The sequence below is a fragment of the Mucilaginibacter sp. P4_A11 genome, assembly GCF_056402535.1.
Genome location: NZ_JBFUHE010000010.1, coordinates 1 through 57,671, shown reverse-complemented (window position 1 = coordinate 57,671; position 57,671 = coordinate 1). Strand labels below are relative to the sequence as shown.

The window sequence follows — 57,671 nt, the reverse complement described above, 5'->3', positions numbered from 1 at the left end:
TTCCGTATCGCCAAAATCCGAATTAACGATGGGGCCTTTTACCCCCTCCGGCAAATCAAGCTGTTTGGAGATCAGCAATTGATGGCGAAGCTTGCTCCAGAATATATCCGGCTGTTTTACCCGCTCGGTAAGTTCTACGTTTACAACAACTTCTCCATCTTTCGTGGTTGAATAGGTTTTAGACTTATCTACCTCTTCATATTGAAAAAGATATTGCTCCAGTTTTTTAGTAACCTGATCTTCTACCTGTACAGAATTTGCACCGGGAAAATATGCGACAACTAAACCCTGTCTGATGGTGATTTTGGGATCTTCCCTGCGCGGCATATTCAGCAAAGAATCTATGCCGACAGCAAAGAGCAGGAACAATACAGACAGCGTTACGTGCTTGTACTGTAATGATGTTTTTATAATGTTCATCGGCGTAATTATTTATTGGTAGAGATTAATGAACCGTCAGATAATTTTTTTTGGCCGCTGGTAACAACGATTTCTTTATCGGATAGCCCCGATACGATCTCAATCTTATTTGAAAACATGCTTCCAAGGCTCACCCGGCGTTTAAAGGCTTTGTTTTGAGTATTGTCTACCACAAACACATAGCTTTGGTTAGCCAGATCCTGCTGAATGCACTCGGCAGGTAATAAGATAGTTTGCTTTTTGTTACTGCCGGTCATCCTGGCATCGGCGATCATGCCCGAGCGAATCAGCAAGCCGGGATTTTCCACTTCAATTTTTATAGCGAAGGCCCTCGATGTGGCATCGGCTGCAGAACCTATTTCTATTACTTTACCTCCAAATGTTTTACCAAGCGCAGTAATGGATACATCGGCCGTTTGCCCGAGTTTTATTTCATGCAATTCACCTTCGGGAACATAAGCCAATACCTTTATCTTCCGGATGTCGGATACGGTGAATAACGGCATGCCAACACTTACAATTTCGCCTTCTTCGGCATGCTTTTTAAGCAATACGCCGCTAATAGGGGAGTATAGTCTGGTGTCGTTCAGGTTTTTTTGTTGTAGTTGCTGTTGCAAGCGGGCCTGCTGCAGGGAGAAGCTGATTTTTGAAAAGTCGGCTTCGCTCAGGCTCTTTCCTGCATGTAATATCTTTAAGCGGTTAAATTCATCAACTGTGGAGCTGAGCTGTACATCGGCTTGTGCCTTAGCAATTGAATAATTGGTTGGGTCGAGGCTTGCTATCAATTGTCCTTTTTTGATGTTTTCGCCTTCTATAGCCGATTCGTAATTGATTTTACCTGGCACCATAAAACCTAAATTCACGGTAGTAAAGCCTTCTATATTGCCGCTTACAGCAATTTGAGCGTTAACGGTTTGCGATTTGACTTCTTCAGTCTTTACAGCAATGGCAGCAGGTTCGCCGCCGGATGCAGGTGTGTTCCTGTTCTTGCAGCTTACGGCAAGACACAGGGCAATAAATGCAGGGAAAAATAAGGGTCGTTTCATTTTTATTGATTTTTATTATTCTGAAAAGAATTGTTCTTGTATTTGTACTGTTTCGATGCCCAGGAAGGACAGTGATAGCTTAATTTGTTCAACAAAGGCTTCATTACCAGAGATGGTAAATTCCATTTGCTGCATGGTATTAGCATTCAGGATGGCTTCAATATCCTCTTGCCGGATACCGCAACAGTCTGCTGCTGCTCGTGAATGAAAGCTTATGAATAATTGGGTAGGGAAATGTTTTTGCAGTATTTTGAGCTCCTTTTTAAAGAGGTGCTGTTTATTTATTGAGCAGTAAAAAAGGGAGATATGCTGGTATTTTGCTTCTCCCAATTTACTTTTTAAACCATAGAAGATGGATGCAATACCTAAATCATCTGCAAAAAATACATGATGAACGCCAAAACCCTGAATAGAAATATATGCTTGCATGATCTAATAATTTGATAATGCAAAGCACGGGAAGCAACGCGAGGGTGTTTTTAATCTATCTTAAAAAATGAAATTGGCACGAAATTATTTTTTTCCTCTGATAACACTCAATGTTTGCTGGGTGATACCCAGGTAGGAGGCTATATCCCCGAGCGGGGCCCGCAATAAAATATTAGGGTAGTGCTCTGTAAAGTTTTTGTAACGCTGTTCTGCCGTTTGAAATTGTAGCGAGAAAAGCCTGTCCGAAAACCGTTTAAGTGTTTCCATTGCCACCAGGAAACAGAAAGTCTTAAATGGTGCAATCTTCTCAAACAGGTCGGTAAACTCCTTAAAGTGGATTATTCGAAACGTCGAATCTTCTAAAATCTCCCGGCCGTAAGGATCTGCGTTGTTAAAATAAACACTCTCTACAGACATGGTAAAGTTGTTTTCAGCAAAGAAGAAATGTGTAATATCCTTTCCTTCCTGGTTGATATAGTACAACCTGACCAGGCCTTCTTCAATAAAATAAACTTTGGGCGATCGGTTATCCGGTTGTACGAGGCAGGTGCCTTTTGGATAAAATTCCTTTTTGAAAGCAGCGTTGATTGCAGCGCATTCTTCTGCATTTAAGTTGATCTTGGAATTGATGTACTGAAGCAGGTCCATAGTTCATTAATTAGGGGAATGAAGCTATTACAGGTAAAACAGAAACGACACATAAATATAGAAAATGTCGCTCAAATTATTCCACAAGTTTTATGATCAATAACAGAACAGACGGCGTTTGTCAACTGCCAATAACACCCGACAATATCAAAATTGTGATATTGCATGTCAGTATTGTTACATGCAATAAACGGCATGTTTTATAAATTGTACCAATAAATCAATCGTATGATGTTGTCTAAAACCAAGGTGCTTTGCGTAGTCGTTGTGTTATTGCTGTGTTCGCTGATTTCATTTGCACAACAAATAAATTATCCTCCCATTGAAACGGTTGCAACCGATTTTAAAAAGCTGCTGGAAAGGCCTCGTGTTGCCTTAAATCCGTCTTTTACGGTAACTAAAACAGATTCAGTTATTATAGAACAGGGGTTTATTTATAGCGAAAAGAATGAACGGGTTCCCATCCTGATTTACAAACCTGTTACGGGGGCCCAATCATATCCTGCGGTGATTTTTTTACATGGCACGGGTGGTAAAAAAGAAGACAACAAAAAGATAATGTACCAATTGGTTAAACGAGGGATCATCGGCGTAGCTATTGATGCCCGCTTTCACGGCGAGCGCATAGCCGGAGGCGCACATGGCTCAACGGAATATGTAGCTGCAGCTACTGCCGCCTGGGAAAATAAGGATAAGGCCCACCAAACGCACCCCTTTTTGTTTGATACAGCCTTTGATCTTTGGCGGGTAACCGATTACCTGTCAACCAGGCCCGATGTAGACGCCAACCGAATTGGCATGGGCGGCATATCCATGGGAGGGATTGAAACATGGCTTGCCGCATCGGTGGATAAACGGATAAAAGTAATTGTGCTGGATATTTCGGTACAAAGTTTCAAATGGTCATTAGATAACGATAAATGGCAAGGCCGCGTAGGAACTATTCAAGCCGCGCATCTGCAGGCAGCTAAAGACCTTGGCGATTCTTCCTTAAACAAGCGTAATGTAAAAGCGGTATGGGATAAATTACTCCCTAATATTACCGGCGAGTTCGACTGCCCGTCAATGTTGCGATTAATGGCACCGCGTGGAATGTTGATTTTAGGTACAGAAAATGACCCCAATTGCCCACTGCCAGGCGCAAATATAGCCTATGCTTTGGCCACACAAACCTACAGATCAAAAAATGCGACCGACAAGCTTATGCGCGATGTAACGCCAAAACTTTTCCATACTTCTACGCCGGAACATTTCAAAATGACACTGGATTGGTTTAGCAAATGGTTGTAGCTACGGAGGCATTGGCAATACATACATTAGATGATCTTTTAGTCTGAAAAAATAAAATTAACAAAAATTTGCTAAATCGATTTTATTATATAATTTGGTCGTGTAATAACCAATTAACCAATACCAGTCAATTTTTAAATTTTGAAGTCTGTCTGTGATAAAAAACTTACGATAAATGAAGCTTTTTGTCGATAATAAATCACAGTTTCGGCCTTCAGGATCTTAAACAATAAAACCGGTACTACCATTATGAGCATAACTACGTTACCAGCCTACAAAAAATGTATCATAGCCTTATTTGCTGCGGGCCTTTCGCTTGGTTCGGCAACTATGCTGAAAGCGCAAAACGCGGCTTCCTATGTTAATCCATTTATCGGCGCCAGTACGAGTGCCGATGGGGCAGGTGTTTATCACGGCCTGGGCAAAACTTTTCCGGGGGCTGCCACACCATATGGGTTGGTGCAATTAAGTCCTAATACCATAACAGGAGGCGATAATGGTTCTGGCTATAGCTATGAGCATACAAGTATTGAAGGTTTTGCGTTTACCCAAATGAGTGGAATAGGCTGGTACGGCGATTTGGGGAACTTTTTAGTGATGCCAACCGCCGGCATGCTCAAAACAAGCGCCGGTAAAATAGGAACCACTGGTGTGGGATATCGTTCTGCTTACGATAAAAGCAGTGAAAAAGCATCGGCCGGGTATTATAGCGTTCAGTTAACCGATAACAATATCAAAGCCGAAGCTGCAGCAGCACCGCACAGCGGTATGCTACGTTTCACTTTCCCTCAAAATAAACAATCACGCATCCAGATAGATCTGGCCCGAAGGGTAGGGGGAACATCAACGCTCCAATATGTAAAAGTAGTTGATGATCATACTATTGAGGGCTTTATGAAATGTACGCCTGACGGTGGTGGTTGGGGTAACGGTGATGGTAAGGCTGATTATACTGTATATTTCTATGCGCAATTCAGCAAGCCATTAAAAAACTATGGCATTTGGAGTGCCGACATACCCGATGACTGGAGCCGCAAGCTGGATGATGTAACCAGCGACAAATATCAGGAGCGTGTAGCCCATGCAGAGATACTTAAGGGAATAAAGGATAAACAAGGTAAGCATCTCGGTTTTTACACAGAATTTGCTACTAAAACCAACGAACAGGTATTGCTTAAATCAGGAATTTCATTTGTGAGCGTAGCCGGTGCTAAAGCCAACTTACAGGCGGAAATTAAAGATTGGAATTTCGACGCAGTACACCAACGGACTGTTAACTTATGGAACAACGCTTTATCAAAAGTAAGTATCCAGGGCGGCACGGCCGAGCAAAAGACGGTGTTTTATACAGCCTTGTATCATACTATGATCGATCCGCGAATAGTGAGCGATGTTACCGGGCAATATATGGGCGGCGATGGCAAAGTACATCATACCGCAACGTTTAAAAAACGTACCATTTTTAGTGGATGGGATGTTTTCAGGAGCCAGATGCCTTTACAAACTATCATTAACCCATCGTTGGTAAATGACCTGGTTAACTCGTTGGTAACGCTTGCCGATGAAAAAAAGAAAGATTACCTGGAGCGTTGGGAATTGTTGAATGCCTATAGTGGCTGTATGCTTGGCAACCCGGCAGTAGCTGTCATGGCCGATGCTTATGCTAAAGGCATTCGTAACTATAACGTACCCAATGCCTACAAATTAGCCGTGGGTACAGTTGAGAAATTTGGTAATGGTGATAAAGGTTTTACTCCCGGTAACACAAGCATCAGCTATACCCTTGAATATGCTTATAACGATTGGTGCGTTGCTCAGCTTGCAAAAGGGCTTAATAAAGCAGGTGATGCGAAAAAATACGGCGAAAGGGGTGAGGCCTTTAAAAATATTTTTGATACAGATAAGGGCTGGTTCAGACCAAAGGATAGCACAGGAACCTGGTTGCCATGGCCTGCAGAGGGGCGCATTAAACAATGGTATGGCTGTATTGAGAGTAATCCTTATCAGCAGGGTTGGTTTGTGCCACAGGATGTGGATGGTATGGCCAAACTGATGGGTGGCCGTGAAAAAGTAATTGCCGATTTGAATAACCTTTTTGAGAAAACGCCCGATAACATGATGTGGAACGATTATTATAATCACTCCAACGAGCCTGTACACCATGTACCCTTCCTGTACAACCGCCTTGGCGCACCTTGGCTTACCCAAAAATGGACTCGCGAGATCTGCCGCCGCGCTTATAAAAACTCTGTTGAGGGTTTGGTTGGTAATGAAGATGTAGGACAGATGTCTGCCTGGTATGTTTTGGCAGCCAGCGGTTTACATCCTGTTTGCCCCGGCGATACGAGGCAGGAGATCACCAGCCCTGTATTTAATAAGGTAACGCTAAAGCTTGATCCTAAATACGCAAAGGGCAAAGCATTTACTATCATCGCCAACAACAATTCGGCGAAAAACATTTATATACAAGGAGCGAAGCTTAATGGTAAAACCTATAACAAATGCTATATCGACTATAAAGATATCACTGCAGGTGGTACACTTGAGCTGAGCATGGGGGCTACGCCAAATAAAAACTGGGGAATCTGATATTATATTTAAGATGATAAAAATGGCTGCGCTTTTTAATCCTGATTTGCTAAATCGATTTTATTATAAAGCCTATAAATTGAATTTATTTTTTGCTGAACACATTATAATTAACAGTTAATGAAAAAGTTGATTTTATTATTAGTACTGATAGCAACGCGTGGAGCAGTAATTGCCCAAAGCATAGCGCCATTTCACGCCGGCGACAGGGTAGTTTTTGTTGGTAACAGCATTACCGACGGAGGCCATTACCACTCGTACATCTGGCTGTATTACATGACCCGTTTCCCCAATATGCGGATAACCTGCTTTAACGCAGGCATAGGCGGCGACGTAGTAGGGCAGATCAATGATCGTTTTGAAGATGATGTGTTCAGCAAAAAGCCAAATGTTTTAACCCTTACCTGGGGAATGAACGATACTGGGTATTTTGAGTGGTACCGTGCCGATGCACAGGAATTTATGGATAAAAGGATCCAAGGTTCATATGATAATTACGCGCTGCTGGAAAACAAACTGAAACAACGCCCGGAGATCCGCAAGATCTTTATCCTTGGTTCACCTTATGACGAAACCAGTAAGTTCACTACCAAAAATATCTATCCTAAAAAAAGCGCTGCTTTTTCAAAAGTAATAGATTTTCAGCGTAATGCCGCTAAAAGGAATAATTGGGGCTATGTTGATTTTTTCCACCCTATGACAGAGATCAACCTGCGTGAGCAAGCCAAAGATTCGACTTTCAGCTTAACGCCTAATGACAGGGTACACCCAGATAATGACGGACACCTGGTAATGGCCTATCTTTTCTTAAAAGCCCAGGGTTTCAGCAACAAAGTAGTAGCTGATGTAGCGATTGATGCTAAAAGTAAAAAGGCTATTAAAGCAGTTAATTGTAAGATAACCAATGTGGTATCTTCCACCGATTCGGTATCGTTCAATTACCTTGCCAGTTCATTGCCTTATCCTATTGATACCATTCCGCGTAGCTGGGGAAACAGGAAAAAACAAGCAGACGCACTTAAGATCATACCTTTTACTAAAGAAATGAATCAGGAGCTGCTTGCCGTTAAAGGTTTAAAAACCGCCAATTATGACGTGCTTATCGATGGCGAAAAAATGGGTAACTGGTCGGCTGAGCAATTAAGCACAGGTATTAACCTGGCCGAAATCACTATCACACCACAATACCAGCAAGCCATCCAGATCAGGGAACTGAACGAAGAGCGCTGGGACATTGAGCGGCGCATCCGCATGTATGTTTGGATGCAATTTGACTTTTTAAAAGGTAAAGGTCTTTTGTTTCATGATACCAATGCGGCTATGGATACCATAAGTAAATATGCCAAAAAGGACATTTTTGTTAACGGCAATAAGGACAATTATACCCGTGCCCGTTACAAAAGCCTGCGTGATGCATGGCAAAAAGAAATGGACGTACTAACTGATCAAATCTATGCGATAAACAAGCCTCAAAATCATCGCATTACCATCATTGCCTCAAAATAAAATCACTATATACAAATGGATATTAAAAAGTTATTCTTTATTCCGTTATTTATTGGCCTTGCTGCCTGCAGTTTCAAAGCCGCTGCAGCAACGGTTGATACGGTGCTAACCCACAGTGCCGCAATGAACAAGGATATTAAGGCGGTGGTAATCAAGCCTACCGATTATTCAAATACCAAAAAGTTCCCAGTACTTTACCTGTTGCACGGCTTCAGCGGTAATTACAGCGATTGGATCAAAAAAGTTCCCGCCGTTGCCGGCCTGGCAGATACTTATCATTTTATTATAGTTTGTGCCGATGGCGATTTTGCAGGCTGGTATTTTGACAGCCCAATCATTAAGGACTCGCAATATGAAACCTATGTAGGTACAGAGCTGGTAAATTGGGTTGACAAACATTATTCAACCATAACCGACCGAAAGGGGAGGGCTATAACCGGGCTAAGTATGGGCGGTCACGGCGCTTTGTTTTTGGCTTTTAAGCATTTAGATAAATTTGGCGCGGCCGGCAGTATGAGCGGTGCGGTTGATATCAGACCTTTTCCTGATAGTTTTGGCATAGAACGCGTGCTGGGTAAATACAGTGAACATCCTGCCAGATGGGAGCAAAACAGTGTGGTAAATCTCATATACCTTTTAAAGCCAAACTCGCTTGCCATTACATTTGATGTTGGTTATGATGATTTTCTTTACCAGGCAAACCAGGAACTGCACGAAAAACTGCTTGAGCGCAAAGTGCCGCATGATTATACAGTAAGGCCGGGAGCGCATACCTGGGAGTTTTGGGGCAATTCCATCAACTACCAGGCGTTGTTTTTCAGTCGTTTTTTTGCCGGAGTAAAATAGAGAGTATATTTATAATAGCAATTACAACATTTTCAACCGATTGTAAATGTTGTAATTGTTAAAATTTAAGCTAAGAAATTGCGATTTTGAAAAATATAAAAAAATAGCACAAAAAATTTGCTAAATCGTTTTTATAAAGTATATTAGTGTCAGATTTCAACATCTGAATTATAAACCAATTAACAAATAGTTTTAAACTTTAGCTTACACAGTTTAAAATATAGAATTGCTAAAACGATTTTATATTTCTTCTTCTGTCGAAGCGTGATGTTAACTAACCCTATAGTATGAAAAAACTTTACTTCAAGGTTCTTGCTTATTCGGTTTTGGGGGGCTTTCTGTTTTTTACCTCGTGTAAAAAGGATGGCTTCCTGGGGCAAACACAAACATCAAACCTAACCGAGGGCACCGTGTTCACCGATAGTGCCAACACTGTATCATTTTTAGCCGGCATTTATAGTAATGTTGGTTTTAGCGCTGCGGCGGGCAGGTTTACTTACGGGCCAATACTTTCACCCACACCTAACGGGGGTATCGATGCTGCATCCGATGAAGCCGAGGTATCGGCGTCGGCCGGTTCAACTGCTTTGGCATTTGAAACCGGCACCATCAATGCTGCGGTAGTTACCGACGATGCGTATAAAACGTGTTATACTAATATCCGGTCGGTAAACCAGTTGCTCAAAAACTTGCCCAAAGCGCCTATCAACACCTTTGTCAAAACACAAATGAAGGCCGAGGCGCGTTTTTTACGTGCCTGGTACTATTCCATACTGGTAAAACACTATGGCGGCGTGCATTTGCTTGGCGATAGCATTTACACCTATACCGATAAGATCCCCGCTGCCCGTAATACCTATGCCGATTGCGTAAATTATATCCTCACCGAATGTGATGTGGCCGGGCAGGACCTGCCGACTGTACAATCGGGGGTAAATTATGGCCGGGCTTCAAAGGGGGCTTGCCTTGCTTTAAAGTCAAGAGTATTATTGTATGCTGCAAGCCCACTTTTTAATGGTAAGTCTATAGGTGAAGACAAAACGGTTGGATTGGCAGGCTATCCTGATAACGACCCTAAACGCTGGCAATTGGCTGAACAGGCTGCTGCCGCGGTTATCTCAACGGGGATGTACAGTTTAAATGTAGACAATACTACGGCTGCTGGCTTCGGTTTTCAAAAGCTGTTTACCAAGCGTGTAAATACTGAATATATTTTTCAGCTCATGCGCCCAACCGACAACGTGGATCTGGAGAACTTATGGCAACCACCAACACGTACCGGTAAAAACGGCGCGTTTCCTTTACAGGGCCTGGTTGATGCTTTCCCGATGAGCAATGGGAAAGCGATAACCGATCCAACATCAACCTATAACCCCAATGATCCATATGCAAACCGGGATCCGCGTTTGAACTACAGTATCATCCATGACCAAACGCCTTTACAAATCAGGCTTTCATCAGGCACATCGCCTATCAATATTTTTGTCGGCAAATACAACGGAAATACCACAGGACCCGATGCTGTGCATGTTGGCACCACTACAGGATACTACACCAATAAAATGCTTGATCCGGGTGCTGTAGCTAATGATTTTATGCACCGCACAGCCCGTTGCCTTCCGCTGATCCGTTATGCCGAGATCCTGCTGAACTATGCTGAAGCGGCTAATGAATTTGAAGGGCCAACCACGCAGGTTTACAATGCTGTGGAATTAATAAGGCAAAGGGCCGGTTTAAATCCGTACCAGTTACCGACAGGATTGAACCAGGCCGAAATGCGTGCGGCTATCCAAAACGAGCGGCGCATTGAACTTGCTTTTGAAGAACACCGTTTCTGGGATGTGCGCCGCTGGAAAATTGCCGATCAAACCGACAACATAACTACTAAAGGTATGGAAGTTGATCGTGACGGTGCTACCGTAGCATACAAACAGTTTGATGTGCGCAAACGCAATTTCCGTAAAGCGATGTACCTGTGGCCTTTCCCGCAAAGCGAAGTAGCTAAATCGCCTGAACTAATCCAGAACCCGGGCTATTAATTATTGACATTAAATAATATTGATATGAAATATAATTACAAAGCAAAACGGTTTTACCTGGTGCTTGTGGCTGTCTTAACATTAGCAGTATCATCATGTAAAACCGAAAAAATAGTACCCGGAAGCGAGGCTCCTAAAGATATTAAAGGTAACTGGCGGGTAATTAAAGCTACCCGTAACGGTACCGACTTAACCTCTATTATTGATTTCAGCCAGTTCAGGATCAACTTTACCGATAAAGGTTATACGCTGGTGAACAAGCTGCCCTTCCTGGTTAACAAAGACGGAGCTTTTGCATTGGATGACCCACAGTATCCCTTTAAGATCACTTTTACTGCCACGGGCGATAAACCGGTTTCAACCGCTTTTACTTATCCCATAGTAAATGGCAAAAGGCAGCTTAGCATAACATTCAGTCCCGGTTGCACCAATAACAGCTATGTATACGTGCTTGAAAAAGCCAATTAATAAACCAAAAGCAACAGATAAATTATGAGATCATATTTACTACATATAAAAGGTAAAAATTTATGGAAGCTGTGTGCTTTGGTGGTGCTGGGTATTGCTTTGGCCTGCTGCGGTGAGCAAATAACCAGTGTTGATCAGCCTGCTACAGCTACCGTAGGTTCGGTTGTGCCGATAACTGTTCACTGCGATATCCCTACAGTAGGCGATGGCGGTCCGGATTACCTCATTTTTGGCTTTTTAGTACCTAAAGGCTGGAAAGCTGCGCAAAATACCACTATAAATTATACCAGTAAACAGGGTAACGGAACCATGTCCCTGGTACCTGATGGTACTTTACCCAAAAATGGCGGTGGACTTAACTGGCCGGCCTATATGAAGAAAACATTAGGCAACGGCGGCAACCTTATCGACGATATGGAATGGGTTGCCTATCAAACGGATAAGGCCTACAGCCATACCGGCGGGGTAGAGTTCATTGTTGACCTTAACGTCAAAATAAAAGTTGGTGCCGATAATAACAACATGCTGGTAAAACTGGGTTATACCATCACCGACAGCGGCAACGGTTTTACGAGTGATGGTAACGGTACTTATTATAGCGCGCTGCTTGGTAGTAATTGTTTTGAGGTAACCGGCGGTAACGGCGACCTGGTTGACTTTTGTAATCCACAACTTACCACTATCGACCCGCCGAAGTCATTGGATAACGATTTTGTGACCTTAACCTTTGATGGTACAGTTGCCGATACTGATTTAAAAGGCGAGAGTGAAGTTTACCTGTGCGCAACGGCCTATACAAGCGATGGCAAAACGATAAACGTTTGTGAGCAAACCACTAAAACGCTGCTGAAACAAACTACGGCCACCAGTAAAAAATATCAGCTCACGTTTTGGCCAAGATCATTCTTTAATGCGGGAGATGCACAAACCATTACAAGAATGGAGTACTTCCTTACCGATAAAACAGGTAAAAAGAAAGTTGGCTATGGTAATACAGATGCCCCGTTCACCTATACATTTAAATGCGGTTAACCAGTAAATAAACTAAACGGCAGATGCAATTAATAAATCTGTATTTGCTAAAACGATATTTAAATCTTTTGCCAACAATTTTAAACCTAAAAAATATGGCTTATTGCTACATAAAGAAATGCTTAACAGGTATCACGCTGTTGCTGTTGCTGCTGGCCAAAACCAGTTATGCATCTGTACAGCAGGATACTACCAGGGAGGCGCCTGCACGCCCCGGCCAGGTGAGCGGTATTGTACTTGATGAGTACGGTAATCCGCTGCAAGGCGTTAAGGTAATCAATAAAGGGAAAAATGCTGTGTTAACTACCGGCAAAGATGGCGCGTTTGCCATTAATGCCGCTAAGGGCGATGCATTGGTTTTTACCGCCGCAAATTATAATGCCCGTGAAGTCACCGTACGAAATGCGGCTAAATTAACGGTAAGGCTCCTTGATACTTATATAAAAGCGCCCAAAACTATCAATGCGCTTTATGATACCATCAGCACATCAAAAAATGTAGGGGCAATATCAACTATTTATACTAACCAGCTTACTACTACGCCTTCAACTTTATATACCTACGCCTTACCCGGACAACTCCCCGGCTTATATACTCAGCAATACAGTGGCTTTGCCGCACCGCAAACCGGCGTGCAAACTGTAAATGATTTTATCGGGGCGGTAGTACAGCATAATAACTATTCTGCTAATGATAATAGCGAGTTTGGGCTTTTTTTACGGGGACAAGCGCCTATAACTATTATTGATGGTGTTCAGCGTGAGATAGCATCACTTGATCCGGAAAGTATCGAATCGGTTTCGGTTTTAAAGGATGCACTTTCAAATATTATGCTGGGGATCAATAGCTCACGCGGTACTTTATTAATCACCACTAAACGTGGGCAGCCAGGTACGCCGCATATTTCATTCACAGCACAAAGCGGGATTCAGCAGCCTTTGGGTTTACCCAACCCGCTGCCTGCTTATCAATACGCTTATTTGTATAACGAAGCATTACAGAATGACGGCAAACCTGCTCTTTACAGCGCCGCCGACTTTAATGCCTACCGTAACCATACCGACCCCATAAGGCATCCGGATGTTAACTGGTTTAAAACCATCTTACGCGATAACTCCCCCATGACCAGTTATAAGCTTAACGTTAACGGCGGTACCCAGGTAGCGCGATACAGTATTTCGTTAAACTATCTTGACCAGGCGGGGATGTTCAAAACGGCGTCGTCTGTGCCATACAATACCAATAATGATCTTAACCGTTACATCATCAACTCCGATCTGGCGGTTAATGTAACCAAAAAATTCACTGTCGACCTGCAATTGTTTGGCCGGATCCAGCAAAGCACACAGCCGGGAGCAGGGTATGGAAACATATTGAGCACGCTTTATAGCTTGCCGAATAATGCCTATCCGCTTTACAACCCAAACAATTCATTTGGCGGTACAACAACTTATACCAATAACCTGCTTTCGCAAACTGAGTTTTCGGGCTATCAGCGCACCAACAGTAATGACGTGCTTGCTAACCTCGATCTTAATTATAACCTGAGCAGCGTAACTCCGGGTTTATCGGCGAAGGCAAAGGGTAACCTCGCTTTCTCATCGCAAAGTTTTCTAAACCGCTCGCTGCAAAACAATGCTTATTCCTTTAACGCGGATAGTTCTTATTCGGCAGTAGGCTCATCGGGTGCTCAAAACAATTCATACAGCACTGTATCAAGCGCACGCTACTCGTTTGCCCAGGCATCGGTTAATTACGACAGGACTTTTGGCAAAAGCAATATCACCGGCATGGCATTGTATGATGTGCGTTCGGTTGTGTTAAACTACGACCTTTCGCAGGTAACAACAAACCGTGCTTTAAAAGCGGGTTATAACTATGATGGTAAATACTTTATTGAGGCGGCTGCCAATAGCAGCGGATATAATCGTTACCCGCCGGGCAACCAATATGGTTTGTTTTATGCAGGTGGCATAGGCTGGCAAATGGGTAAAGAGGATTTTATTAAAGATAACTTCAGTTGGATAAACTCCTGGAAATGGCGCGCTACCTATGGCAAAACAGGTAATAACAACGTAGATAATTACGGCTATTACAACTTTTTGCAAACCTACGGTGCTACAAACGGCTATTCATACAGCACAGGTACCTCAAAAAGCCCTGTACAGGGAGTTTATGAAAATACGCTTGCTAACCCTTATATCCGCTGGGAAAAAGCCCGCAAGCTGGATGTAGGTACAGATATCTCCCTGTTTAATAACCATTTCAATATCACGGGTGATTATTACTATGACAGGTATTATGACCTGCTGCAGGTGCGCGGCAACAGCATCGCATTGTTGGGTACTGCTTACCCTTACGAAAATTTGGGCGTCAACCTTTACAAGGGAGGCGAGCTTACTTTAACTTACCAAAACCATATCCAAAACTTCAATTACTTTATTTCAGGTAATGCATCTATCCAGTCGTCTAAAATCATTTTTAGCGATGAGGAGGCTTATCCTTATCCATGGCTAAGACATACTGGTCGCTCGCCCAATGCTATTTATGGTTATACCGCTATAGGTTATTTTAAAGATGCGCAGGACGCAGCTACCAGCGCCACAACTACCGGCTACACAGCCCAGGCGGGTGATGTGAAATACAAAGACCTTAATGGCGATCATATTATCAACCAGTTCGATGTTTCGGCCATAGGCGGTAACCGTCCGCTGGTGTACTACGGACTATCAAGTGGTTTTAATTACAAGGGCTTTAGTTTGAGCTTCTTATTACAGGGTGTTGCCAATCGTGAGCTGATGTTCAACAATTCGCAGGTGAACGGTTTTGCTGGTGTGGGGTTCCTTGGTCTTACTTACAGCGGGCAGGCTTACGAAACCATCTTAGGCCGCTGGACGCCCGAAACGGCAGCTACCGCTACTGCTCCACGCTTATCATTGGGTAACGCCAACAACACTGCTAACTCAACGCTGTACCTGCGCAAAGGTAATTATGTAAGGCTTAAAAACGCCGAGGTAGGTTATAGCCTGCCTTATGAGTGGGCGCATAAGCTCAGGTTATCAGGTTTAAGGGTATTTGTGAACGGGGAAAACCTGTATACACTGTATGGCTACAAAGATTTCGATCCGGAGGTTTATGGCACTGCTTACCCAATTCAAAGGGTAATAAATGCCGGTGTTAACATTAAGCTTTGATTTTGGCCATCATAAAAATATTACGATCATGAAGAGTTTCAACAAAATAATTTTAGCAGCCGCCGGCATCTTAACCGTAATGGCCGGGTGTAAAAAATATGAGCAGTTTCCGGTTGATAAGGTGACCATTAACTACGTGTTTGATAAAAAGGATTCGTTGGGTACCAATGCCCAGATGTTTCTTTACGGGATTTATGCAGCACTGCAAAACGGCCACAACAGGGTAGGCGGTGATTACCTTGACGCAGCGAGTGATGATGCCATGTCTTCGGCTTCAGGTGCATCAAATGTAGTTACCATCCTTTCAACGGCATCTTATAACTCGTATACTATCCCCAGTGATGAAAACCTTTGGGCCTATTATTATGCAGGGATTCGTAAGGCAAACGAGTTTGTAACCAATATTGATGTGGTGCCGGTGATGGCTAAATACAACGGCTACTCCATGAAATACGTATGGAAAGGCGAGGCCCGTTTTTTAAGAGCGTTGTATTACTTTGAATTGGTGAAACGTTACGGCGGCGTGCCATTATTGGGCAACAAAGTATTTACCATAACCGATAATGTGTCCCTGCCGCGCAATTCCTTTGCCGACTGCATTAAATACATTGTAAGCGAATGCGATGCTATTAAGGACACCCTGATGACCGCGCCGCTGAGCAACCCTAATGCCGATTATCACCGCCCAACCAAAGGAGCTGCAATGGCTTTAAAGGCTAAGGTATTGCTGTATGCGGCAAGTCCGTTATTTAACGGGCAAAATATCGATGCCTCTAATCCGCTTACAGGATACACCGATTTCAGTGCCGACAGGTGGGCCCAGGCTGCTGCAGCAGAAAAAGCGGTGATGGATTTGAATGCTTATTCGTTGCTGCCCAGCTTTAAAGATGTATTCCTGACCCAAAACAGCACTGAAAATATATTTATCCGCCAAACTGATAATTCATCATCAATTGAAACCACTAACGGCCCGGTTGGATTTACCGGCGCAGTAGGCAAGGGGCAAACGAGTCCAACGCAGCAATTGGTTGATGCCTATCCTATGAAAAGTGGTTTAGCCATTACCGATCCTGCATCGGGTTATAACCCGGATAACCCTTACGTAAATCGTGATCCACGCTTAAGCTACACGGTGCTTTATAACGGTACAAGGTGGCTAAACTCCGATCTGCAATTGTTTGAAGGCGGCATCAGCAAACCTAATGGCTCATTGCAGCAAACCAAGACAGGCTATTATATGCGCAAGTTCATGGGCAATTTTGAAAATACCAACGCCTACTCGGCTCATGTTATCGACTGGCAGATCCTGCGCTACGCCGATGTGGTATTAGGTTATGCCGAAGCACTCAATGAGTCGGCAGGGGCTACCGCTGATGTTTATAATGCTGTGATCAGCATCAGGAGGAGAGCCGGGATTGATATCGGCTCAGGCAATTATGGCCTTAAAGCAGGCATGACCAAAGATGAAATGCGCGCTATCATTCAAAACGAAAGGCGTTTAGAGATGGCCTTTGAAGAGAACCGCTACTTTGATATCCGCCGCTGGAAAATTGCCGGTGCGGTTATGAACCAGCCACAAAAGGGGATAAGCATTGTAAAGATTGGTTCCAGCCTTACCTACAATGTAGTTAACGCGCTTACCACCAAATTTGAATTGCCTAAGATGTACCTGTACCCGATACCTTATGACGAGGTTTTGAAGAACCCTAATATGAAACAAAATCCAGGATGGTAGTCTCAAACCTCTGTCAGTTAAACCCAAAAAATTAAGCTTTATGAGAAAAATAATACTTTTCTTCCAGATATTAATGATCCTGCTCCCGTCGGTGTCATTCGCGCAAAGCAGGATCGTAACAGGTACTGTGCGCGATATAACCGGGGTATTACCGGGGGTATCGGTTATAGAGAAAGGCATGCCTAATAATGGCGCAGTAACCGATGCAAGCGGCAAGTTTACCCTAAATCTCAGGGGGCAGTCCAACACTGTTTTGGTACGTTTTATAGGTTACATCCCGCGTGAGCTACGGATACCCGAATCGCGTAAAATGGACATTATATTACAGACTAATACCAATGGTTTGGACGAGGTTGCCGTTGTTGCCTATGGAACAAGAAAACGTATCACCAACACAGGTGCTGTAAGCTCTATCTCTGCCAGCGAGATCCGTACAGTGCCAACTGCCAACGTGCAAAATGCTTTAACCGGTAAACTGCCTGGTTTCTTTTCGCAGCAGTCTTCCGGTCAGCCGGGTAAGGATGCATCAGATTTTTATATCCGTGGTGTAAGCTCATTGAACCCATCAGGGAACCAGCCGCTTATTATTGTGGATGATATAGAATACAGCTATGATCAGTTGCAGCAAATCAACGTAAATGAGATAGAAAGTATCTCCATCCTAAAGGACGCCTCAACCACGGCTATTTATGGTATAAAAGGTGCTAACGGTGTATTGGTGGTTACCACCCGCCGCGGTAAGGCTGGCACACCTAAAGTAAACCTGCGTGTTGAAAGCGGGATTCAGCAGCCAACCAAAACACCGCAATTTTTAGATTCATACAATACTGCTGTGCTTATTAATGAAGCTCAGCGTAATGATGGTATCCCGCAGAGCTTTACCCAGCAGGACCTCGATCTTTTTAAAAATGGGTCCGACCCATACGGGCACCCCAATGTGGATTGGTACGATAAGATCTTCAAGAAATACACTTATCAAACCAATGCCAACCTTGATATTTCGGGCGGTACTACCGGGGTGAAATATTTCATTTCGGGCGGTGCATTGAACCAGAATGGTTTAGTACGTGATTTTGCGGATCCGCAAAGTTTAGTTAACACGAATTACTATTTCAAACGCTACAACTTTCGCTCAAACCTCGATTTAAAAGCCAACAAAACGCTCGATTTACGATTGGATATCACCACCCGCTTCTCCGATCTGAACCAGCCTTATAACCAGAACGCCGTGAGCGAAGTGTACAACTTCACCAAGGAAACGCCTTTTACCGCGCCATATCTTAACCCTAATGGGAGTTATTCATACGCCTACTCATCGTTTAACCCCGATCACCTGCCGACACTTAACGCGAGACTGGCAACAGGCGGTTATCAGCATTCGCGCCGTACCGATTTTAACGTACTTTTCGGCGCAACCCAACGATTGGACGATTTAACCAACGGACTTTCGGTAACCGGTCGTGTTGCTTACTCAAGCATCGAGCAGTTCACCAAGCAGATCTTCAATGGCGGGATTCCGGCCTATCATTACGATCCAACTACTGATCAATATTCATTAAGACCCGGTGCTACCTATGTGTACCAAACTTATGCGTTAACAGGCAGTACTGATATCAGTACCAACAACTACAACGTGCAGCTTTACGCTAACTATGATAGGACGTTCCGCGGTTCGCATCATTTTTCGGGCTTGTTGTTGTTCAACCAAACTTCACAAACCTATTTTACATACCCGCTGCTTGATGGGGCACAGGTTGGTGTACCACAAAAGTTCCGTGGCGTATCGGGTAAAGTTGGTTATGATTTTAAACAAAAAATCCTGTTCGACTTTAACGTAGCCTATAATGGTACCGACCGTTTTGCGGCCAATCACCGCTTCGGTATTTTCCCGGCCGTGAGCTTTGGATACAACATAGCTAAAGAGTCGTTTTTTKAAAAAGCTTTACCGGTTTTCAGTCTGTTAAAAATAAGAGGCAGTTAMGGTTTGGTTGGTTCGGATGCAGCGCCGGGTAACCGCTATGTATACAACCAGGTTTATAACCAGGGTGGCGGCTACAATTTTGGCGAAACTGCACAAGGCTATAATAGCATATACGAAGGTTCATTGGGCAACCCAACTGTAGTTTGGGAACGCGCTAAAAAGATCGACATTGGTTTGGATGCCAACTTGTTTAACGATAAGATCTCCATCACCGCCGATTATTTTCATGATATCCGCTACAACCAACTGATTACCCCTGGTAGCGTGCCCGAAATATTGGGCGTTGGCTTACCTGCGGTAAACATTGGTAAAACCCGCAATCAGGGTCTCGACGGGCAGATCAGCTACCATAGCACCCTTGGCAAGGTACAGTACAATGTTGGCTTCGTGTTCTCCTATGCTAAAAACAAGATCTTGTATGAAGATGAAGCTACACCGGCTTACCCATGGCTTGCCCAAACAGGTCATTCAATCGGGCAGCAATATGGTTATCACTTTTTGGGGTACTATACCGCCGCAGATATTGCCGCCATCAATTCGGGAAGTAAATCAGTTGCGATCCCTGATAATGGGATTCCGTTACAACCCGGTGATCTGAAATACCAGGATTTGAACGGCGATGGGGTTATTAACGTATTCGATAAAAGGGCTATCGGTAATCCTAATCTGCCTAATACTATTCTTGGCTTATCATTACAAGCTGTTTACAAAGGCTTTAGTGTTAGCGTGCTTTTGCAGGGATCGTTCAATTATAGTTTTGCCGTTATCGGCACAGGTATCGAACCGTTCCAAAGCCAGTTTCAGCCCATACACCAGGAACGCTGGACGCCCGAAAACCCGGTTAATGCTGCATTCCCAAGGTTAGGTACCAACCCAACTTCGGTAAATAGCCCTACAGCTTATTTTTCTGATTATTGGTTAGTAAATGCGCATTACGTTCGTTTAAAAACGGTTGATATCGGCTATCAGTTGCCGACTAAATTGTTACCGTTCAAAATCAATAATGCCCGTATTTACATGAGTGCTTATAATTTATTAACGTTTGACAATTACAAAAAATACCAACAGGATCCGGAGATTGCCACCAACACAGCAGGTGATGCATACATTAACCAACGGGTGATCAACTTAGGGATCCAGGCAGGTTTTTAATAACCAATGCGTAAACCTTAAGGAGCTGGCGCCGTGGTGCCGGCTTCCTTTTTGTTTTGGCAGACAAACTTTAATTTAGGACATGTTTCCAACCATTGGCGATTTGATATTTTATCTCTTCCATATCCGGATTGGGTTTCCTATCCAAACGCTTGGTTTTTTTATGGCCCTGGCTTTTTTATTGGCTTACATTGTTTTTACTTCAGAATTTAAAAGATATGAGGCCATTGGAAAAATCAATGCATTTAAGCGGAAGGCGGTAATCGGAAAGCCTGCATCCGCAGCGGAAATGATCGTCAATTTTTTACCCGGCTTTTTATTTGGTTTTAAGCTTTTCGGGGCTGTTTTCAATTACCAGGTTTTTGCGGCAAACCCGCGGGCGTATATGCTGTCGTTGCATGGAAATTTAACAGCCGGAATCCTAATTGGCGGCGCATTTGCCTTCTGGCTTTACCGCGATAGAAAAAAATTAGTATTGCCGCAACCACAAACAACAGAATACACGGTGCACCCTTACCAATTAATGGGCTTGTTAGTTTTTAGTGTAGCTTTTTTTGGTTTCATTGGTGCTAAACTGTTTGACGTTGTTGAGCATTTCGGCCGGTTGAGGTATGATCCTTTAGGTACATTATTTTCTGCCAATGGTTTTGCTTATTACGGTGGACTGATCTTTGGTGCACTCACATACCTCTACATTGGGCACAGACATAAAATGAAGTTGGTGCACCTTGCCGATATTGGTTCACCAGGTATGATGCTTGCTTATGGTATTGGTCGCATTGGTTGCCAGTTGGCCGGTGATGGCGATTGGGGGAAGATTAATACGCATCTAAAACCCGGCATTTTGAACTGGCTACCCGATTGGATGTGGGCGTTTAATTATCCGCATAATGCTATAAATTCAGGAACGCCCATTCCCGACTGCCTGGGTAATTATTGTAACCAGCTGGCTAACCCGGTGTATCCAACTCCATTTTATGAGGCTACTTTGTGTATTGGCATGTTTTTGCTGATGTGGGTTTTTCGTAAGCGGATAGTTACACCCGGTTGTATGTTTTTCCTGTACCTTGTACTTAATGGCACCGAACGTTTTTTGATAGAGCAGATCCGCATAAACCCCGTTTATAATTTTTTAGGTTTACCATTTACCCAAGCCGGTTTCATTGGTTTTTTAATGCTGATGGGGGGATTAACCGGTTTTGTGGCATTGCTTGTTAAGCATAAAAGCCATCACCACAAACATTTACCTGTATTATAAATATCATTTAATGAAAAAATTTACGCTTGTTTATTTAGCTTGTTCGGCCTTGGTTTCCATTAACGGTGCTTTTGCCCAAAAAGCTGATACCGTTAATCTAACCGATATCAAATTTAAGGTTGAAGCTGCGCCTGAGTGGTCGGCCCTGTTGAAACGCGATTCGGGCTGGTTTGGAGGGGATGGCATTTATACTATTCCCTTGAATGGCAAGGAAACAGGCCAGGCAAAAACCAAAGATAAAGTGCTTTTCATATTTAGCGATAGCATGATAGGTGCGGTGCGTGATAACACCATGGCACCCGGCGCGGTAATGATCCATAATGCAGTAGCCGAACTCAATGGCAATGAGCCCTTAGATAAGCAAATGAAATTTTACTGGGATAAAAATGAAAAAGGAAATGCTGAGCCGATTTTCGTTCCGCATACACCTAAAACAGAGGCTAAAGATTATTACTGGCTTGGGGACGGCTTTGTAAACCAGGCATTAAATAACGATATCTACATTTTTGGATACCGGGTACACAACGTAAGCAATGAGGCATTTGGCTTTAGAGAAGTGGGCAATACACTGATAAAAATCCCGGCAAAAAGCAAGCCGCCTTATAAAGATCTGAAGCAAATGGATACGCCTTTTTACCTGATGGATCAGAAAGGTGAAAGCGGTTCGTTTGGTGCAGGGATCTATGTAAACACCAAAGAAGCCGGCGCACCAAAGCCCGATGGTTACATTTACGTTTACGGGGTGCGTGGCATGGCCAAGCATTTGATGGTTGCCCGTGTATTGCCTAAAGATTTTGAAGACTACAGCAAGTGGACTTTTTACAACGGTACAACCTGGGTAGGCGATATGCAACAGGTAGCCAATGTCACCAACAGTGTATCAAATGAATTAAGTTTTAGTCCGCTGCCGGATGGCCGCTATGCTTTGATATTCCAGGTAGGAGGGATGACCACATCGGTGGGGATGCGGATAGGTGCGAGCCCGGTAGGTCCATTTGGCCCGATCATTAAATTATGGGATTGCAAACCCGATCTTACCGCCAAAACTTTTGTGGTTTATAATGCCAAGGCACATCCAAGCTTATCAAAACCCGGCGAACTACTGATCAGCTATAACATTAACTCCGTCGATTTTTTAAACGACCTGAAGAAATATCCTAACCTGTACAGGCCAAGATTTATCAGGGTGAAATTTGAATAAGAGCATTCAGGTTCAAACAAATCCGGCCGACCGCCAACACTAAGAATTAGTTTGAAGTTTAATTTGCTAAATCGATTTATTTTTTATTTTTGTATGCGGATGATGTGCTCTTATCCATCAGCCCACACCATATTATAAACCAATGAACATACGCTCGCTTGTTTGCGCCGCAGCGCTTATTTATACCGGAAACCTCTTTGCCCAGGAAAGCAATCTTGTTAAATATGTGAATACCCGGCAGGGCACCAATACTAAATATGAGTTTTCCTATGGTAATACCTATCCGGCTACTTCGCTTCCTTTTGGGATGAACACCTGGACACCACAAACCGGTAAAAATGGCGACGGCTGGAAGTATCAATATTTTGAGCATACCATTCGTGGTTTTCAGCAGTCACATCAGTGCAGTTCATGGGTAAATGATTATGCAGTGTTTTCGCTGATGCCGGTTACTGGTAAACTGGTTGTAAATGAAGATGAACGGGCGGCACAATTCAGCCACGATAATGAAATAGCCCAACCCAGTTATTACAAAGTAAAGCTTGATAATAATATCACTACCGAAATGTCGCCGACCGAACGGGGTGCACATTTGCGGTTCTCTTTCCCGAAAGGTAAAGCCTCATATCTTGTTTTAGATGGCTACACCAAAATGAGTGGCGTAAAGATCATTCCTGCAGAACACAAGATAACCGGCTACGTAAACAACTGTCGCTGGGCACCTAAAGATTTCAGGAATTACTTTGTTATTGTTTTTGATAAACCTTTCGCAGATTACGGTACCTGGGAAAATAAAAAGAATACGCTTGCTGCTAAAAACGAAGCAACAGAGGGTGAAGGAGTTGGCGCATACCTCAAATTTAAAGATGGCGAAACAGTACAGGCCAAAGTAGCTTCGTCCTATATCAGCCCTGAACAAGCCGAATTTACGCTAACAAGCGAATTAGGTAAGTATAAATCATTTGATGATACCCACAAAGCAGCCGACAAAGTGTGGAACCAGTTGCTTGGCCGCATGGCTATTGAAGGCGGTACGGAAGATCAAAAAGCTACTTTTTACTCGTGTATGTATCATGCTAACCTGTTCTCGCACCAGTTTTTTGAGTACGGAAAAGACGGCAAACCATATTATTATAGCCCTTACGATGGCAAGGTACATGATGGTTATATGTATACTGATAATGGTTTTTGGGATACCTTTCGTGCCCAGTTTCCGCTGAATACGGTATTGCATCCTAAAATGGAAGGTCAGTTGGTACAAGCCCTGCTTGATGCTCAACAACAATGCGGCTGGCTGCCTGCGTGGTCGTTTCCTGCAGAAACAGGGGGGATGTTGGGCAACCATTCTATATCGTTGCTAACAGATGCCTGGGTAAAAGGCATCCGCACTTTCGATCCTAAAAAAGCTTTGGAGGCTTATTATCATGAGGTCACCAATAAAGGCCCGTGGGGAAGTGCCAACGGCCGACCAGGTTGGAAGGAATATTATGCCAACGGCTATGTACCCTTTACGCCGCAAACCCTTGGTTCAACCGCATGGACGCTGGAGTTTGCTTATGATGATTTTTGCGGCTACCAGCTGGCTAAACTCACCGGTAATAAATTTTATGAAGATGTTTTTGCCCGGCAGATGTATAATTATAAAAATCTGTTTGATCCTAAAACGCGTTTTATGCGCTCCAAAGATGCGCAGGGTAACTGGATAGAACCCTTTGATCCCATGGATTGGGGCGGTCCATACACCGAGGGCAATGCCTGGCACTGGACCTGGTCGGTTTTTCAGGATACGCAAGGTTTGATAAACCTGATGGGTGACGAGAAAAACTTTACCGCTAAAATTGATTCGGTATTTACAGAGCCGGGTACTATCAAAGTAGGAGGGTATGGGCAGGTGATTCACGAAATGACTGAGATGGCCGCCTTTAAGATGGGACAATACGCGCAAGGCAACGAACCCATTCACCACTTGCTTTACATGTACAACTATGCAGGCCAGCCCTGGAAAGCCCAGCAGCATTTGCGCGATGTGATGGACAAAATGTACAATGCCGGCGAAAACGGTTATCCCGGCGATGAGGATGAAGGCCAGATGTCGTCATGGTTTGTACTGAGTGCGGCAGGCTTTTACAGCGTTTGCCCGGGTACCGACCAGTATGTGATTGGTAGCCCGTTGTTTAAAAAGATGACCATATCGCTGGAAAATGGTAAAAAGTTCGTGATTGAAGCCAATAATAACAGCCAGCAAAATGTATACATCCAGTCGGCTACACTTAATGGTAAGCCATATACGCACAACTGGATCACTCAGGCTGATATCATGAACGGGGGTGTCCTCCATTTTGAAATGGGTGATAAGCCGGCTATAAACCGTGGACTTGCACTTGAAGACCGGCCGTTTTCGCTTTCAAAGCCTCAATAAAAATTAAAAGAACAATAAAAAGCGTTATTGCGAGTGATTAAATTCAGCTGACTCCAAATATGAGATCACAAAAAGTTGGGTTGTCAGTCTGAGCCTGTCGAAGACTCGCGCGGAGAGGCCTGCCCACCATGCTTCGACAGGCTCAGCATGACAGCCACTTTAAACTTGTCATAAGTAGGAACCAAGCAATAGCGCTTTTTTAAGATAAGCTAAAACGATTTTATGAACAATCTTTACAAGTTTAAAAAACTATCCCTGTTAATTACCTCCATGCTGCTGATGCTCAATGCTGCATCGGCACAGGAGATCTTTTATCTTAACAACACCAACAAACAAGTAACCTGGAAAGTAAAAGCCCAGGCCGATCTGGGAGCTGATAGCCTTGAGATCTACAAAAACGGCTACGTGGCTACCGATTGGGTAAAGGCCATTGTTCCGGGAACTGTATTTTCATCATATGTGGCGGCCGGTTTGGAGAAAGATCCCAACTTTGGCGATAATATTTATAAGGTTGATAAAAAGAAGTACGACCGTAATTTCTGGTACCGTACGGAGTTTAACGTACCTGCAGGTTTTAACAAACAAAAGATCTGGCTTAACTTCAAGGGGATCAACCGTAAGGCAGAGATCTACCTGAACGGGAAAAAGATTGGCGCTCTGGATGGTTTTATGCAACGGGGTATGTATGACGTGACAAAGCTGGTCAATAAAGCCGGGGCAAGCACGTTGGCTGTTTTGGTTTATTGTCCACTAAACCCACTGGTAAATTATGCCAGCCCTACGTATATTTCCAGTGCCAGCTGGGATTGGATGCCTTATGTACCAGGCCTTAACAGTGGTATCACCGATGATGTTTATCTTACTAATACAGGTAGCCTTACTATTAATGATCCATGGATCCGTACCGAGGTACCTACCACGGCCCGTGCCGAAGTTTCAATAGCAGTGGGGGTTAAAAATAGTACCGATGTGTTTCAAACGGGCACGTTAACAGGGGTGATTAATCCCGGAAACATCCAGTTTACCCAAAAGGTATTTGTCGGAGCCAACAGCAATGCAGAAATTAAAATCGATCCAAAACATTTTGAACAGATGGTGATTAACGGCCCAAAGCTGTGGTGGCCTAATGGCTACGGTGATGCTAATTTGTATACCTGTAAACTAAGCCTGAAGTTGGGCGATGAAATATCCGACATTAAACAGATTAAATTCGGTATAAAAAAATATAGCTACGATACATTGGGCCATGTATTGCACTTGTATGTGAACGGGACGAAAGTGTTTTTAAAAGGCGGTAATTGGGGCATGGCCGAGTACATGCTGCGCTGCCGGGGAGATGAGTATGATACCAAGGTGCGCCTGCATAAAGAGATGAATTTTAACATCATTCGTAACTGGATAGGCTCAACCACGGATGAAGAATTTTATGATGCCTGCGATAAATACGGTATCATGATCTGGGACGATTTCTGGCTTAACTCCATCCCCAACCTGCCCAATGATGTGAATACCTTTAACGCCAATGCCATCGAAAAAATAAAACGGTTCAGGAACCATCCTTCCATTGCCATTTGGTGCGGTGATAATGAGGGGGAACCGCTACCGCCGCTCAACAACTGGCTTCGGGAGGACATCAGCGCTTATGATGGTAACGACAGGTATTATCAGCCCAATTCGCATGCCGGTAACCTGACAGGCAGCGGGCCATGGACAAACTTTGATCCGCGCTGGTATTTCAGCCGTTTCCCTAATGGGTTTGGCGGTAACCAGGGCTGGGGCCTACGCAGCGAGATAGGCACAGCGGTATTTACCAATTTCGACAGCTTTAAAAGATTTATACCAAAGGATAAATGGTGGCCGCGAAACGAGATGTGGAACCTGCACTTTTTTGGCCCTTCTGCAGGCAACGCGGGGCCCGACAGGTATGATGATGGCATTAAAAACCGCTATGGCGCCGCTTCTGGCATTGAAGATTATTGCCGCAAAGCGCAGCTGCTAAACATTGAAACCAATAAAGCGATGTACGAAGGCTGGGAAGATAATATTTGGGAAGACGCATCGGGCATCATGACCTGGATGAGTCAGTCGGCCTATCCATCATTGGTATGGCAAACGTATGATTACTATTATGATCTCACCGGCGCTTACTGGGGCGCAAAAAAAGCCTGCGAACCGCTTCACATTCAATGGAACCCGGTAAATAATGCCATTAAAGTGATCAACACTTCGCGTAGTGATGAAAACGGTCTTACTGCGTACGTCGATGTTTATAACAGCGATGGGCAGATAGTGAAACAATACAGCTTGTCAAAAGCCATTGATGCGCCATCGAATACAGCTTTAAATTGTTTCACCATGGCATTTGCCGATAACCGCGAAAACCTTGCTTTAAATAAACCTGCTTTTGCATCGTCAACCACTATGGGTGAAGCAGGTTCTGTAACCGATGGCAATGCGGGGAGTCGTTGGGCCAGTAACTCCAATGATGCAGAATGGATCTATATTGACCTGGGAAAGACGCAGGAAGTTAATGGTGTTAAATTAAATTGGGAAGAAGCCTATGGTAAAGCGTTCAAGATCCAGGTATCCGATGATGCTAAAAGCTGGAAGGATGTTTACGAAAACGGCGATGGTCATGTTGGCGTGCAACAGATCACATTTGATGAGGTGAAGGGCCGGTATGTGCGTATGTATGGGCAGCAGCGCGGTTCGGGCTGGGGTTACTCGCTTTGGGATTTTGAGGTTTATGGCGGCGCGCCAAAAAGCAGTGGACTTACCGATGTTCATTTTATTAAGCTGAAATTGATAGATAAAAACGGAAAACTTGTATCAGACAATTTTTACTGGAGGGGGAATAAACGGACAGACTTTACAGCCCTTAACCAATTGGCAAAAGTCAACCTGAAAGTATCGTCGACTGTAAAACAAATTGATGGCAAGTATTATGTGGATGCTAAGGTCACTAATCCTTCATCATCAAATACAGCTGCCTTTGCTATCCGGGTACAAGCCACAAAAGCGGGTACGGGTGAGCAGATCTTACCGGCCATTATGAATGATAACTATTTTTCGTTGATGAAAGGCGAATCTAAAGATATCAGGATAGAGTTTGATGCAGCATTGCTGGGTAAGGATCAGGTTAAACTATTGGTTGAGCCATACAATAACCCTGTAATAATGGAGTAAGTACTGTTTAAGTCGGCCGTTAACTATTTTGAGTTAAACTTTTAAGGTAACATTATTTAATTATCTTTAGGGCCTACCTATAATTTATGCCATTAGATATTGATTATCAAATAATTGATAAGCCCAGGATTGATTCGCAGTTAATAACAGTTGATGTTAATCATTTAAAAAAAACGCCAAAAAAAGCTTTTCCTTATATCCCAGGTTTAGACAATATAAGGGGACTTGCCGTACTGTTTGTTTTACTAACCCACATGAGTTATGGCATTATTAAAGGCGGGTTATTAGGGGTTGAACTTTTTTTTGTATTAAGCGGATTTATAATAACCTCTTTATTACAAGCCGAATCATCCGCCTATGGTAAAATATCAATCTGGCGTTTTTACCTTCGCCGGGCTTTGAGGCTTTTTCCTCCTTTATTAATTTGCATAATATTAGCCAACGCCTTTTGGTCATACATAGAGGTTAGTAATCCTGTAGCTAATCAATTGTTAGCTACAATAGCGGGTTTGTTTTATTTTATCAATCTGCTGCCTGAAAAAGTTTCCGGACATCTGGTGCACCTCTGGTCTTTATCTGTTGAAGAACATTTTTATCTTTTTTGGCCGTTAGTAACTTCCTTCTTTTTATTCAAATTTTCACGGCGAAATCAAATAAAAGTTCTGTTAACGTTGATAATAATCGCATCCATATATCGATTTTGGCAGGGGCATTTTGAAACTTCATTTTACGGCGGCTTGCTGATCATTGATCCTATGCGCTTTACGCTTTGCAGCGTTGATAGTATTTTAACAGGGGCACTTTTGGCGGTTGCAATGTCAGCAACTGCGTTTAAAAACTTTTTGTTGAGCAATAAAGTCCGCAACTGGTTAATTGCCGGCTGCGTTGTTGTTTTTAGTTGTTTCCTGGCTGTGCTGAACGCTGGTTTTATTTTTCGCAACGGAGGCTTTTTATTGTTAGACGTTTTTTGTGCAGGAACAATATTTATAGCAATAAAAAGCCCGGAGCATTTTTTGTTCTCTAACAAGATCCTTAAATGGCTGGGAACAAGATCGTATGGCATCTATGTTTATCACTACGTTATTTTTGCAGTATTTGAACATTTCAGGGTTCACAGCAGTATCAGTAATTTCATTATCATATCGCTGCTCCGTGTAGCGGCTTCTCTTCTGTTTGCAGAATTATCTTACAGATATATTGAAATGCCATTGCTAATATTCAAAAAGAAGTGGGACCTGCAAAGATGATTTGACAATAAGTAGATTGCCGGGTGGCGTGACTGACATATTTGTGAAAATTATTTACAATGTCCGCGCGAAAAATAAATAATAAGCCTTTGGTACATAGAAGTTTTAAACTAATTTACCTGCCCAATTAACACACAAACCTGCACAATGGATACCAAACCCCAATTTACTGAACGCAAGTTCCTTGTAGTCCTCATTTTTGTAACCTCATTGTTTATGCTCTGGGGCATAGCCATGACTCTTGGAGATACACTGAATAAGCATTTTCAAAATGTTTTGCACGTTTCAAAATCGCGCTCGGCTTATGTCCAATTATCATTATTTGGGGCTTACGCAGTAATGGGAATTCCGGCAGGTATGTTCATGAAAAAATTTGGCTATAAAAACGGCGTGCTTTTAGGTCTCGGGCTTTATGCTGCAGGGGCATTCCTTTTTGTCCCGGCGGCTGATGCTAAATCGTTTGAGTTTTTTAGAGTAGCACTTTTTATCCTGGCCTGTGGCCTCGCAACACTCGAAACAGTTGCCCATCCTTTCGTTGCCTCTTTGGGGGATCAGCGTACCAGCGACCAGCGCATTAACTTTTCGCAAGCCTTTAACGGTGTGGGCGGCGTTATTGGTCCGTTATTGGGCAGCTATTTTGTTTTAAAAGGCGGCCAGGAACATTCTAACGACCTGATATCGGTAAAACACTTGTATATAGTGATAGGAGCGGTGATAGCGTTGGTAGGTGTGGCATTTTCATTTTTAAAAGTACCTTCATTGCAGGATCCGCATGTTGTGGCTACTGATTCATATGCCGTTGCGGGCGAAGGACATATCCAGGAAAGCCTGTTCAGGAAAAAGCATTTTGTTTTTGCTGCCATAGCTCAGTTGTTTAACGTAGCGGCACAGGGAGGCACCTGGGCGTTTTTTATTAATTATGGTCACGAGATCATGCATCTGACCGACGAACATGCGGGCTATTATTTTTCATTAAGCATGGTGATGATGATGGCCGGCAGGTTTATAGGCACTTTCCTGATGCGCTACATAGCGCCAAATAAATTACTGGCGATATTTGCCTTAGGCAATATCCTGATGTGTATTATCGTGGCTCAGGGTTTTGGTGTAGTATCATTTGTTGCACTGTTGTTTATTAACTTCTTCTTCAGTATCATGTTCCCAACTATATTTAGCCTTGGTTTGAAAAATTTGGGGGCACAAACTCAAAATGCATCGTCATTTATTGTAATGGGTGTTGTTGGCGGAGGATTGTTTCCGCCGATTATGGGCCTGATTGCCAACCATAATGTGGCTACGGCTTATTATCTGCCTATCATTTGTTATGTGGTCATATTTTTATTCGGCATTAGTTACCCAAAACTTAACAAGCAAGTAGTTTAACCAAAATAGCTTAATCGATTTATTTTTATATTTCGGCCAATAATCGCTCGATAAACTATGGTTATTGAGCGATTATATTTTATATTTGATTTTAGCCAATTATAAGCCATTGAAAAAACTATCTATTGTTGATATCGCCAATGAATTAAAGGTTTCTAAAACTACGGTATCATTTATACTGAACGGGCGTGCCAAGGAAAAACGGATAGGCGATGATCTGGTTGAGCGTGTTACCAAATACGTTGAAGAAGTGGGTTATAAACCTAACTCTCTTGCCAAAAGCCTGCGTACCGGCAAGTCAAATACTATTGGTTTGATGGTTGAAGATATCTCAAATCCATTTTTTGCCAGCATAGCCCGGCTTATCGAAGACAGGGCTTATAAAAACGGTTACAAAATACTTTATTGCAGTACAGATAACGATACGCAAAAAACAAAGGAATTGATCAATATGTTCCGCGACAGGCATGTTGACGGTTACATTATAGCCCCGCCCGAAGGTATAGAGGACGATGTAGAGCAACTGCTTAAGGATGGTTTGCCTGTGGTTATGTTCGACAGGCATTTACCAAAAGTAAATACCGATTATGTAGAGGTTGATAACCTTTTCAGTACTTATAACGCCACAAGGCATTTAATACAGCAAGGGTATAAAAACATTGCCTTTGTTACTTTCGCTTCCTCGCAAACACAAATGCTGGCCCGTGTACAAGGCTATAAGGATGCGCTGAAAGAAAGCCGCTTTACGCCCGTGGTTAAAGAAATTGTTTTTAACCAGGATGAGGAAATGATCATCAAACCTATGACTGCTTTTTTTAAAAAGCATAAGGATCTTGACGCAGTAGTGTTTGGTACCAACCATGTAGGTACGTGTGGGTTAAAAGTATTTAATGTTTTGGGTATAAAGGTTCCCGAAAATATGGCTGTTATATCGTTTGATGATTATGACGTTTTTAAACTATACTCGCCGCCTGTTACCGCTATAGCTCAGCCTGTTGATGAAATTGCCGATAACGTGATCACCGTGTTACTCAAAAAACTTAATTCCAAAGGGGTTAGCACAGCATCACATTCTATTATTCTTAAAACTAATCTCCAGATCAGGGGCTCATCTTCTGGTTTTAAGGTTGATTAAATCTAAAAGAGCTATATATTAGCAGGTGCGAGTGACGCATTTGTGATGGAATGGTATTTCGTAAATACCCGCCCTTATCTTTATCTTTAAGAAAACAATTTACTGCTATGACACGGGCTTATATTATAAAGAATAAAGCGAGAATGGTATTGGCCTTGGCCGTGCTTACCGCTATGCTTTTACTGGCCAACTGGAATGGCCGCGATAATGTGAAGCAACTGGATAAAACCTTAACGTCCATCATGAACGATCGTTTGCTGCCGGCTACGTTTGTACATGAAATAAGCAACCGGCTTTATGAAAATAAATTAGCGACTGCTTCGGGCTCAGATAACATGGCTACAATCAATGGTAATTATGCTGCGATAGAAGTGCTGGCAAAAAAATACGAGGCTACACAATTAACCCGCGACGAATCTGCAAAATGGAAAGCCTTTCGTACCCAATTGCGCAATCTGCAGAAACAGGAAACAGATAAAAACAACGCAGAGTTTGTTTTCGCACAGACCCTGAAATCGCTTGATCAACTGATAGCAATACAGGTTGGAGAAAGTAATCGCCTGTTACAAAGCGGGCAAAAGAACGTTAGTTCAAGCATCCTGACTGCTAATTTCGGCGCAGTTATTTGCGTTGTATTAGGGCTGTTTATCATGGTGTTATTAAGCGCGAGGGAACAAATGATCTTAAGGCATGACGAACGTCACTTGCTTAATTAAAAAGGCATTTTATGGCCAAGCTGACTTTGCCTGATAAATCATTCATATATTCAGTGTTGTTTTGGGAGGATAATATTAAAACTAATCCATAAAGTATTGTTCAAGTGAACTTACGACTTTATATTTGCTTAAACCTGCCAATTACATCTATGAAAAAAATAATCCTGCTCCTGCTATCATTTTATTTTATCAGCAGGGGAGTAGCTCAAAACGCTGTTCAACCGCTTATCATACAAGGAAAACTTACCAACTCGGCCGAAAAGATGTTAAAAATCTTTTTTGAGGACGCCAACGGAAAATTTGTTTTGGATACCATTAGACTTAATGATTCAGGTGAATTTTATTTAAAAACGTACAAAATAGCCAGGCCTCAACGTACCAGTATACAGCAAAACAATACTCAAATCAACCGGATCTATGTAGCCCCGGGGTATGATCTCCATATAACCGGAGATGCCAGCGACTTTATCAGCCTGGCAAAAACCAAAAAGATAAGCGGCATCGGTGCAGAAAGTAATCAATATCGGGTAAAATTAGACTCGATCCTGGTAGCCCGGAACGACAAGACAGCATGGTATGAACTTAAAACTGACGAACTAATCCCATTTCTTAAAAAAAGCAAAGCACTGGAAGATTCGGTACTAAATGTAGTATTTAACAAGCCGGCAAAGCAGGATAAATATTTCCATACGTTTAAGAAAATGATTGACCTGGATAATCAAAGCTTAAACTTTTATATGATGCTCCAGCACCTTGAAATGAGCAAATACGATGCGGTTCAAATGCGGGAACTGGTAGCAAAAAGCAAACCTTCAGTCTTTTCAAAAGATATATCACATGACGAATATTTGGTATCGGAAGATTACAAATCATGGGTACTGCCACTTTATTACGCCTATGAACAACGCCTGGATCTACTGCGTGATTCTGCATCGGTAAAACAACCAGGTTATGGACTTGAAAAAATCAAACAGCTTTTTACCGGTAAAGTCAGAGATTATTACCTGAACCGTCACGTAGGTAAAAGGATTGGTGGTGCTAATTCCATTGAACAATTAAATATAGCCCAAAAAGAAACGCAGCCATTTGTTGGCGCCATTAGCAATGCTGCTTTAAAAAAGGATCTCGCCAATAGTTTCATTGAAAAGAAGCAACAACTAATGCAGGTACAAATTGGTAAACCGGCTCCGGCTTTTAGTTTGACCGATGATCATGGGAAGGTTTTTAGCTTAGCTGATTTTAAAGGGAAAGTTATCTACATCGACCTTTGGGCAAGCTGGTGCGGGCCATGCCGTCAGGAAATGCCTTCATTTAAAAAACTAAGCGATAAATTTAAAACTAACCAGCAAACAGCCTTTATCAGCATTGCCGTGTACGATGGGGAGAAGGAATGGCGAAATGCGCTCAAAGAAGAAAAGCCGGATTGGCTGCAGCTTTACGATAAAAACAGCGTTGTTGCACAATCTTATGTAGCTAATGCTATCCCAAAATATATCCTGATTGATAAAGAAGGTAAGATGCTTAGCTTTGATGCACCGGGTCCGGGTAATGCACAGGCCGAACAACTGATCAATGAGGCTATCGCGAAGCCGTAGTTTATGCTTTTTCTATAGCATATGATGCCAATTCCGTTTTTAGGTTTTTGATCATGATCTGCATTGGCTTTGTGCTGTTTAATACCCTGCAAATCGCATTTCCTCCTTCAATCGAAAGCAGCATTCTTGTTGCAAATTCACCGGGGTTTATGGCGTTTGAGAGTTCTCCGTTTTTAATTCCGTCTTTAATGATATTGGTTATAGTAGTTATGGCTGTTGTAACCATATCTTTTATTTTCTTTTTAATGGTAGGGTTAGTATCGTCCGTCTCTGTAGAAAAGTTAACTATCGGACAGCCTCCATCAATATAGCTTTTGAGCGGGTTTTTGCTGTTATCCAAAACAGCATTGATCTTAGCAATAGCAGTTTTATGTTTGCTTATCGTGTTATTCCTTCTGTCGTTTAATTTCCCTAAAAGGTAATCAACAGACGCCTGGGCAAGTTCGTCCTTGCTCTCAAAGTGACCATAAAAACAGCCCTTGCTGGTATTTGCTACTTCAAGCACCTCATCAACCGAGGTGCCTGCAATTCCTTTCTCATTAAATAGAATGGCTGCCTGCTCAATAATGAATTGCCTTTTTTGCTCCCCTTTGTTCATTTTCAATTATTTAATATGCAAATATAGACTAAATGGTTTAAAAAGTTTACTAACCGGATCGGAGGCGAGTTTGTGAATATGTTGTATTTTAGTGTATGTGGTTGATAAATAGTTGATTGTGATGTTTTTGATTTTGTAGATGTAAAAGTGTTGGGAGTTTTTTTACATTGATTTTATTAATCTATGTCTCTAAATGTACCTTAAATAAGCAATTGACATAGTAATGTAATTATGGATAAAAGTAGACTGAATGGTTTTATATAATAAACCAATTAGTCTACTTTTGTTTTAAAATAAGAAGGGTATTCTGTTAATACTGACTTTGAGCACCGTTAAATTTTTAATATTAAATTATGAAACTTATAAAAGAACATCACAGGGGCATTAGCACGGTTTTAGCATTTGCGCTGATCCCCCTTTCGGGTTTTGCAACTGATATTTATATACCCTCGCTGCCTTCAATGGCCAGGGAACTGGCGGTTAATAATTCGGCGGTACAGCTATCGTTGATTGCTTTTATGATTAGCTCGGGTGTTAGCCAGTTATTTGTTGGTAGTTTGCTTGATAGCTTTGGCCGCTACCGTATTGGCACTGTCTCTTTACTGGTTTTTGCTTTGGCAAGTTTTAGCATAGCTGTTAGTCATAACATTGAACTTATTTATGCGATGCGTGTTTTGCAGGGTATCACTGTAGCTCTTATTGTAGTAGGAAAAAGGGCATACTTTGTAGATATGTATTCCGGCGAGCAACTTAAGCACTATACCAGCCTTTTTTCTATTATCTGGGCAACTGCACCTATCGTTGCACCTTTTATCGGGGGATATCTTGAAGCCGCTTTCGGTTGGGAGTCAAACTTTTTTTTCCTGGGGATTGCCACGCTTTCGCTTTTGGTTTTAGAATTGGTTTACGGCGGCGAATCGTTAAAAAACTATCATCCGTTTAAGGCAAAAAGCATTCTGCAGGTTTACCTGTCAACCATTAAAACCCGCGATTTTTCTTTGGGCCTGATCCTGATCTCGCTAAGCTATGCAATGCTGGTGGTTTACGGAATGAGCAGTCCTTTTATCATTGAGCACGTATTTCATTTTTCGCCGGTGGTAACTGGCTATTGTTCGCTGCTTTCGGGGGTATCACTCATGGCGGGCGGCATTATTTCCAAAACCCTGATTAAAAAACCGCTCATCCAAAAAGTATCGATAGCACTTGCCTTACAATTAGGTTTTGCTGCTTTAATGGTGTTTACAGCAGGTATTAAAACAAATTTGTTTACGCTAATGGCCTTTACTGCTTTAGTTCACTTGTTATCAGGCTTTATATTCAATAATATATTTGCGTACTGTTTGGGCCGGTTTTCAAAAAATGCAGGCATTGCAAGCGGTGTAACGGGAGGTTCTTTGTATATAGTTACATCCTTTTTTAGCTATGGAATTGTTAACCTCATGGCTATCAAAAATCAGCAGCTCTTAGGAACCGCATATCTTTCATTCGCGATATTGGCAGCTGTTACCTTGTTACTTTTCATCAAAGCCAGGGCTTCGCACCAAAGGCAGCAGGAAACGGCTGTTACTTTAACCGCTGAAGTTGCTGTATAAAAATTGGTAATAAAGAAGTTTTATATCATCCGATAGATAAGTGATACCGACAATTACCTACCGGCTTCAATTATCTATTAGGATGATATTGCGGCTTTTACTTTCTTAAACCTCGGATCACCAAGATCATAGCAAAGGCTGTTAAGCCAATAGAGATTGCCGCGCTTTTGGATACGGCGCCTAAGATATTCAACGTACCACCGGCAGCCATGGCACCAAAAACAGCAACACCGATGGCGCCTGCTGTTTGCCTTGCCGTATTCAGGATAGCCGAAGCTGTTCCTGATAGTGTTTTATCCACGCTTGATAAAATACCATTGGTCATGGCAGGTACGGCAAGGCCCATACCCATCGGCAGGACCAGGAAGGGTAGGAAAAGCTGAATGTAAGGCGTATGCTGGTGCACTACAAATAAGCCTGCAAACCCAGCGGCAAACATGATCAGGCCCACAATAATAGGTTTACGGATCCCGTAGCGATTGATAATACGGCTGCTGATCACATTGGAAATTACAAAGCCTACAGTAAGCGGAAGAAATGCCAGCCCGGCCATAATGGAGGGATAATTAAGTACTTTTTGCAGGTAAAGGCTTAAAATAAAAACACTCCCATAATAAGACCCATTTAAAACGGCACCCAGCACTAATAACGCATTAAACCTTCCTGACCTGAACAGGTGGAAAGGCAGCATGGGATGCTTGACCTTGTTTTCAATCCATAGAAAGATCCCGAAAAGCAACAAACTCAAAATAAGTCCTCCCCAAATCAGCACATGGCCAAATCCAAACCTTGGTATTTCAATGATCACACTGATGAGGGTTGTAATGGATAGCATCCAGGTGATTTGTCCGGGTAAATCAAAGCTCCTTTTTGTCGTTTTTTCCGTTTGCTCCATTTTAAAACTCAGGATGTAACCAATGATGCAGATGGGAATGTTAACTATAAAAATGAAACGCCAGCTACTAAATGCTATCAGTAAACCACCAATTGTAGGGCCTGCCGCCATGGCAGAGCTTCCGGCGGCTGTCCACAAGCCAACAGCACGCGTACGTGTTTGCGGCATATGTGCAAACTGGTGATTGAGCAGTGCAAGAGAACTTGGTATCATCATAGCGGCCCCAATTCCCTGCGCCACACGGCAAATGATAAGTGTAATGGCATCGGGAGCTAAACCGCAGCCTGCTGATGCAATACCGAAGATGATCAAGCCGATCTGGAATATTCTTTTCGATCCTAAAAGATCGCCGAGACTGCCTGCCGACAACATGAGTACAGCAAAGGCGAGGGTGTATGCGTCAATTACCCATTGCAGGGTGCTGATACCGGCGTGATATGCTTTTGCAATTTCAGGTAAAGCAATGTTGACTATAGAAACATCAAGCTGTGCTACTACGAAAGCGAGACTGGTGGTTAATACCACCCAGGTAAATCCCGGTGGGTTTGAATGCGTTTTCTGACTCATAGAAGCAGCCAAAGTTAAGGATCAATTTGCATCGGGAATGGTACAATTCAACGGTTTATTAAGCTCACTTGCTTATTGACCGTTGTGTGACTTATGGTAGATAGAGGAGACCTGCTATCCGTCTTTCACAGAGTGCTTTATCAAAACATCATACTTTAACAAATAAATAACCTGAATATTCAGCGGGCATATCCCTATATTTGCCTTGATATAGTTCTTTACTTTACTTCATCAACCGGTATAGGTTTTACTTAATTGTAGATTAATAGGGAATCGTGTGCAAATCACGAACTGTCGCGCAACTGTAAGTAACACAAAAAAGTTTTTGCCAATGATACCCACTGATCGTACGTTGCGATTGGGAAGGGTGGTAAAAATGTTACAAGTCAGGAGACCTGCCTAATACTGAATTGACAGTGCTTTCGCGGTATGAAGCTTTGGTCAGGGTTATGATTGCTTGCTTGTTTGGGTTTATTACCCATAGTGATAGCCTGTACCCATATATTCTCTCCCTTTTACTTACCACAAAACATTGCGAAGCTTAGCTGAAAGGGCTTTTAACCGATTTATTCATTTAATCAATTAAAAGAATGCTAACGCAAAATTTAGGTTACCCGCGCATTGGTAGCCGGCGCGAATTAAAAAAAGTCTGCGAAAACTACTGGGCAGGCAAAACCGGGTTTAAAAATGTACTTACTATTGGTAAATACATCAGGGAAGAAAACTGGCTGCTGCAAAAAGAGGCCGGGATTGACCTGATCCCCTCAAATGATTTTTCGTTTTATGACCAGGTGCTTGACCACTCGTTGATGTTTGGCGCTATTCCCAAACGTTACCATGAGGTGATAAAGCAAAAGGGGAATACTGAGCTTGATCTGTATTTTGCTATGGCCCGCGGTTATCAAAAAGAAGGTTTGGATATTGTAGCCATGGAAATGACCAAATGGTTTGATACCAATTATCACTACATAGTCCCCGAGTTTTATAAAGATCAGTAGTTTAAACTCTTCTCAACCAAAGTTATCGATGAGTTTTATGAGGCCAAACAGTTGGGCATCACCAGCAAGCCGGTATTGATCGGCCCTGTATCGTACCTGTTGTTAGGCAAAAAAAAAGAAGCTGGTTTCGATAGGGTAGACCTGATCAAAAACTTGCTGCCTGTTTATGTTGATATTTTAAATAAGCTTAAAGCTTTAGGTGCCGAATGGGTGCAGTTTGACGAGCCATTTTTAGCGCTTGATTTAACCGAGAAACAACAACAGGCAATTAAAGATACCTACGCTCAATTGAGGAAAGAGTTTCCTTTCCTGAAGATAGTACTGGCAACCTATTTTGAACGCCTGGGTGATAATACTCAATTGGCTACAGCGTTACCGGTTGATGTTTTGCATGTGGATTTAGTTCGCGCACCTCAGCAATTAGATGAGGTGATAGCCCATCTTCCGCAAAAAACTATCCTCTCATTAGGTGTGGTTGATGGCCGTAACATCTGGAAAAACGACTTTATTAATTCGCTGGGTATTATAAAATACGCTAAAGACAAACTGGGTGCCGATCGTATCTGGATAGCTCCTTCATGTTCATTGATCCATTCGCCATGTGATCTTCAAAATGAAACCAATGAAGAAGTGCTTACTCCCGAAATTAAACAATGGCTGGCCTTTGCGCGGCAAAAGATAAGTGAGGTTGTGTTACTTGGAAAACTGTCGGCCGATGTGATTGGTGATAGCAGCCTGCATCAATTGGCTAAAAACCGGGAAGCAAATGAGGCCCGCCGCACATCGACGCTTATTCATGACGAAGTTGTTAAGCAGCGGGTAAACATCATCACCGAAAATGATGTACGACGTACAAGTACTTTTGCTGATCGTAAAAAACAACAGCAGCTTTTACTTGATCTGCCGCTTTTTGCTACCACAACTATTGGTTCATTTCCGCAAACAACTGAAGTTCGAAGCTGGCGCGCACGTTTAAAGAAAGGGGAATTAACCGCAGCCGAATATGATAAACTGATAGCCGAAGAAACCGAAAAGGCAGTAAAATGGCAGGAGGAAATAGGCCTGGATGTGTTGGTACATGGCGAGTTTGAACGCAATGATATGGTTGAATATTTTGGCGAGCAACTGGCCGGTTTCACCTTTACACAGAATGGCTGGGTGCAAAGCTACGGCAGCCGTTGTGTTAAACCGCCCATTATTTATGGCGATGTATCAAGGCCGGAAGCAATGACGGTAAAATGGTCGGCCTATGCGCAGTCCCTGACCTCGCAATGGATGAAGGGTATGTTAACCGGCCCGGTCACTATTTTGCAATGGTCGTTTGTACGTAATGACCAGCCGCGCTCGGAAACCTGTACGCAGATAGCTTTGGCTATCCGTGATGAGGTATGTGATCTGGAAAGTGCGGGTATCAAGATCATTCAGATAGACGAACCCGCCATTCGTGAAGGGTTACCGCTTCGCAGGGATGACAGGGCAAATTATCTCGACTGGGCAGTTAAAGCTTTTCGAATTTCGGCAAGCGGCGTTCAGGATAGCACACAGATCCACACACATATGTGCTATTCGGAGTTTAATGATATCATTAAAAGCATAGCCGATATGGATGCTGATGTGATCACGATAGAAACATCGCGCTCACAAATGGAGCTACTGGATGTTTTTGCCGATTTTAAATATCCTAATGAAATCGGCCCCGGTGTGTACGATATCCATTCACCGCGTGTACCAAATAGAGACGAAATGATCTATTTACTCAAACGTGCACAGGCCGTAATACCCGATGCCCAGCTTTGGGTGAATCCCGATTGCGGTTTAAAAACACGCGGCTGGGATGAAACTAAAAAGGCGTTAATAGAAATGGTTGAGGCTGCAAAAGCCATCCGCGAAAGCGTGATCAATAATGTAACTGCTTAATGATTTAACTGCAGTGCACCTCTCGAAGGTACACTGCAGTTTTATAGGTGTAAATGATATGACAAGTAAAAAAAGGATGTCATGCTGAACCATTCGAAGCATGGTGGGCAGGCCTCTGCGCGCGAGTCTTCGACGGGCTCAGACTGACAGCCCCGAAGAGGCGCCGGATTTTAATAATTAGTATGACAAAGCACGAAAATAAACACTGCCCGCGCTGTATGGAACCTTTTGAATGCAAAGTGGGCAGTATCCTGTTGTGCCAGTGCCAGGGTATCAGCTTCACTGACCAGGAACGCGATTATATCCGCTTAACATACCCTGATTGCCTGTGCCGCAAATGCCTGATGGTTATGAAACACGAGATCAGTACTACCGCAGTTCAGGGGAAAATGAAAACGATACTTGAAGCAATCAAAAAGGGGACTTAATATTACAAGTTTTTGATTGTAACCAGAAGCTTAGCTTTAAGCTTTGCGCCTTCTGCTTTTAGCTTCTATGCAATTTCTCCGGCTTCAAACAGTTCATCCAAACGCCAGTGCGAATCGTTTACCCCACGCTCCATACCCGATTGCAGCATACCGTCACGATCTGCAACAGATTGGAAAACAGACTGTATGGTTACCCTGGTACGATTGCCGGGTAAGGCTTCAAATCTTGCCGTTTCGAGTGTAACATGGCCGCTTTCATGTAATCCTTCAAACTCAAATGTTTGGATAATTCTTTCCGGTGAGGTTACATCATGGATCACCCCATGAAAACCGTAGTCGTTACCGGCAGGGTCGGTATGAATATAGCGGTAATAGCCTCCGCTACGGCAGTCATATTTATCAATGTGCATTTTTAGTTCACGCGGGCCGAGCCATCTAACAATAAGATCAGGATCTGTGAAAGCTTTAAAAACAAGTTCGCGTGATGCTTCAAATTCGCGGGTTATAAAAAGCTCCTGTTTACCTGGTTCKGCTTTAATGCCGGTTTGATTTTTTGTGCTGATCATGGTGTTTTTATTTAGGTGATTGGTTAATCATTATCATAAGCTTCCTGCAAAAGCTTAATATCCATTTTGGTCATCTGCATCATGGCGCTCATGACTCTTTTGGCTTTTTCGGGATTGGTGCTATTGTAAAATAATTCGCTCATAATTTCGGGAACAATTTGCCATGTAACCCCAAACTTATCGTCCAGCCAGCCGCATTGACTTGTTTTGCCGCCGCCTGCAGGCAGGGCGTCCCACAAGTAATCAATTTCTTCCTGGGTTTTGCAGTTTACATAAAAGGAGGTTGCAGGCGAAAAATTGAACATCGGTCCACCATCCATGGCCAAAAAATGCTGATCTTCTAAGCGAAATGTTCCAACGATGATTTTGTGGCCGTTGCGGGCATCAGTAAGAGAGCTCAACTCACTTTCTGAATTTTTAAATACCGAAGTGTAAAATTTCAACGCCTCTTCAAGATTACCATTGAACCATAAAAAAGGGGTTACTTTTTGGGTTGCTTTAAATGTTGCCATTGGTTTTTGTTTTTAATTGGTTATAATTTGTTGCTTTTGATATCTCAAAGTTAGCAACAGTAGGAGGGGGCAATAGCGTGCAAAAACGACGAGATAAGGGGGCGTTAGCGACAAAATGATTTTCTATCCCCTTGGCATTTTTCTCATATCCATATAAAGTACATTCCAGCTATGACCGTCGGGATCGGTAAACAGGCAGCCGTACATCCAGCCATCCATTTCCCGGGACTTATGGTTGCTTTTACCGCCGGCTTCAATAGCTTTTTGAGCCAGTTCATCAACTTCTTCCTTGCTTTCGGCATCGATAGATAGCAGTACCTCTACGCCCTGGGCGGTATCGGCGAGGCCGCAGTTCTCTACAAAACCTTCAAAGGTGGCTTCGTCAAAAAGCATTACAGTAACATCTTTTTCGCCAACCTGCATCGCGGCAGAATTTGGCCCATTACCAAATTGCGAATTAAACCTAAAGCCGAGTTTGCTGAAAAACTCTTTTGATACATTTACATCTTTTACAGGCAGGTTGATCCAGAATTGCTTTGTCATAATTGTTGGTTTTATTGGTTATCGTTATTTTTTAATTCTTCAAGCAGGTTGTCAAGAGCGTCAAATTTTTCTTCCCAAACTTTACGGTAACGCTCCACCCATTGCGCAACTTCGTTAAGCTGTTTAAGCCGGGGTTCACAATATCGTTCGCGCCCCTGTTTTTTTATGGCTATAAGGCCACACTCGGTCAAAATTTTAATATGCTGTGATATAGCAGGGCGACTTATATCAAAATTATCCGCTATGGCGTTCAGGTTCATCGGCTTAAACGCTATCAGGTTAATGATATCCCTGCGGGTTGGATCGGCAATGGCTTGGAAAACATCTCTTCTCATCTAATTAACATGATATGTAAGTAATTGCTTACAAATTTATATGTAAGCAATTGCTTACGCAAATTTTTCTTAAGATTTTTATCAGTAGTGAAAGGTGGGAGAGTGGGTAGACAGACCGGTCTGTCTACTTCTCAAAAAAATCAGCATCTTTGTAGCTGATAATAGACCCTAACAATATGCTGTTTGAACAAATAAGCCAAAAAACGTTCTTTATTCTTGGTCCATGTGTAATGGAAAACCAGGAGTTATTATATACCGTTGCCGAAAAAGTGGCCGAAGCCGGGCAGAAATATAATGTCCCGGTGATCTTTAAATCGTCATTTGATAAAGCCAACCGTACGTCAATCCACTCGTATCGTGGTCCCGGTTTGGAAAAAGGCATGGAAATGCTTTTAAAAGTTAAAGAACGTTTTGGCTTACCTGTTACTACAGATATTCATGAACCATTTCAGGCTGCCATAGTAGCCGAAGTTGCAGATATATTGCAGATACCGGCATTTTTATGCCGCCAAACAGATCTGTTGGTTGCAGCTGCGCAGACAGGTAAAATTGTTAATGTAAAAAAGGCACAGTTTCTTTCGGGGCATGATATGTTTTATCCCGCCCAAAAGGTTATTGAAGCCGGCAACAACCAGGTAATATTAACCGAGCGCGGTAATATGTATGGCTATAATAATTTGGCTGTCGATTTCAGGAATATTTATGACATGAAGGCATTAGGTCATCCGGTTTGTATGGATTGTACCCATTCGGTTCAACGCCCTGGCGGAGCTGGCGGCAAAACAGGTGGCGATCGTACTTTTGTGCCCATGATGGCCCTTGCTGCAAAAGCTTTTGGAGCCGACGGCTACTTTTTAGAAACACATCCTGATCCTGACAACGCGTTGAGTGATGGCCCTAACATGGTTAAGCTTCATGATCTGGATAAAGTTTTAGCGCCGTTGGTTGGGTAAGTTTTTGTACGAGTGTCGGGATCTATGAAAGATATAGCAAAAAGGGTTTTTGATATTGAGATAGAATCGCTGCAACATGTGGCCGGTTTAATTGACGACGAATTTCCAAAGGTGGTTGATGTTATCCTTAAATCAACAGGTAAACTGGTTGTTATTGGCATTGGCAAATCCGGACTTATCGGCAAAAAGATCGCGGCTACACTGTCCAGCACAGGCACACCAAGTTTCTTTTTGCACCCGGGTGAGGCTTTTCACGGCGATTTGGGCATGGTAAGTTCTACTGACGTTGTTTTACTGATTTCCTATTCGGGTGAAACTGATGAAGTGCTAAAGCTCATTCCATATTTAAAATGGAATAAGAATATCATGATTGCCATAACTGGTAATCCCGCATCAACCGTTGCCAAAAACTGTAGCTATCATCTTAACATAAAAATTGAACGGGAGGCTTGCCCGCTTGAGCTGGCGCCTACGTCATCAACTACGGCGGCACTGGTTATGGGCGATGCCCTGGCCATAGCACTAATGGAATCGCGAAATTTTCAGCAGCATGATTTTGCCCGCTTCCACCCGGGGGGCAGTCTTGGGCGTAAACTGCTTGTAAAAGTTAAAGATCTGATGCGTACCGACAAGCTGCCTTTTATAAATGAAGAAGCTTCATTTATGGATCTGTTGCTGCGGATGTCTGAAGGTAGGTTAGGTATGGTTATGGTAGGTGATGCATCACGGATAAGCGGAGTTGTAACAGATGGCGACCTTCGCCGGGCATTGCTTAAACATCCGGACACCTCAACCTTAACCATAGCCGAAATCATGACTGTTAACCCGGTCATTATCGATGATAATGAATTTGTGGGCTATGCTGAGCAATTAATGCTTGAAAAGAAAATAACCACCTTACTTGTTGGTTCTGCACAAAGCCGGTCAATAACAGGTGTTTATCAGATTTATACAGCATAAAGTCAGTTTTGATCAGACAGGACTGCTTGTTCTTTAAACCAGGAGTGCGGGATTTGGTAATATTTGATTAACTTTACAGGTGTCTATCATATTCTACCGTACTAATTAAATGTCTGATCAATTAAGTCCGATCACTAATAAATTTCAGGCTCCTGCAAATATCCATATTGCTATAATAGGTCTTGGCTATGTTGGGCTACCCCTTGCTGTTGAATTTGCGAAAAAATATCCCGTAAAAGGGTTTGATATTAAACAAAGCAGGGTTGATGAGCTGAACAAAGCTTTTGACCGTACTCTTGAAACCAGCACCGATGAATTATTAACTGTTTTAAGTTTAAAAGACAGGGATAAAGGACTTATTTTCACCTCACAAATAGCGGAAATTGCTTCGTGTAATGTTTACATTGTTTCGGTACCCACACCGACAGATCAGCATAACCGCCCCGATTTGAGCTTGCTTATCAAGGCAAGTAAATCAATTGCAAGCGTATTGAATAGGGGAGATGTGGTTATTTATGAATCCACAGTTTATCCTGGTGTAACAGAAGAGGTGTGTGTGCCGGTATTGCAAGAAGAATCGGGGTTACAATATAACAGCGATTTTTTTGCGGGATACTCGCCGGAACGTATAAATCCGGGGGATAAGGTTCATACGTTAACTAATATTTTAAAAGTAACGTCGGGCTCAACACCCGAAGCTGCCGATTTTATTGACGGCCTGTATCAATCGATAGTAAAAGCGGGAACGCATAAGGCCCCTGCTATTAAGGTTGCTGAAGCATGTAAAGTAATAGAAAATTCACAACGCGATATCAATATAGCTTTTGTAAATGAACTTGCTAAAATATTCAATATAATGAATATAGATACCCATGCGGTATTGGCGGCGGCAGGTACCAAGTGGAATTTTTTGAATTTTAAGCCTGGCCTCGTAGGGGGGCATTGTACAGGGGTTGATCCGTACTACCTTGCAGCAAAAGCGCAGCAAATGGGTTACCATCCGGAAATTATATTGGCCGGGCGAAGGCTTAATGATGGCATGGGCAGTTACGTTGCACTTGAGGTTATTAAATTGATGGTTAAAAATGATATTGCGGTTAAAAATTCAAGGATCCTTGTGCTGGGGTTTACTTTTAAAGAAAATTGCCCGGATGTTCGCAATACAAGGGTAATCGATATCATTAAAGGTTTTGACGGCTTTGATGCAACCTGTGAGATATATGATCCATGGGCAGATCCGGATGAGGTAAAAAGAGAGTATGGGATCTTTACATTAAAGAACTACCAGGAATTAGGCGGCGCTTATGACGCTATTGTAATGGCTGTGGCGCATCGTGAGTTTTATGATATCGACTACAATGGCTTAAAGCACACCTCATCATCGGTAATTTATGACATTAAAGGTATTTTAAACAAGGATGTTGTAAACGGACGGTTGTAAATGTTGTTTTTACAATTATTTTTTCACATAAAATTCATTTATTTTTCACAGTTAACAGAGATTTCATTTTGAATAAATTTCATAATTCCTAATTTTGTGGCTGCGGAAATAATACATTTGTAACCGTGTCTCCATTTAATTATGACATTGTTATTTGTAAATAATTATAGTAATTTTAGCAGGGTTGCATACTACATAAGCACATATACATGATTCACAGATACGCTACTTTTATTAAAGCAGTGAACCTTACCATTGATTATATTATACTTAATATGAGCATGGTAATTTCTTACTTCATCGAAGACCGGTCATACATCTTCTGGATTAATAACAGAAAATACCTGCCTATAGTGTTGGTTTTTAACCTCATTTGGCTGTTAGCTGCAAATATTACCGGGCTATATGAACATGTACTTAATAAAGATTCAATTAAAACTTATCGCGGCGTAATCAAGACTTATTTGCTGTTTGTAAGCTTTATTTGTTTCACTATCATTATACTAATTGGTACTAACGCATATTTCATAACGCGTGAGTACCTCTTTTACTCGCTGGCGTTATTCGGTTTCCTGCTTGGCTTATGGAAGTTAATATTCCTGAGCATTCGTAAAAGCGACCGCGCGTCACTTATTGATACACGTACGGTTATTATTATCGGCGGAGGGCGCATAGGGTCAGATTTGCATAGTTTTTTTAAGCAAAATCCTGAACGGGGCTATAATCTTGTCGGTTTTTTTGATGATGGATTGAATAGCGTACTTGACAAAAGCCTTTATTTGGGTGGTACCAATGATTGTATAAGCTATGTGCTTAACAATAGAGTTGATGAAATATTTTGTACACTTCCAAATTCTGAAGCAGAAAAAATAGAGCAATTGATGCTCGATGCCGACAAAAACCTGATCAGGTTTAAGTTTATACCCGAATATTATGACTACGCTAAAAAGCCAACGTTTATACAAAGTTTCGGCCATATCCCGGTAATCTCGGTTAGGCCCGAACCTTTGGAGAATATGCTGAACCGTTCGATCAAGCGTTTATTTGATATCTGTTTTTCAGTGTTTGTTATCCTTTTTATCTTTAGCTGGCTATTCCCAATTCTGGCTATCATAATAAAGCTCGAATCAAAAGGACCAATCTTCTTTGTACAGGAACGCTCGGGCAGGGATAATAAACCGTTTAAATGCTACAAATTCCGTAGTATGCGGGTTAATCATGATTCGGATAAAAAACAAGCTACACGAGGCGATTCTCGCATAACTAAATCAGGGGCTTTTATCCGTAAAACAAGTATCGACGAATTACCTCAGTTTTTCAATGTGATACTGGGCAACATGTCTATAGTGGGCCCAAGGCCGCATATGATAAGCCATACTCAGCAATATTCGCAGCTTATAGATACATTCATGGTTAGGCATTTTCTTAAACCAGGTATTACAGGCTGGGCCCAGGTATCAGGCTTGAGGGGGGAAACCCAAACCACCCAGGCGATGCTTGAGCGTGTGGAGGCCGACGTTTGGTACCTTGAAAACTGGTCGTTCCTGCTGGATATGAAAATCATCTTCCTTACTGTATGGAACGTGTTTAGGGGCGAGAAAAACGCGTTTTAGTATGCCTGTATTCCGGGATCAGATGAACCGTACGGTTGAACTTTCCGGAATACCTAAACGGATCATATCCATTGTTCCTTCGCAAACGGAATTGCTATATTACCTCGGACTAAATATAGAGGTAATAGGCGTTACCAAATTTTGTGTGCATCCGGCAGATAAGCCTAAGTCAACAGCCAAAATAGGAGGGACGAAGCAACTTGATATTGAGAAGATCCGGTTGTTGGCCCCCGATTTGATTATCGCCAATAAAGAGGAAAACGACCGCTTCCTGGTAGAAGAATTGATGGATATCTGCCCGGTTTGGGTCAGCGATATCTCTGATCTTCATTCGGCTTTGGAGATGATTAAATGCATTGGTGATATTACCGATCGGTCGGAGCAGGCCACCATTCTTTGCAAGGAAATAAACAATCGTTTTAACGATATAAAACCTCCCTTAACTACATTAAAGGTTGCTTATCTCATATGGCGGAAACCTTATATGCTTGCTGGTAGGAATACTTTTATCGATTGCATGCTGCAAAGATGCGGGTTTAACAATGCGATAGAATCAGAACGTTACCCGGAGATTGATGCAGTTGGTTTGATAGATACCAATCCGGATCTTGTTTTTTTGTCATCAGAGCCGTATCCCTATACTCAAAAACATGTAGAAGAGTTTAAGGAGCTTTTACCAAATGCGAGGATAATTTTGGTAGATGGTGAAATGTTTTCCTGGTACGGCAGCCGGCTTTTGTATGCACCAGCATACTTTGAACAGCTAATAAGTGGGCTGTGGAAAATTAATTCCTACTAAATGAGCATGATAGCAAAAAAATGAAAATTATGTTTTTAAGTATAATATTAAACGCTATCTTTGCAGCCTGTTAAATCAGAAACGCGGAAGTGGCGTAATTGGTAGCCGCACCAGACTTAGGATCTGGCGCTTCACGGCGTGGGGGTTCGAGTCCCTTCTTCCGCACTCAGAAACCGGTCACATGTGATCGGTTTTTTTGTTTTATATTAATTCATAAATAGTTTTAATATGAATGAAATAACTACCCAAATAGATAAAAGCKATTATGTGGGGTATTATGACTTTTTGAATCTAAAAATTGATGGCGAATTTTTAGATGAGTTGTTAGAATTAAAATACCCAGGAGAAATGTACAAGGGTACTATACCTACTTTGCTTTTTGCGATGGAAATTGATGCAGAAAGTAAAATTGTTTGGAATAGAATTTTACCGGCGTTAAATTCTAAAAGTATTTGCCCGATTTTAATGTGCCCGGATGACTTGGACTTTTCTTGCATTATCGTAGTTGTCGAAGTTGAATGTCTTGAGGACATTGTGAAATGGAACAGGATGGGTTTGGATATTACAAAAGATTGGCAAGCAGAAAGTATTGGTTCAGAGGTGAAGTGGTTTGACAATGTACCTCCATATGAATTTTCGAAATCCGATTATTTAGCAATGATAAAGACTTTTGAGGTTCAATTTGAGGTAGATAAAACTGCTTGGGCTATCAGAAATGAAGAATATCAACAAAATAGCAAGTGTTAGTTTTATATTGCATTGACTATCAATGAAATATATCCAATGTGTTATAGTGTAATCCCATGTGATACAAAACAAAAAGAACCGATCAAATTTGATCGGTTCTTTTTGTTTTGTAGCTATCGTGACCACCGTGAATCCAGAAAGGTCGTCTCTATTGCTTTTTTAATATTTCAATCGGACATAGCATAAATAATTTCATCAATTGGAAGATCACTGTAATGTTTTGATAGAACCAAACGTATAAGTAATCAAATTGTAGTTTCTTTATTAAACTTTAAAAAACGTTTTGGAATTTAAAAAAAAAGCCGATAATTGTTGCTGAAATATCAGTTGTACAGATATAACATTGATTTAGGATTTATATACAAGTACTATGTCTCTGTTAATATTACAGAAAGATATTTTACTATTAACATTTGGTTGATTTATTAATTTCCTAAACCTTTCTTTTTTGATGAGCATTAATATAACTATCCGATCCTTATATATCTTCGTTTTATTGTGTCTTTCTATTTCATTAAAAAGCTATAGTCAAACAGTACCTGTTGGAAGTTACACTGAAGAGTTATTGCGCAGGGAACAGGTAGCGGGGGATACGGCTAATAAATCTTCATTTATCATCAGGCCCTTGGCTTCAACTATTGCTGATTCTACCCTTCAGCCGCTGATTGCCAGCCATCAATATATAAAGTTCAATTTCATGGGAGTGCCTTCAGGCCTGCGCATCCTGCCAGTTAATTGGTTAAATGAGTACAATGTAAGCCGCCCTTATGGTTACAATAACTCTTCATTATACCCAAACGCTGGATATCAAAGTATGCTTAGCGGCGGCTTTGTGTTAAAAGCCGGAATTTTGACCGTACAAGTAAAGCCCGAATTGGTTTACGCACAAAACAAAGGCTTTTCAACTTTTGCCGATGTTCAAGCCAATAATAATTCACCTTCACTTATGGGCGCTTACTTTATCCAGATAAATAGCATTGACGCCCCGGAACGATTTGGTACATCATCATTAAAGCATCTTTATCCAGGACAATCAAAAATTACTTTGGCTTATAAAAACATAGAAGCAGGTGTATCTACAGAAAATTTATGGTGGGGCCCGGGAATAAGAAATTCTATCATAATGAGTAATTCGGCACCAGGTTTTTTTCATTGGACATTTAATTCAACCAAACCGGTAAAAACTTTTATTGGTTCATTTGAATGGCAGATCATAGGAGGCAACCTGAAACAATCAGGTTTTGCTCCTGATGATGTAAGCAAATTAATATATGGAAGTAACTTATATAGCCCCAAGCCTAAAGTTTCGAGGTATATTTCTGCATACAGTGTCAACTGGCAGCCAAAATGGTTAAAGGGCTTATACCTTGGAGCTTCGGCTTATGACTATCTCGATAAGGATTCACTTTATCATAACAGAAACATTATTCGTAAAATAATTCCGGTTATTACAGGGTCTTCTGTTAAAGCTAACAACATCAACAATGGTCAAAATGGCGATCAGCAGGATTTTGCATACGCACTCAATATAAGGCAACTTTTGCCCTTATATAAAGCCGAAATTTACTTTGAATGGGCGCGTAATGATCGCGCTGGAAGCCTTTCTGATTTTCTGGAAGAACCCGAACATTCGGCGGCCTATACGTTTGGGGGGCGTAAACTGTTTGAACTTAGCAGGGGAGGGTTTATACAAATTAAATCGGAAATTACACAGCTGCAACGGGCGCCAACTTATTTGTTGCGAGACGAACCAAGCTGGTATGTACACTTACTGAGCCCAAGAGATGGTTATACCAATTACGGAAGATATATAGGTGCAGGGATCGGCCCGGGAAGCAGTAGTTTTATTTTTGATATAAGTTACCTTAAAAATGACAATTCTTATGGTCTCATGCTTGAAAGGCAATTGCATAACAATGATTTATACTACCAGGCTTTTACTGATGCCCGTATAAGTAACCTTCATTGGGTGGATCTTGCAGGTACATTTTATACCAATTTGAAAATTAAAAATTACCTTATCTCGGCCRAGGCCACACCGGTTTACACACTGAATTATGAGTACAAAAGCGGCTCAAGTTTTAACTTACATGCAAGGATTAACTTCACTTATTTTTTTAATTAATGAACCATTTTAGTCCTCATTTTTAGCATCTTGATAAAAGCGCCATTTATACTACGAATTAAAAAAATTACTTTACCCCCTAAAATGAGAAATTGGTTTACTTTTGCAGAAAATAATAGCATTTATTATGCGTATTATTTTTTTGCTCTGATGATTTTTTACATATGAACAAACTTCGCCTTCTTATATTATTAATTGCCTTGCTTAGTTTAGGAGCGGTTACTAATATCACTGCCCAAACCAATTTACAGAACATTTCTTCCATTAATGTCGACGATCTTTCAGACCAGCAGGTGATTCAACTGTTGCAACAAGCTCAAAAAGCAGATTTAACCGACACTGAATTACTGCAACAAGCCCAAAGCCGGGGGATGCCGGTTGCGCAAGTTCAAAAGTTAGATCTTCGCATAAAAAAGCTAAGAAATAAAAACAACGAATCGTCCAACAAGCAAGCCGATTCAACGCTTAACCAGCAGGGAAGGCAGCTCAATTATAAACCAGATTCGGCCGATTCAGTTTATAATAACAAAGATTTATTTGAAAGCCTAAAACCTAAAATTTTTGGTGCTGATATTTTTAAAAATAAAAACAGTTCATTTGAACCTAACCTTAAACTGGCTACCCCACTAAATTATATTGTTGGGCCTAATGACCAACTTAACATAAGCGTTTATGGCAGTTCATTAGTAAATTGGAAACTTGAAGTATCACCAGAAGGAAATATAAACATCCCTGGGGTTGGCATTTTAAATGTTGGTAGTAAAACTATTGAACAAGCCACTGCCTTAATTAAAAGTAGACTTGCAGCCAATAATTATGCTGTTGGCCGTGGTACAAGTGTGCAAGTTACACTCGGTAATATCCGCAGTATCCAGGTAATTATCATAGGGCAGGTAGCTAAACCGGGCACCTATACACTGCCCTCACTCGCTACCGTTTTTAACGCGTTGTATACAGCCGGCGGTCCTAACGATAATGGTAGTTTAAGGCAGATAGAGATCATCAGGAACAACAGGATTATCAGGCATCTGGATGTTTATGATTTTCTGTTAAAGGGCGACCAGAGAAATAATATTACCCTACAAGACCAAGATATTGTACGTGTACCAACTTACCGAACACGGGTACAGCTTGTTGGAGAAATCAAAATACCCGCATTATTTGAAGTTTTACCAGGAGAAAGTCTGGATAACATTTTAACTTATGCAGGCGGCTTTACCGATAGTGCGTATACCGCGAGGATCAAAGTATCGCAGGTAAGTGATCAGCAGCGTAAAATAACCGACGTATTAGAAGCTGACTATAAAAATTACATTCCGTTAAGAGGCGATAAATACACTATTGAGCCTATTATATACAGGTTTGAAAACCGGGTAGTGATAAAAGGAGCTGTTTTCCGCCCTGGGGATTATGAACTACAAAGCGGGTTAACACTATTGCAGTTAATCGAAAAAGCTTCAGGATTAAAAGAAGATGCTTTTACCGAACGAGGTACTGTTACCCGTTTAAAGCCTGACAATAGTACCGAAATAATCGGCTTTAATGTTAAAGATGTTATTAATAAAACAGTCAACGTTCCATTACAACGTGAGGATATCGTTAGCATCTCATCTATATTTGATTTAAGGGATAAGTATACGGTTACCATTAATGGGAATGTAAGAAAACCGGGGAAGTTTGCCTTTTCCGAAAGCATGAAGGTCGAAGACCTGATCTTAAAAGCAGGTGGCTTTGCGGAAGGCGCCAGTACAAACCGTATTGAAGTGGCGCGGAGGGTAACTGATGCTGACCCATCATCAAAAAACAGTTCGGTATCGCAGGTTTTTAGCGTGAATATTGATGGGAACCTGAAGCCGGCTGATGCTAATTTTGTGCTTACTCCTTTTGATATTGTTTCTGTATACAGCTTGCCAGGCTACGAAAAACAAAAAACGGTAAAAGTAGAAGGAGAGGTTTTATACCCTGGTTCTTACACCATTAAAAGTAAAAACGAAAAGATATCTGACCTGATTGCCAGAGCTGGTGGACTTACTGCCTCAGCAGACGCAGCGGGTGGTTCATTGAAACGCGATAATTTTGCAATATTAGGTATCGACAAAAATAAAACTGATACATTATCGATTAATGCAGAACGTTCGGCCCGAATTAACCGTTTAAAAAGGTCTTACAAAGACTCTACAAATAATGCTTCAGACACCACACAGTTAAGAAATAATTATGTAGGTATTGAGCTGGATAAAATCCTGAAATCACCAGGCTCTAAAACCGACCTGCTTCTGGAAAACGGCGATATTATAAGGGTGCCAAAACAGCAGCAGGTTGTTCGTGTTAATGGTCAGGTACTTTATCCGAGTGCCGTGGTATTTGATAGGTCAAAATCGTTTAACGATTTCGTTTCAAACGCTGGTGGTTACGGACCTGATGCCCTCAGACGCGGTGCATATGTAGTTTATCCAAATGGAACGGTAAAAGGTACACGTAAATTCCTATTCTTCAATAATCATCCTTCAGTTAAACCAGGTAGTGAAATATATGTTCCTAAAAAATCAGAAAGTAAAGGCAACACAGCCCAATCAATTTTAGGGTTTACTACAGGTTTGGCATCATTAGGAGCTATCATTTTAGGGATTTTAAGTTTGAATAAATAGTAAAAATGGATCAAAAGGTAGATTTTGTTAATGCAGAGCGGGAAATTTTTACAAGTGATATCGTTTCATCATTTAAAATAATTTCCGGGGTACTAAAAAAGTATTTTTTTATAATAATTATTGTCAGTTTAGTTGGTGGCTTAACCGGTTTTGTTTATGGATACTTAGCCCCGACAAACTATGTTGCAAAGCTTAATTTCGTATTGGAGAATGACAATAAAGCAGGACTTGGACAATATTCAAGTTTAGMTTCAATTGMCGGAATAGATTTAAATAATGGGGGCGGCGATATTTTTCAAAACGATAACATAATAGAGCTGTATAAGTCTCGATTGATGATTGAAAAAACATTATTAAGCAAGAGTAAAAATAACAGTTCACAGAAAAGTTTAATAGAACGATTTATCGCCGCAAATCACCTGAGGGAGAAATGGAGCAAGAAAAATGGATTAAGCAATATAAATTTTAATGGCGATCCCTCAACGTTTAATCGTCAGCAAGATAGCATAATCACTGATATTGTTAATTTATTCAATAAAAGCTATTTAAAAGTTTCAAAGCCGGATCGGAAATTAAGTATAATTGAGGTAAGTGTTACATTGACGGATGAGTTGCTTGCCAAAGACTTTGCAAACACTATAGCATCTAATGTAAATACTTTTTATATTCAAACCAAAACCAAAAAATTATTACAAAATGTAAATGTGTTACAACAACAAGTTGACAGTGTGCGAAATGTATTAAACAGGGCGATGTATGGCGTTGCTAATGCAGCGGATGCTTCGCCGAATGCCAATCCGTTAGTGTCTGTTTTAAGAGTCCCCTCTCAAAGAAAGCAAATTGACGTCCAAACAAGCTCTTCCATATATACGGAAGTTTTAAAAAACTTAGAGCTTACCAAAATACAATTGCGCAATGAAACCCCTCTTATTCAAATTATTGATAGTCCTGTTTTGCCATTATCAATAGTTAAGATAGGAAAATTGAAAGCCTTGGTTGTTGGGTTCTTTTTAGCTTTTGCAATTTCAACAACACTGATTTTACTGAAATTTTATTTTTTTAAAACAGTTTCCGCCAATAAATAAGTCATCAATTGTTAAATCAATCCTTAGATACACATATTAGCATTCAACTTATCGTGAAATTTACTGCATCTAATACAGCGAACATATAAATACGATATGCAGTCATCTTCAAAAACAAGCGCTGTCCTCTTTTTATTAAGATTAATAAGGACTTCCGTAGCTATATTTAACTTAGTGTTGTCTGCGAAATACTTTGGAGCAACTGTATCACGAGACACCTGGATATTGGCTTTTAACTATATCACTGTACTGAATTTAGCAGTTTGGGGACCACTTGATGAAACATTCAGAGCAAAGTATATCTTTATCAGAGAGTCGGAAAGCGAGGAAGAAGCACTAAGAAAAACTTCAGCATTATTTAATCTCACCACGTTTATAAGTTTCGTTATAGTTTTTGTAATTATTTTATTCCCTACGCCAATAGCCAAAACCGTGGCTCCCGCGTACTCCGGAGTAAACTTTGAAATGCTCGTTTACATGATTAGGCTGGTAGCCCCCATTTTTGTACTAACGCAGATCACTAAGATTTGGACAAGTATATTAAATGCTCATAATTCTTTTTATATACCCGAAATTGCGGGGTTTATATCTGCCGTAATCAATTTAATTTTACTGTTGGTTTTGGTACCGACGTTTGGAATATATTCCTTAGTGATATCTGCTTATGTAGGTTTATTTGTTTTAGCTGCAATGCTCATTTATCAAATAAAGTCACTTAAAATTCCTCTTTTTCGTTTACGTACAGGTAATTTATGGCAAATGGCCAAGCCGTTCATAATGTTCTCGCTTCCATTTTTCTTGCCTTACTTTTTTGGTCAAATAAGTGGTTTGGTAGAAAAGTCATTAACGAGTGTTTTGGGACAGGGGCAGGTTTCTGTGTTGGATTATGCTAAAAAGTTTACAGAAATACCATTAGGTGTATTAACCAGTATTTTAACAACTGTTTTAGTCCCTGTTTTATCAACCAATTATTCAAAATCACGAAATGATGAGTTTGTTAAAGAATTTAAACAAATGTTACAATTAGGATTAATAGCTTTATGTGTCCTGGTATCTATGCTGACTGTTTGCGCCCGCCCCATAGTTGAACTTCTGTATGCTCATGGCGCAATGACACAAGAGGCTTTAACCGAAATTGAGGCTCTAACAGGTGTTTATTCATTAGGTGCTATTTGTGTGTTCTTATATTTAATTTGTGGCATGGCGCTGATTTCGGTAACAAAGGGTAAGCTTTATGCATTTTCCGGTGTCATCGCACAGATCTTAATGATTATTACGAATATAGCCTTATATCGTTTTTGGGGAATCTATACATTTGCCTATTCTCTAATAATATCGCATTTTTTGGTAGCTGGTTTTATGTTTTACAAATTGCCGATACAAAGAAAAACACTGCTTATTTCTTTTGCCAAATATTTTGGCCTATTGATTGGAATTACAGCAGTTCTATCAGCCTTTAGTAAATTAATCCCTTCATCTGCCAATCATATATTGAGTATTATATTGCATTTAATAATAGTTTTTATTTTGCTTATAACGGCTATGTTAGCATTCAATTTAGATGAAAGCAGGTATTTGCGGTCGGTATTCGCGAGATTAAAAAGGGGAGAACAACAGTGAAAAGATTTTTGACGATCTTTCCAAGATGCGAAAATATCCATTTAACTAAAGACGTTGGAATGGTACCATATATGTTGTACAAAACATGTATGTACGATGCAACCATAGCAAGTTATAACAATGATGAATATCCTAATTTGAATTCAGAAGTAAAAGGACTTAAGCAATCRTTTATATCTAAAATTTTCAATAACAGGACAATAGATTCTTGTAT

General features: G+C 41.7%; 41 protein-coding genes, 1 tRNA gene, 1 pseudogene and 1 riboswitch (1 of these 44 running past the window's edge). Of the genes and pseudogenes, 33 read left to right on the top strand and 10 right to left on the bottom strand.

Going from position 1 to position 57,671, the window contains the following annotated elements; genetic code table 11:
* From AC1DUD_RS19355 to AC1DUD_RS19340, 4 genes are all read right to left on the bottom strand, one after another.
* Window positions 1–420: the beginning of an efflux RND transporter permease subunit gene (locus AC1DUD_RS19355; RefSeq protein ID WP_477377337.1), read on the bottom strand. 2,679 nt of this gene lie to the left of the window's left edge; 420 of the gene's 3,099 nt are visible here — the first part of the coding sequence; the start codon lies at window positions 418–420; its stop codon lies off the left edge, out of view.
* An 8-nt stretch (window positions 421–428) separates the two neighbouring features.
* Window positions 429–1,466: an efflux RND transporter periplasmic adaptor subunit gene (locus tag AC1DUD_RS19350; RefSeq protein ID WP_477377335.1), complete on the bottom strand. Its 1,038-nt coding sequence runs from the start codon at window positions 1,464–1,466 to the stop codon at window positions 429–431.
* 15 nt (window positions 1,467–1,481) lie between these two features.
* A complete protein-coding gene (locus tag AC1DUD_RS19345) occupies window positions 1,482–1,895 on the bottom strand; it encodes a hypothetical protein (protein WP_477377333.1) in 414 nt (137 codons plus the stop codon).
* Between the two features lie 84 nt (window positions 1,896–1,979).
* Window positions 1,980–2,543 (bottom strand): Crp/Fnr family transcriptional regulator, encoded by a 564-nt coding sequence (locus AC1DUD_RS19340; protein WP_477377331.1) that lies wholly within the window; start codon window positions 2,541–2,543, stop codon window positions 1,980–1,982.
* 228 nt (window positions 2,544–2,771) lie between these two features.
* Between AC1DUD_RS19340 and AC1DUD_RS19335 the strand changes: the two genes are divergently transcribed.
* The 19 genes from AC1DUD_RS19335 (at window position 2,772) to AC1DUD_RS19245 (ending at window position 34,515) form a co-directional block, all read left to right on the top strand.
* Window positions 2,772–3,833, top strand: a complete 1,062-nt coding sequence (locus AC1DUD_RS19335; RefSeq protein WP_477377329.1) for an acetylxylan esterase — start codon at window positions 2,772–2,774, stop codon at window positions 3,831–3,833.
* 249 nt (window positions 3,834–4,082) lie between these two features.
* On the top strand, window positions 4,083–6,422 hold the full coding sequence (locus AC1DUD_RS19330; protein ID WP_477377327.1) for a GH92 family glycosyl hydrolase: 2,340 nt from the start codon (window positions 4,083–4,085) through the stop codon (window positions 6,420–6,422).
* 120 nt (window positions 6,423–6,542) lie between these two features.
* Entirely contained in the window at window positions 6,543–7,928 is a 1,386-nt protein-coding gene (locus tag AC1DUD_RS19325) for an SGNH/GDSL hydrolase family protein (RefSeq protein ID WP_477377325.1), read from the top strand.
* Window positions 7,929–7,943: 15 nt separating this feature from the next.
* The gene (locus AC1DUD_RS19320; protein ID WP_477377323.1) at window positions 7,944–8,774 is read left to right on the top strand and encodes an alpha/beta hydrolase; all 831 of its coding nucleotides are present in this window, start codon (window positions 7,944–7,946) and stop codon (window positions 8,772–8,774) included.
* A gap of 287 nt (window positions 8,775–9,061) precedes the next feature.
* Window positions 9,062–10,813 carry a RagB/SusD family nutrient uptake outer membrane protein gene (locus AC1DUD_RS19315; protein WP_477377321.1) on the top strand — a complete coding sequence of 584 codons (1,752 nt, stop codon included), beginning with the start codon at window positions 9,062–9,064 and terminating at the stop codon, window positions 10,811–10,813.
* 24 nt (window positions 10,814–10,837) lie between these two features.
* On the top strand, window positions 10,838–11,281 hold the full coding sequence (locus AC1DUD_RS19310) for a DUF5004 domain-containing protein (RefSeq protein ID WP_477377319.1): 444 nt from the start codon (window positions 10,838–10,840) through the stop codon (window positions 11,279–11,281).
* A gap of 24 nt (window positions 11,282–11,305) precedes the next feature.
* Window positions 11,306–12,313, top strand: a complete 1,008-nt coding sequence (locus tag AC1DUD_RS19305) for a DUF4961 domain-containing protein (RefSeq protein ID WP_477377317.1) — start codon at window positions 11,306–11,308, stop codon at window positions 12,311–12,313.
* A 95-nt stretch (window positions 12,314–12,408) separates the two neighbouring features.
* Entirely contained in the window at window positions 12,409–15,507 is a 3,099-nt protein-coding gene (locus AC1DUD_RS19300) for a SusC/RagA family TonB-linked outer membrane protein (protein WP_477377315.1), read from the top strand.
* 28 nt (window positions 15,508–15,535) lie between these two features.
* Window positions 15,536–17,242, top strand: coding sequence for a RagB/SusD family nutrient uptake outer membrane protein (locus tag AC1DUD_RS19295; protein WP_477377313.1), 1,707 nt, complete (start codon window positions 15,536–15,538; stop codon window positions 17,240–17,242).
* Window positions 17,243–17,282: 40 nt separating this feature from the next.
* Window positions 17,283–20,375, top strand: coding sequence for a SusC/RagA family TonB-linked outer membrane protein (locus AC1DUD_RS19290; RefSeq protein ID WP_477377311.1), 3,093 nt, complete (start codon window positions 17,283–17,285; stop codon window positions 20,373–20,375).
* A gap of 82 nt (window positions 20,376–20,457) precedes the next feature.
* Window positions 20,458–21,633 carry a prolipoprotein diacylglyceryl transferase gene (locus AC1DUD_RS19285; RefSeq protein WP_477377309.1) on the top strand — a complete coding sequence of 392 codons (1,176 nt, stop codon included), beginning with the start codon at window positions 20,458–20,460 and terminating at the stop codon, window positions 21,631–21,633.
* A gap of 10 nt (window positions 21,634–21,643) precedes the next feature.
* On the top strand, window positions 21,644–22,834 hold the full coding sequence (locus AC1DUD_RS19280) for a DUF4185 domain-containing protein (RefSeq protein ID WP_477377307.1): 1,191 nt from the start codon (window positions 21,644–21,646) through the stop codon (window positions 22,832–22,834).
* A gap of 142 nt (window positions 22,835–22,976) precedes the next feature.
* Window positions 22,977–25,253 carry a GH92 family glycosyl hydrolase gene (locus AC1DUD_RS19275; protein ID WP_477377305.1) on the top strand — a complete coding sequence of 759 codons (2,277 nt, stop codon included), beginning with the start codon at window positions 22,977–22,979 and terminating at the stop codon, window positions 25,251–25,253.
* 222 nt (window positions 25,254–25,475) lie between these two features.
* Window positions 25,476–28,439, top strand: coding sequence for a discoidin domain-containing protein (locus AC1DUD_RS19270; protein WP_477377303.1), 2,964 nt, complete (start codon window positions 25,476–25,478; stop codon window positions 28,437–28,439).
* A gap of 86 nt (window positions 28,440–28,525) precedes the next feature.
* Complete coding sequence (locus AC1DUD_RS19265; RefSeq protein WP_477377301.1) at window positions 28,526–29,686, top strand: acyltransferase family protein; 1,161 nt, start codon at window positions 28,526–28,528, stop codon at window positions 29,684–29,686.
* 147 nt (window positions 29,687–29,833) lie between these two features.
* On the top strand, window positions 29,834–31,069 hold the full coding sequence (gene fucP / locus AC1DUD_RS19260) for an L-fucose:H+ symporter permease (RefSeq protein ID WP_477377299.1): 1,236 nt from the start codon (window positions 29,834–29,836) through the stop codon (window positions 31,067–31,069).
* 109 nt (window positions 31,070–31,178) lie between these two features.
* A complete protein-coding gene (locus tag AC1DUD_RS19255; protein ID WP_477377297.1) occupies window positions 31,179–32,204 on the top strand; it encodes a LacI family DNA-binding transcriptional regulator in 1,026 nt (341 codons plus the stop codon).
* Between the two features lie 107 nt (window positions 32,205–32,311).
* On the top strand, window positions 32,312–32,920 hold the full coding sequence (locus tag AC1DUD_RS19250) for an MCP four helix bundle domain-containing protein (RefSeq protein ID WP_477377295.1): 609 nt from the start codon (window positions 32,312–32,314) through the stop codon (window positions 32,918–32,920).
* Between the two features lie 149 nt (window positions 32,921–33,069).
* On the top strand, window positions 33,070–34,515 hold the full coding sequence (locus AC1DUD_RS19245; RefSeq protein ID WP_477377293.1) for a TlpA family protein disulfide reductase: 1,446 nt from the start codon (window positions 33,070–33,072) through the stop codon (window positions 34,513–34,515).
* Window position 34,516: 1 nt separating this feature from the next.
* Here AC1DUD_RS19245 and AC1DUD_RS19240 read toward each other — a convergent pair whose 3' ends face one another.
* Window positions 34,517–35,113: a TetR/AcrR family transcriptional regulator gene (locus tag AC1DUD_RS19240; protein WP_477377291.1), complete on the bottom strand. Its 597-nt coding sequence runs from the start codon at window positions 35,111–35,113 to the stop codon at window positions 34,517–34,519.
* 353 nt (window positions 35,114–35,466) lie between these two features.
* Here AC1DUD_RS19240 and AC1DUD_RS19235 point away from each other — a divergent pair, with 353 nt between their 5' ends.
* The gene (locus tag AC1DUD_RS19235) at window positions 35,467–36,705 is read left to right on the top strand and encodes an MFS transporter (protein WP_477377289.1); all 1,239 of its coding nucleotides are present in this window, start codon (window positions 35,467–35,469) and stop codon (window positions 36,703–36,705) included.
* A 97-nt stretch (window positions 36,706–36,802) separates the two neighbouring features.
* Here AC1DUD_RS19235 and AC1DUD_RS19230 read toward each other — a convergent pair whose 3' ends face one another.
* The gene (locus AC1DUD_RS19230; RefSeq protein ID WP_477377287.1) at window positions 36,803–38,167 is read right to left on the bottom strand and encodes an MFS transporter; all 1,365 of its coding nucleotides are present in this window, start codon (window positions 38,165–38,167) and stop codon (window positions 36,803–36,805) included.
* A gap of 225 nt (window positions 38,168–38,392) precedes the next feature.
* A riboswitch (cobalamin riboswitch) is annotated at window positions 38,393–38,585 on the top strand.
* Between the two features lie 172 nt (window positions 38,586–38,757).
* On the opposite strand from AC1DUD_RS19230, the pseudogene metE reads away from it, so the two are divergent.
* Window positions 38,758–41,082, top strand: a pseudogene (metE, locus tag AC1DUD_RS19225) (5-methyltetrahydropteroyltriglutamate--homocysteine S-methyltransferase).
* Window positions 41,083–41,264: 182 nt separating this feature from the next.
* Window positions 41,265–41,510, top strand: coding sequence for a cysteine-rich CWC family protein (locus AC1DUD_RS19220; RefSeq protein ID WP_477377285.1), 246 nt, complete (start codon window positions 41,265–41,267; stop codon window positions 41,508–41,510).
* A gap of 65 nt (window positions 41,511–41,575) precedes the next feature.
* On the opposite strand, the gene AC1DUD_RS19215 is transcribed toward AC1DUD_RS19220, so the two are convergent.
* The 4 genes from AC1DUD_RS19215 to AC1DUD_RS19200 all read right to left on the bottom strand — a co-directional run bounded on the left by AC1DUD_RS19215 (window position 41,576) and on the right by AC1DUD_RS19200 (window position 43,466).
* Window positions 41,576–42,076: an SRPBCC family protein gene (locus AC1DUD_RS19215; protein WP_477377283.1), complete on the bottom strand. Its 501-nt coding sequence runs from the start codon at window positions 42,074–42,076 to the stop codon at window positions 41,576–41,578.
* A gap of 23 nt (window positions 42,077–42,099) precedes the next feature.
* Window positions 42,100–42,588: a VOC family protein gene (locus tag AC1DUD_RS19210; protein ID WP_477377281.1), complete on the bottom strand. Its 489-nt coding sequence runs from the start codon at window positions 42,586–42,588 to the stop codon at window positions 42,100–42,102.
* A 123-nt stretch (window positions 42,589–42,711) separates the two neighbouring features.
* On the bottom strand, window positions 42,712–43,131 hold the full coding sequence (locus AC1DUD_RS19205; RefSeq protein WP_477377279.1) for a VOC family protein: 420 nt from the start codon (window positions 43,129–43,131) through the stop codon (window positions 42,712–42,714).
* 11 nt (window positions 43,132–43,142) lie between these two features.
* Window positions 43,143–43,466 (bottom strand): ArsR/SmtB family transcription factor, encoded by a 324-nt coding sequence (locus AC1DUD_RS19200; protein ID WP_477377277.1) that lies wholly within the window; start codon window positions 43,464–43,466, stop codon window positions 43,143–43,145.
* A gap of 176 nt (window positions 43,467–43,642) precedes the next feature.
* On the opposite strand from AC1DUD_RS19200, the gene kdsA reads away from it, so the two are divergent.
* The 11 genes from kdsA (at window position 43,643) to murJ (ending at window position 57,457) form a co-directional block, all read left to right on the top strand.
* Entirely contained in the window at window positions 43,643–44,419 is a 777-nt protein-coding gene (gene kdsA / locus AC1DUD_RS19195; protein ID WP_477377275.1) for a 3-deoxy-8-phosphooctulonate synthase, read from the top strand.
* 24 nt (window positions 44,420–44,443) lie between these two features.
* Complete coding sequence (locus AC1DUD_RS19190; protein ID WP_477377273.1) at window positions 44,444–45,379, top strand: KpsF/GutQ family sugar-phosphate isomerase; 936 nt, start codon at window positions 44,444–44,446, stop codon at window positions 45,377–45,379.
* Between the two features lie 109 nt (window positions 45,380–45,488).
* Window positions 45,489–46,820, top strand: a complete 1,332-nt coding sequence (locus AC1DUD_RS19185; RefSeq protein ID WP_477377270.1) for a nucleotide sugar dehydrogenase — start codon at window positions 45,489–45,491, stop codon at window positions 46,818–46,820.
* A 209-nt stretch (window positions 46,821–47,029) separates the two neighbouring features.
* A complete protein-coding gene (locus AC1DUD_RS19180) occupies window positions 47,030–48,433 on the top strand; it encodes an undecaprenyl-phosphate glucose phosphotransferase (protein ID WP_477377268.1) in 1,404 nt (467 codons plus the stop codon).
* A gap of 1 nt (window position 48,434) precedes the next feature.
* Window positions 48,435–49,232: a helical backbone metal receptor gene (locus AC1DUD_RS19175; protein ID WP_477377266.1), complete on the top strand. Its 798-nt coding sequence runs from the start codon at window positions 48,435–48,437 to the stop codon at window positions 49,230–49,232.
* Window positions 49,233–49,315: 83 nt separating this feature from the next.
* Window positions 49,316–49,397 (top strand) — tRNA-Leu (locus AC1DUD_RS19170).
* A gap of 63 nt (window positions 49,398–49,460) precedes the next feature.
* Complete coding sequence (locus tag AC1DUD_RS19165) at window positions 49,461–49,979, top strand: hypothetical protein (protein ID WP_477377264.1); 519 nt, start codon at window positions 49,461–49,463, stop codon at window positions 49,977–49,979.
* A 451-nt stretch (window positions 49,980–50,430) separates the two neighbouring features.
* A complete protein-coding gene (locus tag AC1DUD_RS19160; RefSeq protein ID WP_477377262.1) occupies window positions 50,431–52,104 on the top strand; it encodes a capsule assembly Wzi family protein in 1,674 nt (557 codons plus the stop codon).
* A 164-nt stretch (window positions 52,105–52,268) separates the two neighbouring features.
* A complete protein-coding gene (locus AC1DUD_RS19155; protein WP_477377261.1) occupies window positions 52,269–54,752 on the top strand; it encodes an SLBB domain-containing protein in 2,484 nt (827 codons plus the stop codon).
* Window positions 54,753–54,757: 5 nt separating this feature from the next.
* Window positions 54,758–55,837 (top strand): GumC domain-containing protein, encoded by a 1,080-nt coding sequence (locus tag AC1DUD_RS19150; RefSeq protein ID WP_477377260.1) that lies wholly within the window; start codon window positions 54,758–54,760, stop codon window positions 55,835–55,837.
* 96 nt (window positions 55,838–55,933) lie between these two features.
* Window positions 55,934–57,457, top strand: a complete 1,524-nt coding sequence (murJ, locus tag AC1DUD_RS19145) for a murein biosynthesis integral membrane protein MurJ (RefSeq protein WP_477377258.1) — start codon at window positions 55,934–55,936, stop codon at window positions 57,455–57,457.
* Window positions 57,458–57,671 lie beyond the last annotated feature (214 nt).

Excerpts from the sequence above, each read along its gene's own strand:
- AC1DUD_RS19350 (WP_477377335.1), bottom strand. The coding sequence starts at position 1,466 with ATGAAACGACCCTTATTTTTCCCTGCATTTATTGCCCTGTGTCTTGCC.
- AC1DUD_RS19345 (WP_477377333.1), bottom strand. The coding sequence starts at position 1,895 with ATGCAAGCATATATTTCTATTCAGGGTTTTGGCGTTCATCATGTATTT.
- AC1DUD_RS19340 (WP_477377331.1), bottom strand. The coding sequence starts at position 2,543 with ATGGACCTGCTTCAGTACATCAATTCCAAGATCAACTTAAATGCAGAA.
- AC1DUD_RS19335 (WP_477377329.1), top strand. The coding sequence starts at position 2,772 with ATGATGTTGTCTAAAACCAAGGTGCTTTGCGTAGTCGTTGTGTTATTG.
- AC1DUD_RS19330 (WP_477377327.1), top strand. The coding sequence starts at position 4,083 with ATGAGCATAACTACGTTACCAGCCTACAAAAAATGTATCATAGCCTTA.
- AC1DUD_RS19325 (WP_477377325.1), top strand. The coding sequence starts at position 6,543 with ATGAAAAAGTTGATTTTATTATTAGTACTGATAGCAACGCGTGGAGCA.
- AC1DUD_RS19320 (WP_477377323.1), top strand. The coding sequence starts at position 7,944 with ATGGATATTAAAAAGTTATTCTTTATTCCGTTATTTATTGGCCTTGCT.
- AC1DUD_RS19315 (WP_477377321.1), top strand. The coding sequence starts at position 9,062 with ATGAAAAAACTTTACTTCAAGGTTCTTGCTTATTCGGTTTTGGGGGGC.
- AC1DUD_RS19310 (WP_477377319.1), top strand. The coding sequence starts at position 10,838 with ATGAAATATAATTACAAAGCAAAACGGTTTTACCTGGTGCTTGTGGCT.
- AC1DUD_RS19305 (WP_477377317.1), top strand. The coding sequence starts at position 11,306 with ATGAGATCATATTTACTACATATAAAAGGTAAAAATTTATGGAAGCTG.
- AC1DUD_RS19300 (WP_477377315.1), top strand. The coding sequence starts at position 12,409 with ATGGCTTATTGCTACATAAAGAAATGCTTAACAGGTATCACGCTGTTG.
- AC1DUD_RS19295 (WP_477377313.1), top strand. The coding sequence starts at position 15,536 with ATGAAGAGTTTCAACAAAATAATTTTAGCAGCCGCCGGCATCTTAACC.
- AC1DUD_RS19285 (WP_477377309.1), top strand. The coding sequence starts at position 20,458 with ATGTTTCCAACCATTGGCGATTTGATATTTTATCTCTTCCATATCCGG.
- AC1DUD_RS19280 (WP_477377307.1), top strand. The coding sequence starts at position 21,644 with ATGAAAAAATTTACGCTTGTTTATTTAGCTTGTTCGGCCTTGGTTTCC.
- AC1DUD_RS19275 (WP_477377305.1), top strand. The coding sequence starts at position 22,977 with ATGAACATACGCTCGCTTGTTTGCGCCGCAGCGCTTATTTATACCGGA.
- AC1DUD_RS19270 (WP_477377303.1), top strand. The coding sequence starts at position 25,476 with ATGAACAATCTTTACAAGTTTAAAAAACTATCCCTGTTAATTACCTCC.
- AC1DUD_RS19265 (WP_477377301.1), top strand. The coding sequence starts at position 28,526 with ATGCCATTAGATATTGATTATCAAATAATTGATAAGCCCAGGATTGAT.
- fucP (WP_477377299.1), top strand. The coding sequence starts at position 29,834 with ATGGATACCAAACCCCAATTTACTGAACGCAAGTTCCTTGTAGTCCTC.
- AC1DUD_RS19250 (WP_477377295.1), top strand. The coding sequence starts at position 32,312 with ATGACACGGGCTTATATTATAAAGAATAAAGCGAGAATGGTATTGGCC.
- AC1DUD_RS19245 (WP_477377293.1), top strand. The coding sequence starts at position 33,070 with ATGAAAAAAATAATCCTGCTCCTGCTATCATTTTATTTTATCAGCAGG.
- AC1DUD_RS19240 (WP_477377291.1), bottom strand. The coding sequence starts at position 35,113 with ATGAACAAAGGGGAGCAAAAAAGGCAATTCATTATTGAGCAGGCAGCC.
- AC1DUD_RS19235 (WP_477377289.1), top strand. The coding sequence starts at position 35,467 with ATGAAACTTATAAAAGAACATCACAGGGGCATTAGCACGGTTTTAGCA.
- AC1DUD_RS19230 (WP_477377287.1), bottom strand. The coding sequence starts at position 38,167 with ATGAGTCAGAAAACGCATTCAAACCCACCGGGATTTACCTGGGTGGTA.
- AC1DUD_RS19220 (WP_477377285.1), top strand. The coding sequence starts at position 41,265 with ATGACAAAGCACGAAAATAAACACTGCCCGCGCTGTATGGAACCTTTT.
- AC1DUD_RS19210 (WP_477377281.1), bottom strand. The coding sequence starts at position 42,588 with ATGGCAACATTTAAAGCAACCCAAAAAGTAACCCCTTTTTTATGGTTC.
- AC1DUD_RS19205 (WP_477377279.1), bottom strand. The coding sequence starts at position 43,131 with ATGACAAAGCAATTCTGGATCAACCTGCCTGTAAAAGATGTAAATGTA.
- AC1DUD_RS19200 (WP_477377277.1), bottom strand. The coding sequence starts at position 43,466 with ATGAGAAGAGATGTTTTCCAAGCCATTGCCGATCCAACCCGCAGGGAT.
- kdsA (WP_477377275.1), top strand. The coding sequence starts at position 43,643 with ATGCTGTTTGAACAAATAAGCCAAAAAACGTTCTTTATTCTTGGTCCA.
- AC1DUD_RS19190 (WP_477377273.1), top strand. The coding sequence starts at position 44,444 with ATGAAAGATATAGCAAAAAGGGTTTTTGATATTGAGATAGAATCGCTG.
- AC1DUD_RS19185 (WP_477377270.1), top strand. The coding sequence starts at position 45,489 with ATGTCTGATCAATTAAGTCCGATCACTAATAAATTTCAGGCTCCTGCA.
- AC1DUD_RS19180 (WP_477377268.1), top strand. The coding sequence starts at position 47,030 with ATGATTCACAGATACGCTACTTTTATTAAAGCAGTGAACCTTACCATT.
- AC1DUD_RS19175 (WP_477377266.1), top strand. The coding sequence starts at position 48,435 with ATGCCTGTATTCCGGGATCAGATGAACCGTACGGTTGAACTTTCCGGA.
- AC1DUD_RS19155 (WP_477377261.1), top strand. The coding sequence starts at position 52,269 with ATGAACAAACTTCGCCTTCTTATATTATTAATTGCCTTGCTTAGTTTA.
- murJ (WP_477377258.1), top strand. The coding sequence starts at position 55,934 with ATGCAGTCATCTTCAAAAACAAGCGCTGTCCTCTTTTTATTAAGATTA.